At 63.7% G+C, this 43,963-nt stretch carries 40 protein-coding genes, 3 tRNA genes and 3 pseudogenes; 20 read left to right on the top strand and 26 right to left on the bottom strand.

Annotated features, from left to right (window positions below; all coding sequences use genetic code 11):
• Positions 1-414, bottom strand: a 414-nt coding sequence (locus tag AKN84_RS36560; protein WP_430649962.1) for a hypothetical protein, incomplete at its 3' end; no start/stop codon positions are given.
• 349 nt (positions 415-763) lie between these two features.
• Positions 764-1,720, bottom strand: coding sequence for a TRAP transporter substrate-binding protein (locus AKN84_RS36555; RefSeq protein WP_128971475.1), 957 nt, complete (start codon positions 1,718-1,720; stop codon positions 764-766).
• A 256-nt stretch (positions 1,721-1,976) separates the two neighbouring features.
• Between AKN84_RS36555 and AKN84_RS36550 the strand changes: the two genes are divergently transcribed.
• From AKN84_RS36550 to AKN84_RS36530, 5 genes are all read left to right on the top strand, one after another.
• Entirely contained in the window at positions 1,977-2,180 is a 204-nt protein-coding gene (locus tag AKN84_RS36550) for a hypothetical protein (protein WP_050425269.1), read from the top strand.
• Positions 2,181-2,371: 191 nt separating this feature from the next.
• A complete protein-coding gene (locus AKN84_RS36545) occupies positions 2,372-3,025 on the top strand; it encodes a haloacid dehalogenase-like hydrolase (RefSeq protein ID WP_050425268.1) in 654 nt (217 codons plus the stop codon).
• An 87-nt stretch (positions 3,026-3,112) separates the two neighbouring features.
• Positions 3,113-3,313 (top strand): hypothetical protein, encoded by a 201-nt coding sequence (locus tag AKN84_RS36540; RefSeq protein WP_050425267.1) that lies wholly within the window; start codon positions 3,113-3,115, stop codon positions 3,311-3,313.
• Positions 3,314-3,327: 14 nt separating this feature from the next.
• Positions 3,328-3,519: a hypothetical protein gene (locus tag AKN84_RS36535; protein WP_050425266.1), complete on the top strand. Its 192-nt coding sequence runs from the start codon at positions 3,328-3,330 to the stop codon at positions 3,517-3,519.
• A gap of 170 nt (positions 3,520-3,689) precedes the next feature.
• Positions 3,690-4,988 (top strand): hypothetical protein, encoded by a 1,299-nt coding sequence (locus tag AKN84_RS36530; RefSeq protein ID WP_050425265.1) that lies wholly within the window; start codon positions 3,690-3,692, stop codon positions 4,986-4,988.
• A 61-nt stretch (positions 4,989-5,049) separates the two neighbouring features.
• On the opposite strand, the gene AKN84_RS36525 is transcribed toward AKN84_RS36530, so the two are convergent.
• Entirely contained in the window at positions 5,050-6,093 is a 1,044-nt protein-coding gene (locus tag AKN84_RS36525; protein WP_128971472.1) for a class I SAM-dependent methyltransferase, read from the bottom strand.
• 272 nt (positions 6,094-6,365) lie between these two features.
• On the opposite strand from AKN84_RS36525, the gene AKN84_RS36520 reads away from it, so the two are divergent.
• Complete coding sequence (locus tag AKN84_RS36520) at positions 6,366-6,551, top strand: hypothetical protein (protein WP_050425263.1); 186 nt, start codon at positions 6,366-6,368, stop codon at positions 6,549-6,551.
• A 145-nt stretch (positions 6,552-6,696) separates the two neighbouring features.
• On the opposite strand, the gene AKN84_RS36515 is transcribed toward AKN84_RS36520, so the two are convergent.
• Positions 6,697-6,773 (bottom strand) — tRNA-Asp (locus AKN84_RS36515).
• A 307-nt stretch (positions 6,774-7,080) separates the two neighbouring features.
• Between AKN84_RS36515 and AKN84_RS36510 the strand changes: the two genes are divergently transcribed.
• The gene (locus tag AKN84_RS36510) at positions 7,081-7,404 is read left to right on the top strand and encodes an HU family DNA-binding protein (protein WP_224924859.1); all 324 of its coding nucleotides are present in this window, start codon (positions 7,081-7,083) and stop codon (positions 7,402-7,404) included.
• Positions 7,405-7,571: 167 nt separating this feature from the next.
• Positions 7,572-8,827, top strand: a pseudogene (gene pepT, locus AKN84_RS36505) (peptidase T).
• 153 nt (positions 8,828-8,980) lie between these two features.
• On the opposite strand, the gene AKN84_RS36500 reads toward pepT, so the two are convergent.
• The 3 genes from AKN84_RS36500 to AKN84_RS36490 are packed head-to-tail and all read right to left on the bottom strand — an operon-like array spanning position 8,981 to position 10,504.
• On the bottom strand, positions 8,981-9,832 hold the full coding sequence (locus AKN84_RS36500; RefSeq protein ID WP_050425262.1) for a class I SAM-dependent methyltransferase: 852 nt from the start codon (positions 9,830-9,832) through the stop codon (positions 8,981-8,983).
• A 47-nt stretch (positions 9,833-9,879) separates the two neighbouring features.
• Complete coding sequence (locus AKN84_RS36495; RefSeq protein ID WP_050425261.1) at positions 9,880-10,185, bottom strand: YciI family protein; 306 nt, start codon at positions 10,183-10,185, stop codon at positions 9,880-9,882.
• Between the two features lie 34 nt (positions 10,186-10,219).
• Positions 10,220-10,504, bottom strand: coding sequence for a hypothetical protein (locus tag AKN84_RS36490; RefSeq protein WP_050425260.1), 285 nt, complete (start codon positions 10,502-10,504; stop codon positions 10,220-10,222).
• A gap of 247 nt (positions 10,505-10,751) precedes the next feature.
• Here AKN84_RS36490 and AKN84_RS36485 point away from each other — a divergent pair, with 247 nt between their 5' ends.
• Entirely contained in the window at positions 10,752-10,961 is a 210-nt protein-coding gene (locus tag AKN84_RS36485; protein WP_128971471.1) for a PRC-barrel domain containing protein, read from the top strand.
• Positions 10,962-11,169: 208 nt separating this feature from the next.
• On the opposite strand, the gene AKN84_RS36480 is transcribed toward AKN84_RS36485, so the two are convergent.
• Positions 11,170-11,246: transfer RNA gene (locus tag AKN84_RS36480), tRNA-Val, on the bottom strand.
• 55 nt (positions 11,247-11,301) lie between these two features.
• Entirely contained in the window at positions 11,302-11,706 is a 405-nt protein-coding gene (locus tag AKN84_RS36475; protein ID WP_050425258.1) for a GFA family protein, read from the bottom strand.
• A gap of 201 nt (positions 11,707-11,907) precedes the next feature.
• Here AKN84_RS36475 and AKN84_RS36470 point away from each other — a divergent pair, with 201 nt between their 5' ends.
• Together AKN84_RS36470 and AKN84_RS36465 are read left to right on the top strand one after the other, a co-directional pair.
• On the top strand, positions 11,908-12,576 hold the full coding sequence (locus AKN84_RS36470) for a GntR family transcriptional regulator (RefSeq protein ID WP_050425257.1): 669 nt from the start codon (positions 11,908-11,910) through the stop codon (positions 12,574-12,576).
• 1 nt (position 12,577) lies between these two features.
• Entirely contained in the window at positions 12,578-13,819 is a 1,242-nt protein-coding gene (locus tag AKN84_RS36465; protein WP_050425256.1) for an MFS transporter, read from the top strand.
• 97 nt (positions 13,820-13,916) lie between these two features.
• Here the strand turns inward: AKN84_RS36465 and AKN84_RS36460 are convergent, their stop codons facing one another.
• From AKN84_RS36460 to AKN84_RS36435, 6 genes and pseudogenes are all read right to left on the bottom strand, one after another.
• Positions 13,917-14,378 carry a cache domain-containing protein gene (locus AKN84_RS36460; RefSeq protein ID WP_050425255.1) on the bottom strand — a complete coding sequence of 154 codons (462 nt, stop codon included), beginning with the start codon at positions 14,376-14,378 and terminating at the stop codon, positions 13,917-13,919.
• 300 nt (positions 14,379-14,678) lie between these two features.
• Positions 14,679-17,107 (bottom strand): annotated as a pseudogene (lon, locus tag AKN84_RS36455) (endopeptidase La).
• A 322-nt stretch (positions 17,108-17,429) separates the two neighbouring features.
• Positions 17,430-18,704, bottom strand: a complete 1,275-nt coding sequence (gene clpX / locus AKN84_RS36450) for an ATP-dependent Clp protease ATP-binding subunit ClpX (protein WP_018271869.1) — start codon at positions 18,702-18,704, stop codon at positions 17,430-17,432.
• Between the two features lie 469 nt (positions 18,705-19,173).
• Positions 19,174-19,809: an ATP-dependent Clp protease proteolytic subunit gene (locus tag AKN84_RS36445; RefSeq protein WP_021079148.1), complete on the bottom strand. Its 636-nt coding sequence runs from the start codon at positions 19,807-19,809 to the stop codon at positions 19,174-19,176.
• A 245-nt stretch (positions 19,810-20,054) separates the two neighbouring features.
• Positions 20,055-21,416 (bottom strand): trigger factor, encoded by a 1,362-nt coding sequence (gene tig, locus AKN84_RS36440; RefSeq protein ID WP_050425254.1) that lies wholly within the window; start codon positions 21,414-21,416, stop codon positions 20,055-20,057.
• Between the two features lie 163 nt (positions 21,417-21,579).
• Positions 21,580-21,664: transfer RNA gene (locus AKN84_RS36435), tRNA-Leu, on the bottom strand.
• A 204-nt stretch (positions 21,665-21,868) separates the two neighbouring features.
• On the opposite strand from AKN84_RS36435, the gene AKN84_RS36430 reads away from it, so the two are divergent.
• From AKN84_RS36430 to AKN84_RS36420, 3 genes are all read left to right on the top strand, one after another.
• The gene (locus tag AKN84_RS36430; RefSeq protein ID WP_244485690.1) at positions 21,869-23,134 is read left to right on the top strand and encodes a multicopper oxidase family protein; all 1,266 of its coding nucleotides are present in this window, start codon (positions 21,869-21,871) and stop codon (positions 23,132-23,134) included.
• A 42-nt stretch (positions 23,135-23,176) separates the two neighbouring features.
• Positions 23,177-24,262 carry an enolase C-terminal domain-like protein gene (locus AKN84_RS36425; RefSeq protein ID WP_050425253.1) on the top strand — a complete coding sequence of 362 codons (1,086 nt, stop codon included), beginning with the start codon at positions 23,177-23,179 and terminating at the stop codon, positions 24,260-24,262.
• Positions 24,263-24,346: 84 nt separating this feature from the next.
• Positions 24,347-25,228, top strand: coding sequence for a hypothetical protein (locus AKN84_RS36420; RefSeq protein WP_050425252.1), 882 nt, complete (start codon positions 24,347-24,349; stop codon positions 25,226-25,228).
• Between the two features lie 125 nt (positions 25,229-25,353).
• On the opposite strand, the gene AKN84_RS36415 is transcribed toward AKN84_RS36420, so the two are convergent.
• The 4 genes from AKN84_RS36415 to AKN84_RS36400 all read right to left on the bottom strand — a co-directional run bounded on the left by AKN84_RS36415 (position 25,354) and on the right by AKN84_RS36400 (position 28,679).
• Complete coding sequence (locus AKN84_RS36415) at positions 25,354-26,064, bottom strand: SDR family NAD(P)-dependent oxidoreductase (protein ID WP_050425272.1); 711 nt, start codon at positions 26,062-26,064, stop codon at positions 25,354-25,356.
• A gap of 10 nt (positions 26,065-26,074) precedes the next feature.
• On the bottom strand, positions 26,075-26,707 hold the full coding sequence (locus AKN84_RS36410) for a glutathione S-transferase family protein (RefSeq protein ID WP_050425251.1): 633 nt from the start codon (positions 26,705-26,707) through the stop codon (positions 26,075-26,077).
• Between the two features lie 196 nt (positions 26,708-26,903).
• Positions 26,904-28,016, bottom strand: coding sequence for an alkene reductase (locus AKN84_RS36405; RefSeq protein ID WP_050425250.1), 1,113 nt, complete (start codon positions 28,014-28,016; stop codon positions 26,904-26,906).
• An 84-nt stretch (positions 28,017-28,100) separates the two neighbouring features.
• Positions 28,101-28,679: a TetR/AcrR family transcriptional regulator gene (locus tag AKN84_RS36400; RefSeq protein WP_162240929.1), complete on the bottom strand. Its 579-nt coding sequence runs from the start codon at positions 28,677-28,679 to the stop codon at positions 28,101-28,103.
• A gap of 172 nt (positions 28,680-28,851) precedes the next feature.
• On the opposite strand from AKN84_RS36400, the gene AKN84_RS36395 reads away from it, so the two are divergent.
• Positions 28,852-29,193 (top strand): hypothetical protein, encoded by a 342-nt coding sequence (locus tag AKN84_RS36395; protein WP_050425248.1) that lies wholly within the window; start codon positions 28,852-28,854, stop codon positions 29,191-29,193.
• Positions 29,194-29,227: 34 nt separating this feature from the next.
• Here the strand turns inward: AKN84_RS36395 and AKN84_RS36390 are convergent, their stop codons facing one another.
• Positions 29,228-30,193 carry a LysR family transcriptional regulator gene (locus tag AKN84_RS36390; protein WP_128971469.1) on the bottom strand — a complete coding sequence of 322 codons (966 nt, stop codon included), beginning with the start codon at positions 30,191-30,193 and terminating at the stop codon, positions 29,228-29,230.
• Between the two features lie 113 nt (positions 30,194-30,306).
• Here AKN84_RS36390 and AKN84_RS36385 point away from each other — a divergent pair, with 113 nt between their 5' ends.
• A complete protein-coding gene (locus tag AKN84_RS36385) occupies positions 30,307-31,134 on the top strand; it encodes an oxidoreductase (protein WP_050425247.1) in 828 nt (275 codons plus the stop codon).
• A gap of 154 nt (positions 31,135-31,288) precedes the next feature.
• On the opposite strand, the gene AKN84_RS36380 is transcribed toward AKN84_RS36385, so the two are convergent.
• Entirely contained in the window at positions 31,289-32,788 is a 1,500-nt protein-coding gene (locus AKN84_RS36380) for a bifunctional ADP-dependent NAD(P)H-hydrate dehydratase/NAD(P)H-hydrate epimerase (RefSeq protein ID WP_050425246.1), read from the bottom strand.
• Between the two features lie 354 nt (positions 32,789-33,142).
• Between AKN84_RS36380 and AKN84_RS36375 the strand changes: the two genes are divergently transcribed.
• Positions 33,143-33,481, top strand: coding sequence for a P-II family nitrogen regulator (locus tag AKN84_RS36375; RefSeq protein ID WP_011441447.1), 339 nt, complete (start codon positions 33,143-33,145; stop codon positions 33,479-33,481).
• Positions 33,482-33,630: 149 nt separating this feature from the next.
• Positions 33,631-35,039 (top strand): annotated as a pseudogene (gene glnA / locus AKN84_RS36370) (type I glutamate--ammonia ligase).
• A 179-nt stretch (positions 35,040-35,218) separates the two neighbouring features.
• On the opposite strand, the gene AKN84_RS36365 reads toward glnA, so the two are convergent.
• Complete coding sequence (locus AKN84_RS36365; protein ID WP_050425245.1) at positions 35,219-35,482, bottom strand: tautomerase family protein; 264 nt, start codon at positions 35,480-35,482, stop codon at positions 35,219-35,221.
• Between the two features lie 152 nt (positions 35,483-35,634).
• Here AKN84_RS36365 and AKN84_RS36360 point away from each other — a divergent pair, with 152 nt between their 5' ends.
• A complete protein-coding gene (locus AKN84_RS36360; RefSeq protein WP_050425244.1) occupies positions 35,635-36,612 on the top strand; it encodes a GlxA family transcriptional regulator in 978 nt (325 codons plus the stop codon).
• A gap of 187 nt (positions 36,613-36,799) precedes the next feature.
• Positions 36,800-38,029, top strand: a complete 1,230-nt coding sequence (locus AKN84_RS36355; protein ID WP_050425243.1) for an ABC transporter substrate-binding protein — start codon at positions 36,800-36,802, stop codon at positions 38,027-38,029.
• Positions 38,030-38,249: 220 nt separating this feature from the next.
• Here AKN84_RS36355 and AKN84_RS36350 read toward each other — a convergent pair whose 3' ends face one another.
• The 4 genes from AKN84_RS36350 to AKN84_RS36335 form a co-directional block, all read right to left on the bottom strand.
• Positions 38,250-39,317 (bottom strand): ABC transporter substrate-binding protein, encoded by a 1,068-nt coding sequence (locus AKN84_RS36350; protein WP_050425242.1) that lies wholly within the window; start codon positions 39,315-39,317, stop codon positions 38,250-38,252.
• Positions 39,318-39,419: 102 nt separating this feature from the next.
• Positions 39,420-40,478 (bottom strand): dipeptidase, encoded by a 1,059-nt coding sequence (locus AKN84_RS36345; protein WP_050425241.1) that lies wholly within the window; start codon positions 40,476-40,478, stop codon positions 39,420-39,422.
• Positions 40,479-40,609: 131 nt separating this feature from the next.
• Positions 40,610-41,266, bottom strand: coding sequence for a glutathione S-transferase family protein (locus tag AKN84_RS36340; RefSeq protein ID WP_050425240.1), 657 nt, complete (start codon positions 41,264-41,266; stop codon positions 40,610-40,612).
• A gap of 92 nt (positions 41,267-41,358) precedes the next feature.
• Complete coding sequence (locus AKN84_RS36335; RefSeq protein WP_157863378.1) at positions 41,359-43,629, bottom strand: PAS domain S-box protein; 2,271 nt, start codon at positions 43,627-43,629, stop codon at positions 41,359-41,361.
• Positions 43,630-43,963 lie beyond the last annotated feature (334 nt).

The following is a 43,963-nucleotide window of genomic DNA, read 5'->3' as shown; positions in this document are numbered from 1 at the left end:
GTAATTGCCGCCGCTACCGCCATTGGCCTGGTTGCTGGCGAGCGCAACATTGCTCACGGTGACATTGGCGCCGTTGGCAACGAACAGCGCGCCGCCGGCACCCATGCCACCGCCGCCGCCGCCATCGCCCCCGTTGCCGCCATTGCCCCCCTTGGCCACGGCGTTCTGGATGGTCAGATTGTTGACCGCAACGGTGCCCGAGTAGACGAACAGCCCGCGCTGCACGCCGCCGCCGTCGAGCGTGAAGTTGCCGCCGTTGATCGTGACTGTGCTGCTCGAACTGATGACGGGCAGCGTTGTCCCGGCGGTCAGCGTGATGTTGTTCGTGATGTTGAGCGTGTAGCTGGTGCCCGGATTGTTATCGATCGTCGTCAGCGCCGTGACGAGGCTCGCGCCATCGCTGGCGTTCAGCACCGTTTGGGCGTGTGCGGCGGTCCCGCACGCGACGAGCAAAGCAAAGGTTACCGCGACCCGTCGCAAACGGGGAAGACGGAAGCCTTCCACAACGTGCACGCGCATGGCATTCCAACTCGGGCCGCGCGCCGCGCGGCCACTGAAAATCTCAGCGTGAGGTTGTATCCCCTGAGACATCCTGCCGCATGACAAAAAACGAAAATGGAACCGAAAGCGCGACAGTGTGCCTTCTGCGCAACAAAGGATGGTCCCATGTTTTCTCGCAGACTTTACCGGGCGCACAAATACCGATCGCGCACCGCATTGCTCGCGCGATCGGCCGCTGCATTGCTGCTGGCGAATTGTGCCGTTACGTCAGCTTGCCGGTGTATTTCTCCAGCGACGCCCAGGCGTCCGCGCCATAGGTCTTCTGCCACTGGGTGTAGAAGCCGGCTTTGACCAGCGCGGCCCTGAACTGCACGGGATCGGGCCTGTTGAACGTCATGCCCTTCCCGGTCAGCTCGGCCTGCAACGAGCGGTCCATCTCGATCAGGTCGGCGCGCTCCTTCGCCGCGGCCGCGTCGAACGCGGTGTTGATGAGCTCGAGCAGATCGGGCGGCAGGCCCGCCATCGCGCGGCGATTGCCGAGGATCCAGTAGCCACTCCAGCAGTGGTTCGACAGCGCGCAGTATTTCTGTACCTCGTACAGCTTTCCGGTCGAGACCTGCGCCAGCGGATTCTCCTGACCTTCGACGATGTGGGTCTGCAGCGCCGAATAGAGCTCGCTGTAGGAGATGCTCGACGGCAGCGCGCCGAGCCCCGAGAACAGCGAGGTCAGCAATGCCGTCACCGGCACGCGGATCTTGAAGCCCTTGAGATCGTCGACGCTGTTGAGCTGCCGGCTCGACGACGAGGTGATCTGGCGGAAGCCGTTGTCCCAGACCTTCTTCAGCGGCACGACGCCGGTCTTGGCGATCGCCTCCCGGACGAGGTCGCCGACGCCGCCGTCCATCGCCGCCCAGACCTGGTCGTAGGACTGGAAGGCGAAGCCGATGCTGGGCAGACCGGACAGCGGCACCAGCGTCGACAGCGTCATGCTGGGCGCAGCCAATAGCTCGATACCGCCGGCCCGGACCTGCGACAGCATCTCCGGATCGCCGCCGAGCTGGCTGTTGGCGAACACCGTGATGTTGAGCCGGCCGGACGATTGCGTGCCGACCAGCTTGGCCGCCTCGGCCAGACGGATTGTTAGCGGATGGGTTTCCGGAGTGTTGACGCCAAGCTTGAAGTCGAACTCGGCCGCGGCAAGGACCGGCTTACCAAACATCGTGGCAGCCATTGCCGCCGTGCCGGTGCCGAGCACCCGGCGGCGGGTCATATTCGTTGTTTTCATTATTGTTTTTCTCCCGAGCGCATCCCGCGCCTGTGGGCAGTTTCGGCCCTCCGCCTGTGTGACGCAAGGCACGGTGAAACCAATCGGCCCGTGGCACGAAACCATTTCAAGGAACTCACGAAACGATCCGGAAACAGATCGGGCTTACCAGTAGCTGCCATAGACGGCGCATAGACGCCCGGAGGCGACCATGAACCACTCGATCCATTCAGCTGATCGCGCGACCCACCTCAAGATCGTGGTGGTTGCCCTCGTTGCGGCCATCGGGGTTGCGGCGTTCGGCATTTCGGCGCGGAACAATGCGGATTTCACCCAGACCGCCCAGACCAACCAGGTCGTCAAGGCCGGCAAGCCGGTCGCGATCACTTCTTCGGGGACTTCGACGGTCCGCTAGGATTTTTCAGGCTTCGGCAGACAAAACGGCCGCCTTCGGGCGGCTTTTTTGTTGGGTCTGATCGACTTTGCGCTCCGATCAGGACGCTGTGGCCTTTGCCGCCCAGTTCGGCTACGGCGATTGCAGAACCACCGAGACCGGGGCGCGCGCGATCGACGTGCGCAGGGTCGCAAGCCGGCTGAGCGTCGCGAATGACTGAGCCTCGCCTCGCGGGCGACATACTTGCCGAACCGCAGGACGATCCCCGCACCGGCGGAGCGTCCACCCTGCTCGGGCTACCGACGTCGCTGCCATTGGTGCTCGACCTCGACGGCACCCTGATCAGGGGCGACCTGCTCTATCTCAGTTTCGTCTCGATCCTGCGCCGCAATCCGCTGATCGTCATTGCATGCGCCGCCTGGCTGACGCACGGACGCGCGGCGTTGAAGCGCCAGCTTGCACGGCGCCAGCGCATCGACTGGAGCCGGATCGAACTGCACCAGGACGTCGTCGCACTGGCCGAGCGCGAGAAGGCCGCCGGCCGCCGCGTCGTGCTGGCAACCGCGGCCGACGCGCTGCTCGCGAACCGGCTTGCATCGCGATTGCCTTGGCTCGACGACGTGCTCGCCTCCGACGGCGCGCACAATCTCAAGGGCGCCAACAAGGCCGGCCTGTTGCTGAAGCGCTTTCCCGGTGGCTTCATCTATGCCGGCGACAGCGCATCCGACCTCGCGGTCTGGGCCCACGCCGCCGGAATCATCACCGTCAATGCGCGGGAGGCGCTGCGCGCCGCAGTATCCGCGCTCGGCAGGCCGACGCTGCATCCGCCGGATCGCGGCCGCGGCGAAATCTTAACCGCGTCCTAACGCGGTCGTTCGATTGCGATCCGCTCCGCGACCCCCGTCTTAAAAATTGTTCCGTAAGGTGCGCGTCAACAGAAGCGCGGGCCCACAATGAATTTGCAGCAGCAAGTAATTTCCACCGGCTTCAAGATCACGTGCACCGATTGCGGCAGCCTGGCGATCAAGGTCGCCGATCCCGCGCACGCGTCCGGCGACACCATCATCGAATGCCGCCGCTGCAACGCCGTACGCGGTACGGTGGCGGACCTGCACACCCTGGCGCAGCGCGGCCGCGACCTGTTCGAATTCTAACCCCGGCCCCGCCGATGCTGTCAGATCCGAGCGCGACCATGCAGAGCGACATTCCCCTGGATACGGTCTGGTCGATCCTCGAGGCCGCCAACGAATTGGGCGATACCCACACGGTCGACGCCTGCCGCCGCATCATCGACGCGAATTTGCGCGGCGACACGCCTGGACAATCCGACCTGAACGCGGTTGCCGCATTCTTTGCCTGATCAGGGCAGCCTGCCGCCGATTGCGTGTCCAATGCGGCGCCGCGGTGACCGATCGCACAACGGAAATATTACAATACAGACCGCAACGTCGCTCAACGTTGCTTGACTTGATTCGACCGAGGCCGGCTGGCTAGCTGTCGCACAGCTCTCGAATCGGACGGGCCGATGCAATGACGCGCGATGACCTGGTTGTCGGGGGCACGATCCTCGGGTTCTTCGCCGTCAGCACCGCCTCGCTGATCGCCTGCGGACACGCCTTTCCGGCGATGCACGTCTGGCGGTCCGGCATCACCGCCGAGGCCATCCTCGGCACCGCCATCATGGTCATCTTCATCCCGGCATTCACCGCGGGACGATTCAGCTTCGGCTATCTGGTGAGCTTCTCGCTGCTGTCTGCCGTGTTCGGCTTCGTCTGGCTCAGCTTCTTCAGCGCGTTCGACTACCCGCACGCGATCGCCCGCTGGGCCATGATCGCCGCGCTGGCCGCCGCGATGATCCCCCTGATGTTCCAGAACATGCCGGTCTGGCGGCCCAACCTGTCGGAAGCGGCCATCAAACGCGTTGCGCTGCTGCTGCTGGCACCGTCCTTCGCCGTGCTGATCTCCGACATCTCCTACGGGGTCAACCTCGGTAATCCCTATGGCACAGCCCGCAACGCCATCGCGCGGCCGGCGCTGTTGAATTATCTCACCGGGATCATGATCGGAGCGGTGCTGCCCTATCTGTTTGCGCATTTCGCATCACGCAGGCAATGGTTGCAGGCCGCCTGCGTGTTGCTGTTCGCGCTGTGCTTCTATCCGGTCGTCAACAACAAGACCGTTCTGCTGTTGCCGATCTGGCTGCCGTTCCTGTTCTGGCTCTACGGCCAGTTCAACCCGCGACTGGCCACGGTGCTCGGCTTCCTGCTCCCGGCGGCCGTCGGGCTGACGGCATTCGCCGTTATCAGCGCCGACAAGGACTACGTCGTGTTCAGCGCCATCAACCTGCGCTTCCTTGCGATCCCGTCACTGGCGCTCGATCAATATGCCGACTTCTTTGCGCACCGCGAGTTGACCCGGTTCTGCCAGATATCGATCCTGCGACAGGTGACCGCCTGCCCCTATGGCGAACTCGGGCCGGCGCTCGGCGCGATCTATCGCGACGGCAATTTCAACGCGTCCTTCCTCGCCACCGAGGGCATCGCGTCGGTCGGCCTCGCACTCGCCCCGGTCTCGGCGCTCGCGTGCGGCCTGATCCTGTCGGCGGGATCGACGCTCTCGCGGCATCTGTCGCCGCGCTTCATCGCGGTGTCATCCGGCATCGCCGTCCAGGCGATCATGAACGTGCCGTTGACCACGGGCCTGGTCTCAAACGGAATCGCGCTGCTGTTCCTGCTGTGGTGGCTGACGCCGGAACAGCGCGCGGAATTATCCCGCAGTCCCGCGCACGCCGCCCAGCAGACCGGCGTCGTCGGCCTCGCGGCGTCCTGATCTTGCGCGCCCAGCCGCGACGTGGCGGGCGCGCAAAAGACGGTGCCTGAGTGCGACTTGACTAATGTGGCCGCGACTTCTTTCGAAGAACGATGATGCTCTGATAGGGCGAGATCCCATTCATGCCGACGTCGACGATATCGAACCGGTCGGTCCAGTGCTCCTCGATGTACTGCTTGGTGATGATGGTCTCGCCGTATGTCATTTCGCCATCGACCGGATAGCTTTGGGGATAGAAGTAGAAGCCGTCTCGCCGCACGGTTTCGGTGATCTTCTGCTGATCCCAACCGGGCAATTTCGAGATCGGCTCATAGAATGCATATGCCGGCGGCCGCACCGTCAGAAGGAACAGACCACGATCCTCCAGCGCAGCGTGGACCGCGTCGAGGCATACGTCGCTCGCGACCGGGGAAAGATGCGTCCAGATCGACAGCGCGTAGGCGACATCGAATTTCTGGTTGAATGGAAGACGTTTCGGCAGGCTGTCCGACAGCACGATATCGGCGCGAGGGTTGGAGCGTTGCGCCACCTGGATGATGCCCTTGTGAGGATCACACCCATGCAAATTGCGCAGCGGCACATCCTTCATGAAATATCTGAGCACGCTGCCCCAGCCGCAACCATAGTCCAGCACCGAACACTCCTCGAATGGCTTGTCCAGATGCAGCCTGAGTTTGTCGTGTATGAGCCGATAGGTTTCGATCACCGCGGCGCCGAGCTCCATCCCGGAACGACCGCTCCAGTTCTTCTGGGTGCCGGCGTCGGGCGGATCGGGAATCGTCGCCTTGATGGCGTCGAAACCATCATACTCCTTCCAGAGCAGCACGTTCCAAAGATAGGGATCGTCGATCCACTTGAACGCTTCGTACGCAGGCTCTCCCCTTCCGCATGCGGCCTCCGTCCTCGCCAGCTCGTCTTTGTAGTATTCGTTCAGCCACAGGCTCCAATTCATCCGCACATCTCCTACTCTGTTTGTCGGTCCTTGCCGCGCCAGCGTCATCTGAATGTTTCCAAAACTGTCGGTGATTTCTCCGGCAACTTTAAGACGCATCATACGCGTGAGTTCCGGAACGCGGTGGAACCGCGCACGCGGCTGTTGCTGCAAGCCTTGCGACAGCTTTCATCAAGTGTAGTGCCGAAAAATGACAACCTGACGTAGTTGATTGGTTCCGTCAGATACAGCAGCGACGGAATCGGCTGGACTTCAGCCCAGCAAAGTAAGGTTGACGTCAGGCTGGCGCGTTACGTTGCGCACGTGAACCGGGACCCGCGCTGCTTCCATTCTCACCGACCGGGGTGGCGATAGTCACTACCGCGCTCGCCTATCCAATGCTCGCGTGAGGCGCTCCAGCCGTGCGGCCTCCAGGAATCGTATCGATGAAAGTCCGCGAGCTAATCCAAGCACTCCAGGCACTCCCGGATCAGGACGCAACGGTCGTCATCGGAGAAGGCGCACAGCCAGAAACCTGGCTGATCGTGTCAGGCGTGGCGGGATGCCGGATTGCGCGCGTGAATGATGATCATGCGATCGCCGGGTGCGAACCGGCGATTGAGATCGTCTGAAAGAGGCGAGCTTGGCGGTTGTTTTTGGGGGGGTCTCGAAGATGCGTGCCGGCAAGCCCGGACAGGGAGGCGTCCAAGACGTCATGACAGCGAGCCGAGTGGCACGTCTCTAAATCCGGAACTTGGGCTAAGTGATTGATAAGACTGGCGCGAGAGACGGGACTCGAACCCGCGGCCTCCGCCGTGACAGGGCGGCGCTCTAACCAACTGAGCTACTCCCGCGGATGCCGATCTTCGGATTGATCCGCGCAGGACCGAGGGCATAAAGGCCCGCATCCCGATAGTCAAGCGCGTTGCGGATCCCTGCACAGCGCAGGCGCTTTTGCGCTATGGCTGCGAGTTGTAGCCTGTTTTCAGGCGAAACGGCGTAGTCAGCAAAGCCCCGAATCAAATAAGGCCTGATACGTCTGGGTTTCCTGTGGCCGGCCCGGCGCTGCCCGTTCCCTGAGCCGGCGGTTTCAGGACTTTTCCGGGCGCAATTTCCCGACGCGAACGGCACGCCATTCGCGCGCAAGCAAGCAATCCAGCCATTCAGCAACGAGGAGGGCCACACATGGCGAAGAAAGCAGCGACCCCGGCGACGATCACGCTGAAGCACCTGGCGGCGGCCATTGCCGAAGAGCAGGAGCTGTCCAAGAAGCAAGCCGAGGCGATCCTGACCGACATGGTCACCCGGATCACCAAGCACCTCAAGAAGGGCGAGCGGATCAGGATCGTCGGCCTCGGCATCCTCCAGGTCCGCAAGCGCGCCGCCCGCATGGGCCGCAACCCGGCGACCGGCGAGCAGATCCATATCAAGGCGAGCAAGAAGGTCGCCTTCCGCGCCGCCAAGGAGCTGAAGGAAGCCGTTTAAGGCTTTACTCTCCGTTGATATCAAAGCGCCATTCCGGCTCGTGACGCGGCCCCGGAGTGGCGCTTTTCTGTTATAGAATTGTCTCCTGCTCGCCTTGATCCGGTTTGCTTGCGCGAACCAACTTCGCCAAGGCGCATTGTCCCCGTCCCTACCTCTGCGCGGTCTTCATGCTGGCACCGGCTCTCGACTTCAAGCACACCGTCACCGAGCGCTTCCTGCGCTATGTCGTGATCGACACCCAGTCCGACCCGGATTCGCCGACCTGCCCCTCCACCGAGAAGCAGAAGAATCTCGGCCGCCTGCTGGTCACCGAGCTCTTGGCGATGGGCATACCCGACGCGCATCTCGATCCGCACGGCTATGTCTATGCGACGATCCCCGCGAACACCGACAAGACGGTGCCGGTGATCTGCTTCTGCTCGCACATGGACACCTCGCCCGACTGCACCGGCAAGAACGTCAAGCCGCAGGTCGTGAAGAACTATCGCGGCGGCGACATCGTGTTGCCTGCCGACTCCACACAGGTGATCCGCGCCGCCGAGCATGAAGCGCTGGCCGACCAGATCGGCAACGACATCATCACGACCGACGGCACCACCCTGCTCGGCGCCGACAACAAGGCCGGCCTCGCCGAGATCATGGATGCCGCGCATTTCCTGATGAGCAATCCGCAGGTGAAGCACGGCACCATCAAGATCCTGTTCACGCCGGACGAGGAGATCGGCCGCGGCGTCGACAAGGTCGACATCAAGAAGCTCGGGGCCGATTTCGGCTACACCATGGACGGCGAGACCGCGGGCCATATCGAGGACGAGACCTTCTCCGCCGACGGGGCCAGCATCATCATCGAAGGCGTCGCGACCCATCCGGGTTTCGCCAAGGGCAAGATGGAGCACGCGATCAAGATCGCGGCCGCGATCGTCGATCGCCTGCCCAAGGACACCTGCTCGCCCGAGACCACCGAAGGCAAGGAAGGCTTCCTGCATCCGGTCGCGATCTCGGGCGCGCTGGAGCACGCACGGATCGACTTCATCGTACGCGATTTCACCAAGCCGGCCTGAAGCAGAAGGAAGCGCTGCTCGAAGCCATCGCCAAGGATGTCATGAAGGGATATCCGCGCTCGACCTACCGCATGGAGGTCAAGCAGCAGTACCGCAACATGAAAGAGGTGATCGACCGCCACCCGCAGATCGTCGCTTACGCGATCGAGGCGATCGAGCGCGCGGGACTGACGCCGGTGAAGACCTCGATCCGCGGCGGCACCGATGGCTCGCGGCTGTCCTTCATGGGATTGCCCTGCCCGAACATCTTCGCCGGCGAGCATGCGTTCCATTCGCGGCTCGAATGGGTCAGCCGGCAGGACATGGAAAAGGCGGTGCAGACCATCGTGCACCTGGCGATGATCTGGGAAGAGCGGGCGTAGGCTCGTCGCAACCCTCTCCCCGTCATTGCGAGCGAAGCGAAGCAATCCATATCTCAACGCGCGGATAGATGGATTGCTTCGTCGCTTCAGCGCAAAATTGCTTCGCAATTTTGTCGCGAGCTCCTCGCAATGACGGCACAACCACTCGTTTTCCTAGGCCCGTGCGGTCACGATCCAGATCGCACCCGGCAGCAGCACGGAATCGCCTTTGACGAAGGGAGCCAGCGCCTCGCGCATCGATGCGATCGCGGCGGCGCGCACGTCGTCCGGATGGCCTTCCAGCGCGCGGCTGGCGGGCCCGATCTCGAGCGCGCCCTGGATCGCGGCATCGATGCCGCGGCCGGTCGCGACATCGAGCTCGACCTTGCACGGCTCCATGGCGATGCCGGAGAAGCCGGCCTCGCCCAGGATCCGCTTCACCCGGGCTTCGGAGGCAAATGAAAACGGGCCGGGATCCTCGGGGCCGAGCTGCGGCAGTTTCGGCACGTGCTTGTAGACCGCCTGCAACGGCGCCATGAAGAACGGATTTTCGCGCGGCTCCTGCCAGCACGCGAAGGCGAGACGGCCGGTCGGCTTCATCGCCTTACGCAGATTGGCAAAGGATACCGCCGGATCGGCAAAGAACATCACGCCGAAGCGCGAGGCCAACAGATCGAAGCTCTCGCGCGCGAACGGATACACCGTCGCATCGGCGAGCGTAAATTCGACCGGCAATCCCTGCGGCGCACTCTGCCGTGCCCGCGTCAGCATCGGCTCAGAGACGTCGACGCCAAGCACGTGGCCCGCGGGCGCGACCTTTGCCGCCAGCGCAAAACTCGAGGCGCCGCTGCCGCAGCCGACATCGACGACGCGTTCGCCGGCCTTCGGCGCGGCGCGATCGATCAGCAGGTCAAGCACCGGCTGCAGCACGATGTCCTGCGCGGCCTGCCGCGAGGCCCAGCGCTGACCGCCCGGCCCGTTCCAATATGCAATTTGATCGGCGTTCTGCGGATGGCCAGCGTTCATGCGCTCAAAACCTTGTTGGGAAGCCTTGTTAGGAAGCCTGGCCGATGCTAGCAGCTCTCGCGCGTCGCAGCGCGCAGCATCGGCGTGACCTGATAGGTGAATCCGGCATTGGCCTTGGTGACGGGATCGTTGGCGACGATCTCCTGTGGATCGGCGTCATCGGATAGTTGCAGCACGCCCAATCCCCAGACGCCGGCGGGATCGGCGACCGGCCCGAAGATCAGCGCCTTGCCGGCCTGCAGCAATTCGCCGCAATAGGCGACGTGCGCCTGCATGATCGCGGCTTCCTGCGGCGTCATGTCTTGCGGGAAGGTCGGGCGCGGTCCGGTCAATTTGCAGACGTAGTATTTCATCGACCTGGTCCACGTTCGCTGATTACTTTGCTGACTACTTGGCGGCTGCGTTCGTGGGCTTGGCCGGCTTCGTCTTCGCGGCACTTCCCTTCGAAGCGGCCTGCCCCTCATTGGGGCGCGCAATGCCCCACGGATCGGTCGGCTTCTGGTCCGGCACACCGCTCAGCGCGCGCTGGTAGGCACGCTGCTGCCGCGCCTCGTTGGCCGCATCGGCCGGCGACTTCTCGACCTCTTCGCGATAGCGCTGAACATGGTCCGACTGCGCCAATGCAGGTCCGCCAATCATGGTGAGGAGAATAATCGCGGCAATTTTGCGCATGCATCGAGTTCCCGGGTTAGGCGGAGAGAATAGCATCGCATCAAGGTCGGCATCAAATCTGCGCAGGTGACTTTCGGCACCTTTCGCACCATCGGCCAACGATTGACATTTGACCGGCCAGCGCGGAGCAAGCGCGGTCCCGGCCACCCCACATACTACCCCACGGTCGGGATCGCGCCCTCTCCACGCGCTCACAGAGGGCCGCGCAATGGCCTTGCTACGTAGGGCTCTTCAACCAGAGGCCGCTTTGCAGCTCGTGAAACACCGCGCCACCGTCATCCTGCGCGAGCATGTACAAGCGGAAGCAGAACTGGTTGGAAGGGCCGCAGTTCTCACCGACGGGACTGCGGGAACCGTCGAGGGCGTGTTTCTGGACGAGTCTCACGGGTTGCGCATCTCGATTGCGGGGCACATCGGGAAGTGGCCGATCTCGACAATACGGATGCTGCAACCATAGGGCCGGACCCGGTCGTCCGGTGTGGAGCGCAGGCGGAATTCCCTAATCTATCGGAAAAGCCCGGACAGGCTTTGTCTGAGAGTTGCCTATGGAGTCCGCCTTCGCTCTTCGAGCTTCGGCGCGACAGCCTTCGCCCTGCGCCACTGCGTAAGCGGCAACTGCATCCATAAAGGCAGGCTTGCCGAGCCGTAGCCCGCAGGGCGAAGGCTGGTAGGCGGCGAGAGATTCGAACTCCCGACCCTCTCGGTGTAAACGAGATGCTCTAACCAGCTGAGCTAGCCGCCCTTACCTGCGCGCCTCTTTAGCCTCGCCTGCCCCCGAGGCGCAAGGTCGCAAAGCTTCAATCCATTAGCCGTGCCGGCAATCCCCCGAGATCATTGATCCAGGGTGCAGCGGAGCGGCACCAGACCTGGCGTCGCGGGGTCAATTCGCCGCGCTGGCGAATGCTGCCCCAGCGGATGCCCCAATCATCGGGACCTCCATCCTCGCCGCTGGTGAACAAGGGGGAACCGCAATCGCCGCAAAAATGCTGGAAGCGGGTCCGGCCGTTATCGCCGCGTTTGCCGTACACTTTCGGCGCACCATGGGTCAGCCGGACCTGTTCGGCGTCGCATATCACAGTGACGCGATAGGGCGAACCGGTCAGCGCCTGGCAATCCGTGCAATGGCAGATCGACACAAGTTCGGGATCGATCTCGGCCTGATAGGTCACGGCCCCGCAGTGGCATTGCCCGTCGATCCGCATCCGCGTTCTCCCAATTCGGCGTCGTGCAACAAGGCGGTCGCCAAGAGGTCGTTCCCTTCGATTGCAGCCTGCAAGGCGCCCCGCGCCACCGTCCGGTGCCCTACCCGGACAACGCTGGTATCCCAAATCGGCATTGTTTGGGATACCAATTGGGGATACGTCGATCCAATCCAAGCCATTCCCACCACCGGCAGACAGCCCATGTCACAGATGCTCCAGATCCACGACCAGCTCCGGGAGATGATCCTCTCCCTCGACCTCGGCCCCGGCGAGCGGCTGACCGAGCGCTGGCTCGAGAGCCGGTTCGAGGGATCGCGCACGCCGATCCGCGCCGCGCTGGTGCGGCTCGAGGGCGAAGAGCTGGTCCGCCGCGACGGCCGCAACTGGATCGTCGCGCCGATCGACCTCGGGGAGCTGGAAGCGCTGGCGGAGTTCAGGATCCCGCTGGAGACGACCGCCGTCCGCCTCGCTTGCGCGCGCGCGAGCGAAGCCGACATCGCCGGCGTCGAAGAGATGCTGGATGCCTGCCAGTCCGGCGCGCCGCGCGAGGAATGGCACCGCGTCGGCACCGATTTCCATGTCGAGATCGCGCGGCTCTCCGGCAATCCCTTCATCGTCAAGGCGATCGCCGGCGCCATGACCCGATTGTCGCGGGCGCGCTGGCTCGAAGTGTGGACCGAACCGTCGCGCGAGCAGGCCTGGCGCGAGCACCGGCGCGTTCTCGGCTTCATCAAGGCCAACGATCCGGAAGCTGCCGCGCGCGAGGCTGCCGATCACATCAAGGACACCCGCGATCGCCTGCTGCGTTCGCTGAACGAGGATCGCCGCGGCCTGCGGGCGCGCGGCTTCGCCGTCGTCGGACTGCGCTGACATGAACATTGAAATCGATCGCGAGGCCCTGTTCGACGCGGGCCCCTGGAGACGCAATTTGATCGTCTGCGTGTTCGGCTCCTTCACGACCATCGTGGGAATGACGCTGCTGCTGCCGTTCCTGCCGCTCTATGTCGAGCAGCTCGGCGTGACCGATCATGCCGCCATCGTGCAATGGTCGGGCATCGCCTATGGCGCGACCTTCTTCAGCGCGGCGCTGACGGCGCCATTGTGGGGACGGCTTGCCGATCGCTACGGCCGCAAGCTGATGCTGATCCGCGCGAGCCTCGGCATGGCGATCGCCATGTCGCTGATCGGGATGGCGCACAATGTCTATGAGCTGGTGGGCTTGCGGCTGATGACCGGCCTGCTCGGCGGCTACGCGTCGGGCTCGACGGTGCTGGTCGCGGCGCAAACGCCGAAGGCGCGCTCCGGCTGGGCGATCGGGGTCCTGTCGGCCGGCATCATGGCAGGCAGCCTGGTCGGCCCATTGATCGGCGGCGTCCTGCCCGGCCTGATCGGCATCCGCGCGACCTTCTTCCTGATCGGCGGCGTCATCTTCATCACCTTCCTCGGCACGACCTTCCTGATCCGCGAGGAAGCGCGTCCGAAGACAGCGAAAGGCAGCAAGGCGCGTGGCGGCTGGTCGCTCGTTCCGGATAAGCGCCCCGTGATCGCGATGTGGGGCACCGGCCTGTTGCTGATGGTCGCCAACATGTCGATCGAGCCGATCATCACGGTCTATGTCGCGCAACTGGTCGAGGCGCCGCAGGTGACGTTCGTGGCCGGCCTCGTGATGTCGGCGGCGGCCTTCGGCAGCCTGCTGTCGTCGTCGCACCTCGGCAAGCTCGCCGATCGCGCCGGCCATTGGCGGATCATCAACATTTGCCTCGCGGCCTCGGCGCTGCTCTTGATCCCGCAGGCCTTCGTGGCCAGCGGCTGGCAGCTGATTGCACTCCGTTTCCTGATGGGACTGGCACTCGGCGGCCTGCTGCCCTGCATCGCCAGCGTGATCCGGCACAACGTGCCCGACGCGGTCACCGGCAGCATGCTCGGCTACTCGATCTCGGCGCAATATGCCGGCCAGGTGATCGGCCCGCTCGCCGGTGGATTCATCGGCGGCCATATCGGCATGCGCGCGGTGTTCCTCGGCACCAGCGTGCTGATGGCGCTCGGCGCGATCGGCAATTTCGTCGTCGAGAGGAAGAACCAGGATGCGGGCTCAACCGCACATGCGGAGTGAAGGACTTCGCCACTGACCGGTCACGCGAGAAAAATAGTATTGTGTGGGCGCCGGAGATCGGCAGTTCGGCGCCCATATGACGGTTGGTTTGGCCGGACTACTTGTAGTAACCGACGCCGCATCCGAGGCCCGCGACCGCGGTCACGAAGCTCGCCTTCGGCACCCACGTCTTGTCAGCGCCGGCCTTGGGAGACATGTAGCTGACCTCATTGACCTGGCCCTCTTTCGCCGCGTCAAGGAGCCTTGGGCCATACACGTCGCCCGTGGGGTCCTTGAATGTCCTCGCATCCTTGCCGAGCAACGCCTTAACGTTGGGATTGCCGATCGCGACGAGGAGTGCGTCGCTCAGATTGAAGCAGAACGGATAGAGGTCGCCGGCAAGGAAGCCGTTTTCGCCCTTGTTGATCTGTTCGAGCGTCTTGGCCTTGTCGGCCTTGATGGCCGCAACCGTCCTTTCAAGCATGGCCTTGGCGTCGGCCGCAGTACCTTGCGCGAATGCCGTCGTCGAGAACAAGACAGCGATCGCGCCTAGCGCGCCAATCACGAGCTTACGAAACATGGAGATTCCTCCCTGCTCTTCGAACAATCGCAATTGTCCCGCACCGTGCGTAGGCCCGCAAGGATCATATCCAAACATTGCCCCGATTGGCCTGGCCTGCTCGTGCCCGCCGACGAGCCGATAAGTAAAGGCGCGGCGGCCTTTTCCGGTTTGGCCTATCGCGACATATTGCGCTGCCGCACGAACTCGGCCGGGGGACGTCCGGACCTCACTTGGGGACGTCCGGACCTCACTTGCGAACCACCAAAACAAAAAACGGCGCCCGAGGGCGCCGTTTCATGATTTCGGTTGAAGCTGGCTTCAGTGCGCCGTCAGGCCGCCGGACGCCTCATCCGATGCGTCGGGCTTGACGTCGACCTTGCTGGTCTCCTCTTCCCAGACGATCGGCGCAGGCACACGGGTCAGCGCCTTGGCGACGACTTCATCCAGCCGCGAGACCGGAATGATCTCCATGCCGCCCTTGATCGCATCGGAAATCTCCGTGAGATCCTTGGCGTTGTCCTCCGGGATCAGCACCGTCTTGATGCCGCCGCGAGCGGCAGCCAAGAGCTTCTCCTTCAGACCGCCGATCGGCAGCACGCGACCACGCAGCGTGATCTCGCCGGTCATCGCGACATCGTGGCGGACCGGAATGCCGGTCATGACCGAGATGATCGCGGTGGCCATCGCAACACCTGCGGACGGACCGTCCTTCGGGGTTGCGCCCTCGGGCACGTGAACGTGGATGTCGCGCCGATCGAACATCGGCGGCTCGATGCCGTAGGTGATCGCGCGCGAGCGGACGTAGGACGCCGCCGCCGAGATCGACTCCTTCATCACGTCGCGCAGGTTGCCCGTGACGGTCATCTTGCCCTTGCCGGGCATCATGACGCCTTCAATGGTCAACAGCTCGCCGCCGACATCGGTCCAGGCAGACCGGTGACGATACCGACCTGATCCTCGTCGTCGATCTCGCCGAAGCGATACTTCGGAACGCCGAGGAATTCTTCGATATTCGCCTCGGTGACCTTCACCGACTTCTTCTTGGAGATCATCAGCTCCTTCACTGCCTTGCGGGCGAGTGTGGAGAGCTCGCGCTCCAGGTTACGCACGCCCGCTTCGCGGGTGTAGCGGCGGATCATCAGCAACAAGGCCGCGTCGTCGATCGACCATTCCTTGGAGTCCAGACCGTGCTTGGAGAGCGCGCTCGGGATCAGATGCTTGCGCGCGATCTCGACCTTCTCGTTCTCCGTGTAACCGGCGATCCGGATGATCTCCATGCGGTCCATCAGCGGGCCCGGAATATTCAGCGTATTCGCGGTCGTGATGAACATCACGTTGGACAGGTCGTAGTCGACCTCCAGGTAATGGTCGTTGAAGGTCGAGTTCTGCTCGGGGTCCAGGACCTCAAGCAGCGCCGACGACGGATCGCCGCGGAAATCGGCGCCCATCTTGTCGATCTCGTCCAGCAGGAACAGCGGATTCGAGGTCTTCGCCTTCCGCATCGACTGGATGATCTTGCCGGGCATCGAGCCGATGTAAGTGCGGCGATGACCGCGGATCTCTGCCTCGTCACGCACGCCGCCGAGCGACACGCGCACGAACTCGCGGCCGGTCGCCTTCGCGATCGACTTGCCGAGCGAGGTCTTGCCGACGCCGGGAGGTCCGACGAGGCACAGGATCGGTCCGGTCAGCTTGTTGGCGCGCGACTGCACCGCGAGATACTCGACGATACGGTCCTTGACCTTCTCGAGCCCGTAGTGATCGGAGTCCAGGACCGCCTGCGCGGCCTCGAGGTCCTTCTTGACCTTGGACTTCTTGCCCCACGGGATCGAAAGCAGCCAATCCAGATAGTTGCGCACGACGGTCGCTTCCGCGGACATCGGCGACATCTGGCGCAGCTTCTTCAGCTCGTGCTGTGCCTTCTCGCGCGCTTCCTTGGAGAGCTTGGTCTTGGAGATCTTCTCCTCCAGATCGGCCAGCTCGTCGCGACCTTCGTCGTCGCCGAGCTCCTTCTGGATCGCCTTCATCTGCTCGTTCAGGTAATACTCGCGCTGGGTCTTCTCCATCTGGCGCTTGACGCGCGAGCGGATGCGCTTCTCGACCTGCAGCACCGAGATCTCGCTCTCCATCAGACCCAGCACCTTCTCCAGGCGCTGCGTGACGGACAACGTCTCCAGGATCGCCTGCCGATCGGCAATCTTGACCGCAAGATGCGAAGCCACGGTGTCGCCGAGCTTGGCGAAATCGGTGATCGCCTGGACCACGCCGACGACTTCGGCGGAGATCTTCTTGTTCAGCTTCACATAGCTTTCGAAGTCGGACACGACCGAACGCGCCAACGCCTCGGCTTCAACCGAGTTGGCGTCCGTGTCGGCGAGCGCGACCGCGGTCGCCTCGTAATACTCGCTGCGGTCGGAATACTTCTCGACGCGCGCGCGCTCGAGGCCCTCGACCAGCACCTTTACGGTGCCGTCGGGCAGCTTCAGGAGCTGCAGGACGCTGGCGAGCGTGCCGGTCTCGTAAATTGAATCGGGTGCCGGATCATCATCGGACGCGTTCTTCTGCGTCGCGAGCATGATCAGCGCGTCGTTCTTCATCACCTCTTCGAGCGCGCGGATCGATTTCTCGCGGCCGACGAAGAGAGGCACGATCATGTGGGGGAAGACGACGATGTCGCGGAGCGGCAGCACCGGATAGGAGTGGCTTTCGCCGTGGACGATCGTTGGCCGGGGTTTTGAGGTCGTCATGGCCTTATCCTTTTGTTTTGCCCCCTTGCTCGCAGTCCGCCTGCTTGCGCAACCGCCACAAGGTGCCTTGGTGATCCGGAAAAAGATTGCCGTCAGCAGCCGCTTATTCCGCATCGAAAAGCGACGAATCTCAACGCATGAGATCCCTCGTCGATAGCATTAGGTGGCTATCAGGCCGGGGGGTGTCAAGTCTGAGAAGTGCCCGGAAATTCAGGCTAAACAGGCATTTACTGCAATGCCATAACGGCGCTGTTATTGCGCCGCAACGGCCGCCGGATCGCCCGGCAGCCGTGCAATTTTCAGCGGGTCGAGACGCGTGCTGTTAGGCGCTCGCGCTGCTCTCGACGGCGCGGTCGGAACGATCCGCGTAGATGTAGAGCGGACGCGCCGTGCCCTCGACGACTTCGCGCGAGATCACGACTTCCTCGACGCCTTCCAGGCCCGGGAGGTCGAACATGGTCTCGAGCAGGATGCTCTCCAGGATCGACCGCAGGCCGCGCGCACCGGTCTTGCGCTCGATCGCCTTGCGGGCAACCGCGCCAAGCGCCTCGTCGGCGAAGGTCAGCTCGATGTTCTCCATCTCGAACAGCCGCTGGTACTGCTTCACCAGCGCGTTCTTCGGATCGGTCAGGATCTTCTTCAGCGAGGTCTCGTCGAGGTCCTCCAGCGTCGCAACGACGGGCAGACGGCCGACGAATTCCGGGATCAGGCCATACTTCAGCAGATCTTCCGGCTCGACGTGGCGGAAGATCTCGCCGGTACGGCGATCCTCCGGCGCGAGCACCTGCGCCGCGAAGCCGATCGAGGTCGAACGGCCGCGCGCGGAGATGATCTTCTCGAGGCCCGAGAACGCACCGCCGCAGATGAACAGGATGTTGGTGGTATCCACCTGCAGGAACTCCTGCTGCGGATGCTTGCGGCCGCCCTGCGGCGGGACCGAGGCCACCGTGCCTTCCATGATCTTCAGCAGCGCCTGCTGGACGCCCTCACCCGACACGTCGCGGGTGATCGAGGGATTGTCCGACTTGCGGCTGATCTTGTCGATTTCGTCGATGTAGACGATGCCGCGCTGTGCGCGCTCGACGTTGTAGTCGGCGGCCTGCAGCAGCTTCAGGATGATGTTCTCGACGTCCTCGCCGACATAGCCGGCTTCGGTCAGCGTCGTCGCGTCAGCCATGGTGAACGGCACGTCGAGGATGCGGGCCAGCGTCTGCGCGAGCAGCGTCTTGCCCGAACCGGTCGGACCGATCAGCAGGATGTTCGACTTCGCGAGTTCGACGTCGTTGTGCTTGGTCTGATGGTTGAGCCGCTTGTAGTGATTGTGGACGGCGACCGACAGCACCTTCTTGGCATGGCTCTGACCGATCACGTAGTCGTCCAGGACCTTGCAGATTTCCTTCGGCGTCGGAATGCCGTCGCGCGACTTCACCAGCGAGGATTTGTTCTCCTCGCGAATGATGTCCATGCACAGTTCGACACACTCGTCGCAAATGAAGACAGTCGGTCCGGCAATCAGCTTGCGAACTTCATGCTGGCTCTTGCCGCAGAACGAGCAGTATAGCGTGTTCTTGGCGTCGCTCGTGCCGACCTTACTCATTCCTTATCTCCGTCCGCCGTTCGATCTTGTTTGCCAGATCGACCCAATCCGGCACAAAACCGGGGTCTTGGGTAGATAGAGCAAATTCCGTACCAAAAAAGACCCTACGCAATACTGACCGTGCCAATCACGGTTTATTCGAATCTCCGCGATCATAGCCGATGCATTACAGCCAACCATGCTGGCACCCGACTATCAAGAATTCGCTAATCGGATGCCCGGCTCAAGACCGTGACAATACCGTGATTTTCCACGATCGCACGTGGAATACGCGTCGAAATCCACGGAACGTTGCGGGATTACCACGCCGGCCAATGAGCACGAAAGCGGAACCTTCCGCCCGCGCATAGGCCCTTGCGGGGTACTCCGCCCGTCCCGCTTTTGCCGGGTATGTGAGGCGCCAATGTGGAGATCACACCCGCGCCCCGGGAGGCCTGTCCAGATCAGGCAGCCTTGTCATGCAGCCTTGTCATGCAGCCTTGGCGGCCGACGGATCTTCCGGACGCTTGTCGATGACCTTGTCGACGAGGCCGAACGCCTTGGCGTCCTCGGCGGTGAGGAACTTGTCGCGCTCGAGCGCGTCCTCGATCGCCTTGTAGGTCTGGCCGGTGTGCTTCACGTAGATCTCGTTGAGGCGCTTCTTGAGATTCAGTATCTCTTGCGCGTGCAGCATGATGTCGGTGGCCTGGCCCTGGAAGCCGCCGGAGGGCTGGTGCACCATGATGCGGGAGTTCGGCAGCGTGAAGCGCATGTCCTTCTCGCCGGCCGCAAGCAGCAGCGAGCCCATCGAGGCCGCCTGCCCGGTGCACAGCGTCGACACCGGCGGACGGATGAACTGCATCGTGTCGTAGATCGCAAGGCCCGACGTCACCACGCCACCCGGCGAGTTGATGTACATCGAGATTTCCTTCTTCGGATTCTCGGCCTCGAGGAACAGGAGCTGCGCGACGATCAAGGTCGACATGCCGTCTTCCACCGGACCGGTGACGAAGATGATGCGCTCTTTCAAGAGGCGCGAGAAGATGTCGTAGGCGCGTTCGCCGCGATTGGTCTGCTCGACGACCATCGGCACGAGGTTCATGTAGGTTTCAACGGGATCGCGCATGAAAGAACCCAGGGGTTAGGGGTGATGCAGAACTTTGCCCAGAACTAGCTTCGTCCAAGACTACTGGCTCGAGGCTGGTTGGCTCAACGCTTAAACCAGATATGGGCCAATTTCCGGCCGACAAGGCCGACACTAGCCAACTGGGCAGGTCGTCGACGTTCAAGCCGATTCGCGGTGGCGCGCCTAGCGAGGGGATCCTCACAAGGCGCGCTTTCGCGGTTCATTATTAACGCGAGGTGCCGGAATTAGGCGGCAGTTTTCTCGGCGTCTTCATCCTTGAACAGCTCGTCCTTGCTGACCTTCTTCTCGGTCACGTTGGCGAGCTCCAGGACGAAGTCGACGACCTTGTCCTCGTAGATCGGGGCGCGGAGCTGGGCCAGCGCCTGGGCGTTGCTGCGGTAGTAATCCCAGACTTCCTTCTCGCGGCCGGGCATCTGGCGCGCGCGCTCGATCACGGCGCGCGAGACCTCGTCGTCGGTCACGGTGATCTTGTTCTTCTCGCCGATCTCCGACAGCACGAGGCCGAGGCGGACGCGGCGGTCGGCGATCTTCTGGTACTCTTCCTTGGCCGCATCCTCGGTGGTGTTCTCGTCGGCGAAGGTCTTGCCGGTCGAGTCCATCTCGGCCTTGATCGAGTTCCACATCAGGTTGAACTCTTCGGCGACAAGCGACGGCGGCGCCTCGAATTTGTGGCTCTCGTCGAGGCGGTCGAGCAGCGCGCGCTTGACCTTCTGGCGGGTCGCGCCGGCGAATTCAGCGGTCAGGCGCTCGCGGGCGGCTTCCTTCAGCTTGTCGAGCGACTCAAGGCCAAGCGTCTTGGCGAACTCGTCGTCGATCGTGGCCTCACCGGGCGCCTCGATCAGCGTCGCGGTGGTCTCGAACTCGGCCGGCTGGCCGGCAAGCTTGTCGTTGAGGTAGTTCTTCGGGAACGAGACCTTCAGCGTGCGGGTCTCGCCCGAGCCGATGCCGATCAGCTGCTCCTCGAAGCCCGGGATGAACTGGCCGGCGCCGATCACGACCTGGATGCCCTCGCCGGTACCGCCCTCGAAGGCTTCACCATTGATGGTGCCCTTGAAGCTGATGGTGACGCGGTCGCCCTTCTCCGCCTTGGTGCCCTCGGCCTTGGCGTTGTACGGGCGGCTGCCTTCGGCGATCCGCTTGATCGCATCGTCGACGTCGGCGTCGGAGACTTCGACCACCGGCTTCTCGACCGAGAACGACTTGAAATCGGCGAGCTGGATCGGCGGCACGACCTCGATCGCGACCGTGTAGGTCAGGTCGGTCTTGCCCGACAGCAATTCATCGACCTGGTCCTTCTCGGTCGGCATCGTGATCTTCGGTTCGCCGGCAAGGCGGAAGCCGCGATCCTCGAACAGCTGCCGGTTGGTGTCGCTGATGGTCTGGTCGATGGTCTCGGCCATGACCGAGCGGCCGTAGATCTTCTTCAGGTGCGCCACCGGCACCTTGCCGGGACGGAAGCCGTTGAGACGGACCTTGTCCTTGAGGTCGACCAGCTTGGCGTCCGCCTTGGCATCGAGATCGGATGCCGGAACGCTGATCTTGAATTCGTGCTTCAGTCCCTCGTTGAGGGTCTCGGTGACCTGCATGGTATCAATCTTCTTCCGCTTTTGCCGCGGCCCGAGCGGCCGTGGCAGTGTTCAATCTGTTCGACGGTAAGCCTTGCGGCCTGACGTCTGTGGGTTCGGCGAACCCTCGTCCCTGCGGGCCCAAGGTTCTCCAAGAATTCGTCATGCAAACGCTGTAAGCGCTTGGTGCGGGCGGAGGGACTCGAACCCCCACAACTTTCGTCACTGGAACCTAAATCCAGCGCGTCTACCAGTTCCGCCACGCCCGCGCGAAAAGCATCCAGTCCGGCCGCGATGCCGCGGGCGGCCGGGCTTATAACATGCGCCCACCGGTTCGCAGCAAAAAAATGGCCGCTGGAGAGCCCGCCCTGCGACCGATCGCGACTGGACAGGCACACTTGAAAATGGTCCGCATCGGCCGGATGGCAAGCCCCGTAGCAAGTCCCGAATTTTGGCTCAGCCGGCGCGACCTCATGGCCGCCCTCGGCGCCGCGGCGCTTTGCCCCGCTTGGCCGGCCACGGTCTCGGCGCAGGGCCGGACGGCGGTCGCGCTTCAGGCCAGAATCGATCGCATCGCGCTTCGCCCCGACGGGCCGGACACGCCCGTCTGGTCGCTGGGCAGCGGCGAGCTCCGCTTCAGGCGCGGCGAGGTCCTCGACGTGACGTTTGGCAACGAGCTGCCGGTCGCGGCCGCGCTCGATTGCCGCGGGCTTGATGGTAACCCGGCCGCGGAGCCATTGGCGTCCCGGGCGCAGGTTGCCACCGGAGCCAAGGATACGTTCCAGCTCCCGCTCCGGCATGCCGGTACCTTCCTGTGCGAGCCGCTGCTCGGCGACGGCGGTATGGCGCCGGCCCGCCCGCGCCCGTTGATCGTGACTGGCACCTCGCCGGTCGCGGTGGATCGCGACGAGGTGTTGCTGATCGAGGAGTGGCGCCTGCTGCCGGACGGAACCGCGATTCCGCCCGGAACCGAATCGAAAGATTCGACGCCAATTCATACAATTAACGGCAAGACCTCATACGAGCTCTCGGCACCGGCCAATAGCCGGCTCAGACTCCGCTTCATCAATGGCAGCCAACGCAGTGTGCTGGCGGTCAAGCTGGAGAACCTCGACGTCAGGGTGATGGCGATCGACGGCCAGCCGGCCGAACCGTTCCCGGCCCGCAACGGTGCGCTGGTGCTGGCGCCCGGAAGCCGAACCGATGTCTTCGTCGATGCGGTCGGTCCGGCCGGAACCAGCTTCCCGATGCTGCTGCATGACGGCAAGCAGGCGCGCCCGGTCGGCAAGCTCACCGTCGCGAACGAACCGCCGATCCGCCCGGCGCCATTCCCTCCCGCTCCGCCGCTCCCGGGCAACGACATGCCCGCCCAGCTCGACCTCAGGAGCGCCGCCAGATTCGGGCTGGCGCTGGGCACGCCGACCGAGTGGTTCCGCCCGGCGGACTTCAAGCCGTCGGCCGCGCCCGCCTTTCAGGCCAAGGCCGGCCGGCCGGTCGTGCTGACCCTGACCAATCGCGGCGCGATCGCCAGCGTCTTTCATCTGCACGGCCATCACTTCCGTCTGCTCGACCGGCTCGACGACGGCTGGAAGCCGTTCTGGCTCGACACGCTCGCGGTCGAACCGGGCCAGACCCAGCGCATCGCCTTCCTTGCCGAATATCCGGGCCGCTATTTGATCGAGCAGGTCGCGACCGATTGGGCCGCACCGCGGCTGGTCCGATGGTACAGTGTCCAATAACAAGAAGAGGAAGCACTCCGGGAAGCCCGCAGGGAAACATCCATGAGCCAGACAGTTGCAGCGATCCGCGGAGTCAAGGCGCGAGGGGTCGTGGTGCCGCTCAAGCGCCCGGTGAGGACCGCCTTCGGCGTGATCGATTCGGGCCCGCTGGTCCTGATCGATGTCGAGACCGATCAAGGCGTTACCGGGCGTACCTACATCTTCGCCTACAGCAAGCTCACACTTCACCCGCTTTGTTATCTGATCGAGGAGATCGGTCGCGAACTGGCCGGCAGGCCGGTCGCGCCGTTCGATCTGATGAAGGCGATGGATGCCAAGTTTCGGCTGCTCGGCTGGCAGGGCCTGGTCGGCATGGCCGTGTCGGGTCTCGACATGGCCTATTGGGATGTGCTCGGCCAGCTCGCTGGCCAGCCGCTGGTCGAGCTGCTCGGCGGCTCGGCGAAGCCGATCAGGGCCTATGACAGCTACGGCGCGGTCGATCCCGTTACCGACGAACGTGCACTGCGCCGTTCGCTCGACCAGGGCTTCAAGGGCATCAAGATCAAGGGCGGCGATGGCGATGCCGCCAATGACGAGCGCGTCGTGAAAGGCGTGCGCGCACTGCTCGGCCCCGACATCGCGCTGATGCTCGATTTCAACCAGTCGCTCGATCCGGCGGAGGCCACCCGCCGCATCGCCCGGCTTGCGCCCTACGATCTGCACTGGATCGAGGAGCCGGTGCCGCAGGAGAGCCTGTCCGGCCACGCCAGGGTCCGCGAGACGTCGCCGACGCCGATCCAGGCCGGCGAGAACTGGTGGTTTCCGCGCGGCTTCGCCGAGGCGATCGCGGCCGGCGCATCCGACTTCATCATGCCTGACGTGATGAAGGTCGGCGGCGTCACCGGCTGGATGCAGGTCGCAGGGCAAGCTGATGCTGCGTCGATCCCGATGTCGAGCCACCTGTTCGCGGAAGTCAGCGCGCACCTGCTCGCGGTGACGCCGACCGCGCACTGGCTCGAATTCCTCGATTTCGCCGGCGCGATCCTGGCAAGGCCTGCCGAGATCGTCGACGGCGCCGTGACCGCGCGCGGTCCCGGGCTCGGCATCGAATGGAACGAGCCGGCCGTGGCGAAGTATCTCGTGAGCTAGCGCGAGGACGAAATGGACGTAGAGCCCGAAGGTCCTGCCAGTCTCCCCTCGCGTTTCGACCATCTCGTTCTACGAGCCCCGGTATTGCCGAAGCTCGTCCTGGCCTGCCTGATCGGCGCATGCTTCACCGGACCAGCGTTCGGCAAGGACCGAGAGGACGATAGCAGCACCTCCAGCGCGACACCGAATATCTATCTAGATTTGCGGACCAGCTACGCCACCGTGCCGGCCGGCGCCTTGCCGGTCGGTTTCGGCAGCTCGGCGCTGTTTACCGCGCTACAGTCGCTTGCGCTTGCCAGCGGCGGCACCCTGCCGACAAACGTATCCCTGCCATCCAGGCAATCCCTCGCGGTCGATCTTCCGTTGACGGTGGACGTCAGCGATACCGTCTCGCTCTATGCCGGCATTTCCGGCACGACCACCTACGGACCTGCGCAGGGCTGGTCGCAGTTCGATGTCACCAGCTGGAACGTTGGGTTTCAGGCAGATCTCTACACTCAGAATGGCGGCTCGATCCCGACCATCACCTGGCAATCGACAATCACCCAGGCAATCCCGAACGGACCGACCGGAACCACGACCTTCAACAACATCCTCGAGTTCGACTACGCCTTCGACGCGGATGCCACGCGGGGAATGCTGGCGGGTATTCAGGACACCCGCGTCGAGGTGGCGACCGCACTCGCCCGGATCCATCCAAATATCATCGGCTATGTCGGCGGCTATTATCAGTGGCCGAGCAACTGGAAATTCACCGGCCGCGTCGGCGCGCAACATTTTGGCGGCGCACAGCTGCTGAACTTCGCGCAAATTCAGTCCTTCACCCAGCCCATTCTCCGGCTCGATCTCGACCGGATGGATGACAACGACAATCGTCTGTTCGGGGTCACGGCTCAGATCATGTGGGTGCCGAAGCCGTCCTATCAGCTGACACTGAGAACGCCGCTCTATTTCGTGCGCAATTGATCGAGCAGTTCCGGCCGGCAGGCCGCGTGTGATCAGCGCGGCGTTTCTCGCACAACAAGAGTATCAGCTGGGCAGAGCTGCGTTGGGCTGTTTCGGCCGTTTTCTCTCCGCTTTGATTCCTGCGGCTACCAGACCTCACCGAACGGGCGCAATTCGACGAGGAACGACCAGGTGGAGCGGTCTTGGTGGGCAACCCGGAACATTTCTTCGGCGATCGCGGCGGGCTTGGCGAAGAAGTCGTCCGGCTTGTCGGGCGCCAGCAACGGACGCGTGCGCGGCGTGTCGATCGAGGCGTCGATCAGGATATAGGCGACGTGAATACCCCGAGGCCCGAACTCACGCGCCATCGATTCCGCCAGGATCCGTTGCGCAGCCTTGGTCGAGGCGAAGAAGCCCCAATTGGTCTTGCCCCGGATGGCCGACGTGTTGCCGGTCACCAGGATCGCGCCCTCACCCGCTTCCAGCATCGCCGGAATTGTCTCCCGAGCGAGATGAAGCAGCGCCGTGGTGTTGACCCGGAAATTCCGTTCAAGATCGTTCGGGTCCATCTCAAGGATACTGCCCCGGGTCGCGCGCAGGGCGTTGTGGACCACGATCTTAGGTGCGCCCATCTCCGCCTTGATACGCGTAACGGTCTTGATCAAGGCGTCGAGATCGCCGACGTCGCACGGATAGGCGCGAGCATCCCTGTACTTGCGAGCCAGTGCGTCGAGGTTATCGGCATTGCGGGCCAGCATGGCCACTTGATAGCCGCCCTCGCTGAAGCGCTTGGCGATCTCGGCGCCCGTGCCATACTCGGGGCCGACGCCGGTGACGATGCAGACTGGCTTGCTCATGCTCATCTCCTTAGAACTGGAAAGTCGGACGCGCCGACACCTTGGCGAACCAGGCAGCGACGGCGGGATAGCGCGTGGCGATGTCCATCTCCAACACCCCAGTCAAACGTACGGCGAAGAAGCCGGTGATGTCGGCGATGGTAAACTCGGGCCCGGCGACGAATTCGCTTCTGGCGATGTGTGGTTCGACGCGACCCAGCAGGATTTCCATCAGCTCCTTGCCGCGGATCACCATTGCAGGCAGCTGCGGCAGATCGGTGCGTGTGCCCGGCACGACCTTGCCCGCGAACATCGGCACATGGTTGCGCACGGCGTGAACCATCGGGACCAGGCCATCAAGTTCGAAGCGGCGCAGCCACATGTCGATTACGGCGCGCTCGACGGCCGTGCGGCCGAATAGCGCGGGCTCCGGATGCAGTTCCTCCAGGTACCGGCATATCGAAACGGACTCCGCAATCACGGTGCCATCGTCCAGTTCAAGAAACGGTACGCAGTGGAACGGGTTCATCGCGGTGAACGCTGCGGCGAACTGATCGTCGTCGCGCACGTTCAATTGTTCGGTCGGGACATCGAGCCCCTTTTCGGCCAAGAAGACACGAACGCGCTGAGCGCTCGCTGCCGGCCCGAACCCGTAGAGCTTCATTGTCGCGCTCCCTCGTCACCGACGGTGAAGCGCGCGATCATGCGCGGACGTTTCGCGTTCGTCGACCAGCGCGACGACGTAGTCGTCGAACCAGATCCAGCTCTTGCCCTGTTCATCCCTGATGCTCCAACGCCGCTATCATTTGGGCGAAACTGGTCCGTGTCACCGCGGCCATCGCTCTCGTGCCTTTCCCTGCTCAGGCACTGAATGCGCCGACCTCATCGAGGCTCGGATAGTCGGTGTAGCCGCGCTCGGCGCCGCCGTAGAACGTCGATCGGTCTGGCGCGTTGAGCGGCGCGCCAAGCGCGAGACGCCGCGGCAGATCGGGATTGGCGATGAAGGCGCGCCCGAACGCGACGAGGTCTGCCGTGCCGGCGGCGAGCGCCTGCTCCGCGGTCTCGGCGGTGAAGCCGCCCGACACAATGAACGGGCCGGGGAACAACGGGCGCAGCAGCGTGGCGACGGATTGCGGTGCCGCATCGTCGGTCTGATCCACCAGACCGGCGCGCACCCGGGCCTCGATCAAGTGCAGGAAGCCGATCTGACGTGCGGCCAATTCCTCGATCACGTGCGTGTACAGAGCCATCGGGTCACTATCCGCGACATCGCCGACGCTGCTGAACGGCGACAGCCGAACGCCGATACGATCGGCCGGCCACACGTCCGAGACGGCATCCAGGACTTCAAACAGCAAACGGGCGCGGTTCTCGATCGAGCCGCCATAGCGGTCGGTGCGGTGATTGGTCTTGTCCTCCAGAAATTGCTGAAGCAGATAGCCGTTGGCGGCATGAATCTCGATGCCGTCGAACCCGGCTTGCTTGGCGTTCTCCGCGGCCTTGCGGTAGTCGGCGACAATCTGCGCTATTTCGCTCAGCTCGAGCGCGCGCGGCGTTTCATAGGGCGCGCGCTGAAAATCGCTCTTGAACGCGTTGCCTGCCGGCCGGATCGCAGACGGCGCGACAGGAACGGCTCCGTCCTTTTGAAATGAGGAATGCGAAATCCTTCCCACGTGCCACAGCTGCAGGAAGATCACTCCGCCTCGCTCCTTGACTGCGTCGACGACGGTGCGCCATCCGGCGACCTGGTCCGGCGTGTAGATTCCCGGCGTCTGCGGATAGCCCTGCCCTTGCTGGGAAATCTGGGTCGCTTCGGCGATGATCAGCCCGCCCTCGGTCGCGCGCTGACCATAGTAGGTCGCGGCAAGCGGTGACGGCACACCGTTGGCTGATCGCATCCTGGTCAACGGCGGCATCACAACACGGTGCGTGAGCTGAAAGGGTCCAAGCTGGAACGCGGTTGAAAGCTTCATTTTCTCTCTCCAATATGACCGGTCATCTTAGTCATAAGACAAGTTAATGCCAGTGGCTCTTTGGTACCTTTGGCTCTCGATGGTTCAGGTGAAGATGCTTGCGAACACCACGCGCTCGAACTGATCGAACGGCGACTTGTCCTGCTCGACCTTGGACCTGAGCACGGCGCCCTCCCAGGCATTGACCAGGAATGTCGCAATGGTGGCGGCGGGCAGACGCGGCTGGACGCGGCCGGCTTTCTCGGCCTCGCGCACGCAGGATTCGATCGAACGGCTCCAGGCGGCGTAGATCTCGGCGAGACGATCGCGGACCTCCTTGCTCTGCACAGAGAGCTCTGCACTGAAGTTCCCGATCATGCATCCGGTCTGGAAGCTCTGGCGGATGGCAAGGTCCGACAAGCCACGAAAGAAGCGACGAAGCCGCTCCACAGGGTCGACGCTTGTGTCGCTCAGCTGCCCGCGCCGGGCGGCGCCGTTCTGCCAGTACCGCTCCAGCGCCTCCAGCGCCAAAGCTTCCTTGCTCTCGAAGTGATTGTAGAACGATCCCTTCGGCACCCCGGCGGCATCCGTGATGTCCTGAACACCGGTGCCGTTGAAGCCATGCCGATGCAGGGTCTGCAACCCCGCCTCGATCAATTGTTCCCGGACGCTCGGCCTTGCCATGCTTTGATCTCCTGATCGTTCAATATGACCGGTCGTCTTAAATGTCAAGAGCGGCGCCGAACGCACCAAGCTTAGACCGGGACAAGCGCGGGCTGCATGCTGTATTGTTCGACCAGATCGGCGTGCTGCCGAGCGAACCTGACACCGCGTGAACTCAGATCGGAGAACCAGGATGGCACAGTGCATCGTCGTCGTTCAATTCGACCTTCCGAAGCGTACCGAAGAACAGGCCATCAAGGGCGGCATGGGCACCGCCCCCATCTATCGAAAGCTCGCGACAAAGGGGCTGATCCGCAAAGACTACCTCAACGGAGAAGCCGGCACCGGCGGCGTCTATCTGTGGGAGAGCTGGGAGGCGGCCGAGGCATGGTTCACCGAGGCCAAGATCGCCGAGCTCACCGAGCGGTTCGGAGCCCGGCCGCGGCTGACCTGGTACGACACATACGTCACCGTCGACAATCTCAAGGGCGAGACGCGGGTGAACCAAACCACGCTGATTTCAGCCGCGGAATGAGATCGACCTGAGGTCCGCGCCGGGCGCCCGCAGCTCAAGCGCCGTTGCGATGATCGCGCGATCGTTTGGCTTGGGGTGAGAGGGCCCCAGCCCCCTTAGCGGCCAGCTTCGTCTCCGCTCGTATCATGTCGACGAAAGCCCGAAGCCCGGCCGTCATGTGCCGATGCCGCGGATAGTAGAGACACAAGCCGGGAAATGGCGGCGTCCAGTCGTCCAGCACGGCTCGCAATGTTCCGGCGGCGAGATGCCCCGCGACCCAGAAATCACTGACGAACGCCAGTCCCAGGCCTTCGAGAGCGGCTTCGACCATCAGGGTGTCGCTGTCGAGGGTCAGCCTGCCCGGGACGTCCACCGCCATCTGCTCGCCGCCGCGCTTTTCGAATTCCCAGTGATAGATCTTGCCGCTGGGCATCCGTCTGCGAATGCATTCATGGGCGAGCAGATCAAGCGGAGACCGCGGCACCGACGCGCGAGCGAAATAGCCGGGCGCGCCAACGACGATGAAGCGCGTGTCCGGGCCGCAGGGAATCGCGACCATGTCTTGCGGCACGGCTTCGGCCAGCCGGATACCGGCATCAAAGCCCTCCGCGACGATGTCGATGGCACGGCCCTCCAGCGTCAATTCGACGTTCATGTCAGGATAGTGCCGCATAAACTTTGCGACGACCGGGCGCAGGATCTGGTGCGCGGCGCGCTCCTTCAGGTTGATGCGCAGCGTCCCTGTGGGAGTATCGCGGAACTCGTTCACGTCCTCCATCGCTCCGGCAATCTCGCGCAGCGCGGGACTGACCCTGGCGAGGAAGCGCTCTCCCGCTTCTGAAAGCGCGACGCTGCGCGTCGTCCGGTTGATGAGACGCACGCCCAGCTTCTTCTCCAGCCCGGCGATCGCATGACTGAGCGCCGAGGGCGAAATGCCGAGTTCGGTCGCGGCGGCGCGGAAGCTGCGATGGGTCGAGATCGCGACGACCGCGTTCAGCTCGAAAAGACCAGCATGCTGCATTGTACGATTACTTGCATCAGGTCATGCCAGTTTATGCCGATTATTGCATTAATCAAGTCGACTATATCGAGCCCGCAATCTGGATCGGCAACCTGATCTAAAGGACATCCTCTATGGCAAAGACTTTCCTTATCACGGGCGTTTCGTCCGGCTTCGGCCGCGCGTTGGCCGAGGCTGCATTGAGTGACGGCCACATCGTCGTCGGCACCGTGCGCACCGAGAACGACAAGCAGAAGTTCGAAGCGCTCGGCGCAGGCGTGCACGCGGTGATCCTTGACGTCACCAACTTCGAGGCCATCGCGCCCGCCGTCGCCGACGTCGAGCGCAGGATCGGCGCGATCGACGTTCTGGTGAACAATGCCGGCTATGGCCATGAGGGCATTTTGGAGGAATCATCGATCGACGATCTGCGACGCCAGTTCGAGGTCAACGTCTTTGGCGCGGTGGCGATGATCCAGGCGGTCCTGCCCTTCATGCGCAAGCGCCGCGCCGGGCGTATCCTCAACATCACATCGATGGGCGGGATCATCACGATGCCTGGTCTCAGCTACTATCACGGCAGCAAGTTCGCGCTGGAAGGGATCTCCGAAACCCTCGGCAAGGAAGTCAAAGACCTCGGCATCAAGGTCACCGCGGTCGAGCCAGGCGGCTTCCGCACTGACTGGGCCGGACGATCGATGGTGCGGGCGGAACGATCGATCGCAGACTATGACGCTCTGATTGACCCGATCCGCAAGCGCCGCATGGAACTGAGTGGCTGGCAGGTTGGCGATCCCAAGAAGGCCGCGCAGGCCATGCTGAAACTCGCACTGTCGGCCGATCCGCCGGCGCACCTGCTGCTCGGCAGCGATGCCGTGCGATTGGTCGAGGACAAGATGAAATTGTTGCAGGCCGAATTTGATGCATGGAAGAGCGTTTCGCTCTCCACTGACGTTGCCTAGAGCATGATCCGGAAAAGTGCGAAGCTGTCTTCCGGAAGGATCATGCGCTCGCAAAGGGCTCGAGCGCGATGACGATTCAACCTGATCGCATCGCGCCTGCGATCAAACGCCGTGCGCGCGCGCCGCGGCGTCCATGTCGGCAAGCGCGAGCCGCCTAATATTCAATGCCGAACTCGTCATAGAGACGGCGGAACACGGCCGGCAGCACCTCGGTCAGATCCTCGGCGATCAGGCCGGGCCCCGCCTCGCTGGCGCCTTCGCCGTGCAGCCACACGCCGATGCTGGCCGCCTCGAAGGCCGCGACGCCCTGCGCCAGGAAGCCTGCGATGATGCCTGACAGCACGTCGCCGGCGCCGGCGGTGGCAAGCCACGGCGGCGCATTGGCGGCGACGGTGGCGCGGCCATCCGGAGAGGCGATCACCGTGTCGGCGCCCTTCAGCAGCACCACCGCGCCGGAGCGCTCGGCCGCCGCGCGCACGCGCTCGAGCTTCGAGCGACCGGGATGCTTGTTGGAGATGTCGCTGAACAGCCGCGGAAACTCGCCCTCATGTGGGGTCAGCACCACCCCAAACCCGTCGCTTGCCTTGATCGCCTCGAACAGCCGGTCCGGCGTGCCGGCAAAGCTGGTCAGCGCATCGGCGTCGAGCACGAGGTGCCGCCGCGCAGAGAGTGCGGTGTGAACGAAGTCGCGGGTACGCGCGCTGACGCCCGTGCCGGGGCCGATCACGCAGGCGTTGAGCCGCTTGTCGTCAAGCAGTTCGGCGAACTGGATCGGGTTATCGACCGCGCGCACCATCACCGCGGTCAGCGCCGCCGCGTTGACGGCAAGCGCATCGCGCGGCGAGGCCAGCGTCACGAGGCCGGCGCCGGCGCGCAGCGCTGCCCGCGCAGCGAGCCGTGCCGCCCCGGTCGAGGCGAGATCGCCCGAAACCACGACGGCATGCCCCCTCGCATATTTGTGGCCATCGATCCGCGGCACCGGAAACGACCAGCGCCAGGCCTGCGGCACGTTCTCCGCGGTCAGCGGCTTGATCTCGTCGAGCACCTGCGCGTCGATGCCGATATCGGCGACGCGGACCCGGCCGCAATACATCCGGCCCGGCAGCAGCAGATGCGCGGGCTTCTTGCGGAAGAAGGTGACGGTTTCCGTCGCCTGCACGGCCGCGCCCATGACAGCGCCCGTGGTGCCGTTGATGCCGCTCGGCAGGTCGACCGCCAGCACCGGCGCACCATTGGCGTTGATGGCCGCGATCATCTCCAGCGGGTCGCCCTTCACCGGGCGATTGAGCCCGGCGCCGAACAGCGCGTCGATGATCAGCGCCGGCTTGCCGAGCGCCTGCGGGTTGAACGGCAGCACCGGATATTTCCAGCCCTTCGCGGCCAGCGCGGCGTCGCCCTGCAGGCTGTCGCGCTCGCAGAGCAGGATCACCGAGACCTCGCGGCCGCGCGCGGCGAGCTCGGCGGCGGCGACAAAGCCATCGCCGCCATTGTTACCGCGGCCGGCGACCACGACGATCGGCCCCTCCTCGACCAGGTCCATCGCCGCTTCCGCGACGGCCTGGCCCGCGCTCATCATCAGCGCGAAGCCCGGCGTGCCGGCTGCGATGGTCAGCCGGTCGGCGCGCTCCATCTCGGTGGTGGTCAGAACGTCCATGCCGAATCCTCAATCGCTTCGCCTTTTCGAGAGGCAATTCCTGTGACGTTCGCGGGGTTTCTACTGGCCGACTGCATATGGATTGATCTATTTGCCTATTTGTTAGGCTTGGATATCATAGCCCATCTGGTTCGATATCAGCCGACTGCCTGTTAAAAGGCTGATAACATTCCGAAATCGGGGACCTTAACAACTTGGCATAGACCCTGCTTTTGAGGAAGCCGCGTACAAGGCCGCTCGATGCGACCATTGCGCGTGTTTCCGGCCACCGGCCGGAAGGCTTAAGACCAACCAGACTGCGCCCCACGCGCATCGAACTCGACCCTGCAATCTGCAATGCCCGGGAGGCGCTCAGTGAAGAAGATTGAAGCCATCATCAAGCCCTTCAAGCTCGACGAGGTGAAAGAAGCGCTCCAGGAAGTCGGACTGCAAGGCATCACCGTGACCGAGGCCAAGGGATTTGGCCGCCAGAAGGGCCATGCCGAGCTTTATCGCGGTGCGGAATACATCGTCGACTTCCTGCCCAAGGTGAAGATCGAGATCGTGATCGGCGACGACCTGGTCGAGAAGGCGATCGACGCGATCCGCCGCGCCGCCCAGACCGGCCGGATCGGCGACGGCAAGATCTTCGTCTCCAACATCGAGGAAGCCATCCGCATCCGGACCGGCGAATCCGGGCTGGACGCTATTTGAGGGCGGTGCTATCCGGAATTTCTGACGACAAAGAAAAAAAGGCTGCTTCGGCAGCCTGATTTCGTTTGAGTAGTCACACGAACCCGCCAAAAGCGGGAATAACGTCGCCCACCGCCGGAAACACACCCGCACATCCATAAGGGGTATTCATGAAGACCGCCAAAGACGTCCTGAAATCGATCAAGGACAACGACGTCAAATACGTCGACCTGCGCTTCACCGATCCGCGCGGCAAGTGGCAGCACGTTACCTTCGACGTCAGCATGATCGACGACGACATCTTCGCCGAGGGCACGATGTTCGACGGCTCGTCGATCGCCGGCTGGAAGGCGATCAATGAATCCGACATGTGCCTGATGCCCGACCCGGTCACCGCGACGATCGACCCGTTCTTCGCCGAGACCACCATGGTCATCACCTGCGACGTGCTCGAGCCGACCACCGGCGAGCCCTACAACCGCGATCCCCGCGGCATCGCCAAGAAGGCCGAGGCGATGGTGAAGTCGATGGGCGTGGGCGACACCGTGTTCGTCGGCCCTGAGGCCGAGTTCTTCGTGTTCGACGACGTGCGCTATTCGGCCGACCCCTACAACACCGGCTTCCGCCTCGACTCCTCCGAGCTGCCGATCAACTCCTCGACCGAATATGAGGGCGGCAACCTCGGCCACCGCATCCGCACCAAGGCCGGCTACTTCCCGGTGCCGCCGCAGGACTCGGTGCAGGACATGCGCTCCGAGATGCTCGGCGCGATGGCCAAGATGGGCGTCAAGGTCGAGAAGCATCACCACGAGGTCGCTTCCGCCCAGCACGAGCTCGGCATGAAGTTCGACACGCTGACGCTGATGGCCGACCATATGCAGATCTACAAGTACTGCATCCACCAGGTCGCGCACATCTACGGCAAGACCGCCACCTTCATGCCGAAGCCGGTCTATGGCGACAACGGCTCGGGCATGCACGTCCACCAGTCGATCTGGAAGGAAGGCAAGCCGACCTTCGCCGGCAACAAATATGCCGACCTGTCGGAGACCTGCTTGCACTACATCGGTGGTGTCATCAAGCACGCCAAGGCGATCAACGCCTTCACCAACCCGTCGACCAACTCCTACAAGCGTCTGGTCCCGGGCTATGAGGCCCCGGTGCTGCTCGCCTACTCCGCGCGCAACCGTTCGGCGGCCTGCCGCATCCCCTACACCGCGAACCCGAAGGCCAAGCGCGTCGAGGTGCGTTTCCCCGACCCGATGGCCAACCCCTATCTCGGCTTCGCCGCGATGCTGATGGCCGGCCTCGATGGCATCAAGAACAAGATCGATCCGGGCCGGCGATGGACAAGGACCTCTATGACCTGCCGAAGGAAGAGCTGAAGCAGATCCCGACCGTCTGCGGTAGCTTGCGCGAAGCGCTCGAGAGCCTCGACAAGGATCGCGCGTTCCTCAAGAACGGCGGCGTGTTCGACGACGACTTCATCGACGCCTATATCGAGCTGAAGATGACCGAGGTCGCCCGTTTCGAAATGACCCCGCACCCGGTCGAGTTCGAGATGTACTACTCGCTGTAAGCTTTGCAGCATCTCACGAATGCAAAAGGCGCTTCCACCGGAAGCGCCTTTTGTTTTTTGAGGTATCCGTCATTGCGAGGAGCGAAGCGACGAAGCAATCCATGCGTCCGCGCATGCGGAGAGATGGATTGATTCGCTTCGCTCGCAATGACGATGTGGTGAAAGCGCCTGTTCCTCGCTTACACCTTCGCTTTCGCAAGCCGCCGGCCGCCGGCGTCGAGCGCGCCGAATTTGCCCGCGATCATGTCCGGCGTCGGCATCATGCCGCCGAGCGACCAGCTCGCCGGCTCGCCCTCCTCGATCTTGACCCAGACGTTGCGGCGGAAGTCCGGGTCGCCCTGCCCCTCGACCTCGACCATGAGATCGGTGACGCGCTCCAGCAGCGCCTTCTTCTGGGCCACATCGAAGATGCCGCGGACGGTGGAAATGGTGACGTAAGGCATGGTCTCTCTCCATTGCTGAGGTTGTGACAGCAAAACGAAGATGGACCGGCATGGCACAATCAGGCAGTGGCCGATCAGACAGAGATCGGGCAATATCCGCCATGGCCTGATCGCGCTGATCGGGTAGGATGACGGCAACGCCTGGAGGTCCCATGAAGCTCGCAATCCTCGCGCTGGAAGGCTGCATGCACTCGGCGGTCGCCGGCATCGCCGACATCCTCACGCTCGGCAACCATGTGATGCAGCTGCGGGGCGGCAAGGCGCGCTTCAGCTGGCAGACGCTGTCGCTCGACGGCAAGGCGGTGCGCGCCGGCGGCGGCAAGCTGCTTCCCGTCGATGGCGCCGTCGGCAAGCGGACGGCGTTCGACGCGATCATCGTGCCGGGCAGCCTGGTCGATCATCTCACCGCCGAACGCCTGCAGCCGCAATATGACCGTGCCGGCGCCTGGCTGCGCCAGCAACATGCCAGCGGCCGCCTGATCGGCGCCTTCTGCAGCGGCGTGCTGCTGCTCGCCAATGCCGGCCTGCTCGACGGCCGCCGCGCCACCATCACCTGGTGGCTGCAGAGCGAGCTGCGCCGCCGCCATCCGAGGATCGACCTCGCCAGCGACGCCGTCATCACGCAGGCCGACCGCCTGGTCTGCGCCGCCGGACCGATGTCATGGGTCGACCTGCTCCTGCGGCTGATCGAGCTCGTCGAAGGACCCGAGGTCGCAAAGGTCTGCGCCGACTATGCCGTGATCGACACCGCGCAGCGCACGCAGGCGATCTTCATGCCGCTCGGCTACATGCTCGCCCAGGACCCGCTGCTGATCAAGGCGGACATGCTGGTGCGCCGCACCGGCAAGACGCCGATTACGGTGCGCGGCCTCGCGCAGGCGCTGGGCCTGAGCGAACGCACGCTGAACCGCCGTTTCCGCGAACTGACCCACGAACCGCCGCAGGCCTTCATCACGCGACGCCGCGTTGAGCACGCCCGCACGCTGCTGGAGACCACGGCGCAACCGATCAAGGCGATCGCTCGCGCCACGGGCTATGAGGACGAGAGCAGCTTTCGCAAGGCCTTCCGCAAGCTCACGCTGACATCGCCGCAGGCCTATCGCGCGCAACGATCAATGCGTGCGGCGTAATCGCGGCAATCCCGGAAGACTACGGTCAGCAGTACTGACGAACCCAATGAAGTGATGCGAACCGGCGCGTACGCCTGTGCTTCGGAATCGACAATATCCGGAGCAAGGTGTTCACTGCCAACAAGGACCCGCAAGCGGCCTTCGATAAGACAGACACATTCATTTTTTGCATTTTGGGAGAAACGAGATGTCTTTCGTCACACGACGAATGGCGGCGCTTTCGACCGCCATCATCATCCTCGCCGCCGGCGCAGGCGGCGCATCTGCCCAGAAGACATACGACACCGGCGCAACCGATACTGAAATCAAGATCGGCAACATCATGCCCTACAGCGGGCCCGCATCGGCCTACGGCACCAGCGGCCGGGCCCAGGCGGCCTACTTCCGCAAGATCAATGCCGAGGGAGGAATCAACGGCCGCAAGATCAATTTCATCTCCTACGACGACAGCTACAGTCCGCCGAAAACGGTCGAGCAGGCGCGTAAGCTCGTCGAAAGCGACGAGGTCCTGCTGATCTTCGCCGCCCTCGGCACCGCATCCAACGGCGCCATTCAGAAATACATGAACACGAAAAAGGTGCCGCAGCTGTTCATCCAAACCGGCGCGACCAAGTGGAATGATCCGCAGAACTTTCCGTGGACCATGGGCTGGCAGCCCAGCTATCAGGCCGAGGGCCGGATCTACGCCAAGCACATCCTGAAGGAAAAGCCGCATGGCAGGATCGCCGTGCTCTACCAGAACGACGATTATGGAAAGGACTACGTCAAGGGCCTGAAGGACGGTCTCGGCGACAAGGCGGCGTCGATGATCGTTGTCGAGGATGCGTATGAGGTCGCCGAGCCGACCATCGACACGCATATCGTCAAGATGAAGTCGATGAATGCCGATGTATTCGTCGACATTGCCACGCCGAAATTCGCGGCACAGGCCATCAAGAAAACGGCCGAGATCGGCTGGAAGCCGTTGCACATCCTCAATTCGGTCGGCTCCTCGATCGGCGCGGTGATCCAGCCTGCCGGCTTCGAGAACGCGCAAGGCATCATTTCGGTGGCCTACCTGATGGATCCGCTCGATCCGCAATGGAAGGACGACCCCGGCATGAAGGCGTTCGACGAATATCTCGCGAAATATTTCCCCGATGGCAATCGGGCCGACAGCCTGGTGATGACAGGCTACAATTCTGCCCAGACGCTGGTTCAGGTGCTGAAGCAGTGCGGCGACGATCTCACGCGCGCGAACGTGATGAAACAGGCCGCCAACCTGAAGGCCTTCCGGACCAACAACCTGCTGCCTGGGATCACGATGAACACCAGCCCGATCGATTTCGCACCGATCAAGCAGATGCAACTCAGACGGTTCAAGGGCGAGCGCTGGGAGCTGTTCGGACCCATGCTCAGCGCGGAAGTCGGAGGGTAGCCGGCCGTGGCCACTCGCTGCGCTGCGTGGGTGGTCCGAGCACTATCCCCGTCATTGCGAGGAACCAACGGGTCCGGCCTTTGGCCGGCCCGATGATAAACTCAGCGATGAAGCAATCCATGCATCCGCGTACGCGGAGGGATGGATTGCTTCGCTTCGCTCGCAATGACGTGGAGAGGGCTGCGTCAAGGCCAAATTCCCCGCGGCAAGGACAGGCCACTCACACCCGGAACAGCTTCGCGTACCTTGCCTTGATCTCTTCGCTCTGTGCCTGCACCTGGGCCGGATCGGCCTTCAGCATCTTCAGCTTGTCGAGCGGCACGTGTCCGGCCTTCTCCTTCACTCCGGCGTGGAACGAGCGGTGCGCGAATTCGTCGGCCAGCATCTGCTGGGTTTCGGCGCTGAAGAAATAGCTCTGGAACAGCCGCGCCGCGTTCGGGTTCGGCGCGCTCTTGAAGATGCCGCTCGGCACGATGATCAGCGGCGCGCCCTCGGCCGGATAGACCACCTCGACCGGCTTGCCCTGATCCTTGGCCAGCACCAGGTTGTAGTCGTTGCCGTCGGCCATGACGGCGCGCTCGCCGAGCAGGATCTTTTTCGGTGGATCGGCGGCCGACTGCACCTGCATCACCCGCTGCTGCGACAGCTTCTCCAGATACGGCCAGCCAAGATCGCGCGTCAGCACGAAGGTCGCGGTCATGATCGCGCCGGAGTAGCTCGGGTGCGCCTTGACGATCTTGCCGCGCCACCGGGGATCGAGCAGGTCGGCGTAGCTCTTCGGCGCCTCCTCGCGCTTCACTTGCTCGGTGTTGTAGCCGATCACCTCAAACCAGGCGCAGGATGTCGCCGAGGTGCCGTCGGGATCGATCTGGTCGGCCGGAAAATGCTTTGCGACATCTTCCGGCATGTAGGCCGCGAGCCAGTCGTTCTTCTTCCAGTCGAGGTAGTGCGCGGGATCGGTCGAGTTGGCGACGTCGACCGCATGGATGCCGCTGCCCTGCTCCTGGGCGATGCGCTGGAAGATGCGCTCGGCGCCGGAGCGCTCGACGCGGACGCTGATCCCGGGATATTTCTGCTCAAAGTCGCGCGCGAGGCGCTCGGCCGTGTTCAGTTCCAGCGCGCTGTAGAACGAGATCTTGCCTTCCTTCTTGGCCGCCGCGATCAGCTCCGGCGTCACGGCCTCGGCCGGCGGCGCCGCCGCGCGCAACGGTTCGGCGAACACCATGCCGGCGGCGGTGGCCGCCGTCACCTTGAGCCAGTCGCGTCTCGACCATTTGCGGTCCTGCATTCCATGCTCCCTGAGATCGGGCCGTTGACCGGCCGCGCCATTGTCATGGGAGCATAGCGCGTAGGATGGATGGAGCGAAGCGATACCCGTCCTGTCGACCGGTCAACGCCAGCTCTGGCGCAACACCCGCATCCAGTTATCAAAAGCGATCTTGCGCAGCGCGGCATCATCGAAGCCGCGCCCGCGCAACGCCTGGATCAGGCTCTGGAGATGACTTGCATCCCTGAGCGGACGCGGCATCACCGCACCATCGAAGTCCGATCCCAGCGCCACGTGATCCTCGCCCATCCGCTCGACCAGGTAGCCGAGATGGTTGGCGACCGTCTCGATCGGGGCATCGGGATCGCTGTGCCCGTCCGGGCGCACCTCGGACACACTGAAATTGAAGCCCATGACGCCGTCGGATGCTTTGACGGCGTCGAGCTGCCGGTCGGTCAGGTTGCGGGTCGCGGGGCAGATCGCATGCGCGCAGGCGTGGGTGACCACGATCGGCGCCGTGCTGAGTGCCGCCAGATCCCAGAAGCCGCGCTCGTTGAGGTGGGCTGCATCGACCACGATTCCGAGATCATTGCAGGCTCTCACCAGCGCCTTCCCGGCGTCCGTCAAACCGGGCCCGGTGTCCGGCGAGCGCGGATAGGCGAACGGCACGCCATGGCCGAAGATGTTGGGCCGGCTCCAGACCGGGCCGAGCGAACGCAGACCGCGGGCGTAGAGCCTCGCCAGCCCATCCAGATCAGCGTCGATCGCTTCGGCGCCCTCGAGGTGCAGCACGATCGAAAACACCGCGTCCCGGCGCGCCGCCTCGATCTCATCCACGGTCGTTGCCCGTCGGATCTTTCCGTCGGCGCGGGCCACCATGGCCTCCAGCGCGCGCAGCTGGGCATCGATGGTGCGGCGCGCATAGGCCGCATCGAGCGGCTCGGCAAGGCGCACCTCGTAGCCGTCGGCGGTTCGCGTGAAATCGCCCTGTCGCGGATGCTCCGCTTTCGCGTACATCGCGAACAGCCCGCCAACCATGCCGCCTTCACGGGCGCGCGGCAGATCGAGATGGCCCTCCTCGGACCGCGCGAGAAAGTCCCGCCCGCCTTCCCGATACTCGGCGAGGTGTTGAGCCGCGTCATTGTGGCCATCGAAGATCGCAACCTTGCCGCTTTCCTGCACTGTGCATTCCTCTCGTCGAACTTGCGTCAAGGTGGATGGGTGGAGCGAAGCGATACCCATCAAACAGTGGGCCGCAGGAGAGATGATGGGTTTCGCTTCGCGCTACTCATCCTACGGAACATCGCGCTAAATCAGGCGCCACCCGCAACTTGCGGACTATTGACCGCCAACTGAGCCGCGAAAGCCCGCTTGTAGGCAGGCCGCGCTTCGCCGCGGGCGACATAGGCCGCAAGCTTCGGATGCCCGTCGAGCATGCCCGACGGCTTCAGGCGGAGCAGCACCGACACCATCATCAGATCGCCCGCGCTGAACCTACCGTCGAGCCAGTCGGCGTCGCCCAGACGATCCGACAGCTGGTCCAGCCGCTGCCGGACCCGATCCTCGACCAGCGGCAGGCGTTCCGCGTGCCATGGCCGGTCGCGCTCGAACAGCCTCGCGGTCACGAACTCAAGGATCGGCGGTTCCACCGTGTTGAGCGCGGCAAACATCCATGCGATTGCGCGCGCCCGGGCATTGGCGTCATCGGGCAGCAAGCCAACATGGCGCTCGGCGAGGTGGAGCACGATCGCCCCCGTCTCGAACAAGACGAGATCGTCCTCTTCATAAGTCGGTATCTGGCCGAACGGGTGAAGCGCCAGATGCGCGGGCTCCTTCATCGCAGCAAACGAAACCAGACGAACCGCGTAGGGTTGTCCGACCTCTTCAAGCGCCCATCGAACCCGCGTGTCCCGCGCCAGTCCCTTGCCGCCGTCGGGCGACCGCTCAAACGCGGTAATCGTGATGGTCATGCAGGCTTCTCCCCGGCGAACTCGCAGCTGGTTGTGGATCCCGGTGCGCGATGTTCACCGCACCCGCCCGCGCTTGTCAGCGCATCGCCATCCTAGCTCTTTTCCGGCGGGTTCTCGCGCAGGAAGCGTTCGAGATCGGGCTGCACGGAATAAGGCTGCGGAACGGGATCGCCCTGGAAGTCGACCTGAAGATCGAGGCAGCGCCGCAGCATTCGCGCCAGTTCGCTGCGCCGATACGGCTTGGTCAGCAGCGGAATGCCGTGGCTGCCCCGCCCCTGTTGTGCCGGCAACGCACCGTCGCTGTAGCCCGAGGTGAACAGCACCCGCAGCGCCGGCCGCCCGGCCATCAGCGTATCAGCCAATTGCCGGCCGTTCATGCTGCCGGGCATCACGATGTCGGTGAACAGGAGATCGAACGCGGTGCCGCGGTTGACGATCTCGAGCGCGGCGTCTGCGTTTGCCGCGACCAGCACCTTGTAGCCGAGGCTTTCGAGCTGGCCCGTGACATAGTCGCGGATCGTTGGGTCGTCCTCGACGCACAGGACGGTTTCGTCGCCGCCCCTGACCGGCTGATCGTCCTCCTCGGCCGCGCGCTGCGCGGTGCCATCGGCCTTGGGCAGATAGATCCTGAAGACGGTGCCGCGGCCCTGCTCGCTCCTGACCTCGATCCCGCCGCCGCTCTGCTTGACGAAGCCGAACACCATGCTGAGCCCGAGCCCGGTGCCCTGCCCGACCTTCTTGGTGGAGAAGAACGGATCGAAGATCTTCTCCAGATGCGACGGCGAAATTCCGGTGCCGGTGTCGGCGACCTCGATCACGAGATGGTCACCGGCGCGCTCGACGCCGTGCGCCACGGCGTCGGGAATGCCGAGCTGGATGTTGCGGGTCGCAAACGTCAGCGTGCCGCCTTCAGGCATGGCATCGCGCGCATTGATGGCGAGATTGACCAGCGCGGCGCCGAGCTGGCTGCGGTCGACAAAGGCGAGCCAGGCGCTGCGGTTGAGTTCCGTCCTGATCTCGGTCTGCGACCCCAGCGTCTGCGACAACAGGCGGACCACGTCGCCGATCAGGTCGTTGACGTCGGTCTCGGCGGGCTGCAACGGCTGCTTGCGCGCGAAGGCCAGGAGGCTCGAGGTGAGCTGCGCGCCGCGATCGGCGGCATCGCTGATCAGCTTGGCGATCGCCGCAAGCTGCGGGTTGTCCTTGACCCCGTCGGCAAGGATCTCGACCGTGCCGGTGATCACCGTCAGCATGTTGTTGAAGTCGTGCGCGATGCCGCCGGTCAACCGCCCGAGCGATTCCGTCTTCTGCGCCTGGATCAATTGCTCCGCGGCGATGCGGCGCTGGGTGACGTCCCTGACAAAGGAATTGATGATCCAGCCATCGCCGCGGCGCAGCGCATTGAGCGACACCTCGACCTGGAAGCGGTGACCGTCGCGATGCACGGACGCGGTCTCGTAGCGCATGCCCATGCCGCCGCCCGCAGCCTCCTGCAGGAAGCGGCTGATGCGCTGGCGGTGCGCGACGCGAAGTTCCTCCGGAAACACCAGTTCGACGACGCGACAACCCACCGCCTCGGAGCGCGTCCAGCCGGTCAGCGCCTCGGCCTGCGGGTTCCAGTCGAGAATGATGCCGTCCTGGTCGGTCTGCACAAAGGCGTCGAGCGCGGTCCTGACGATGGCCTGCGCCATCTGCTCGCTTTCCACCAGCGCCTGATGCGCTCGACGCTGCGCGGTGACATCGTGCAGCACGATGACAGCGCCGCGCAGATTGCCGGCATCGTCGCGCAGCGGCCGCGCGTTGACGACGAGGCAGACGGCCGGCTCCGGCGGGTGGGGTTTCACGATCAGTTCGCAATCGTCGATGTCTTCGCCGCGCAGCGCACGTGCCATCGGCGTGTCCGCGATCGGCATCTCGGTCGTGCCGTCGGCATAATAGTTCTTGAAGGTGCGAACGCCGGTCAGCGTGTCAAAGCCGGGCTCGACGCGGTACAGCCGCCGCGCCGCCGCGTTGACGATCACGATCATCGCGTGCTCATCGGCGACCACCACCGGATCGCGGATGCTCTCGACGGTCTTCTCCAGCAGGTGCTGCCGGCTGCCCAATTGCGCCGACAGTTCGGCAAGCGTCGCAGCGAGCTGCGCGGTCTCGTCGTTGCCGCCTGTCGTGGGTACCTGCTGGCCGCGCGACAGCGCTTCGGCCGCCTGCACCAACTGGGCGGGCGTCCTGGACAGCGATCTCGCAATCAGCTCAGCAGTCATCAACACCACCGCAACCGCGCCGCCGGCGAGCGCCATGCCCGGCCAGGTGACCCCATGGATGAAGCCCAGTGTGACCAGGAGTGTGACGACGGGAAGCATCATCCCGACCGCCAGACGGCCCGACAAATTCATCCCGACCAACTCATCGTGAGCAGCTGCACCGGAAAATGGAAAAGGAAAACAGGAGCAGGAAAGGTATTGTCGGCGCCGGGGCAATATCGGGTGGCTTGCACCCAGTTGCTTAGCCGAGTCCGGCGCCGCAATCCGCCACTTTCGTATCCGTATTAGTACGGAGGACAGTCGGCTCGAGGGCGCGGGCCCATAGGTGTGATCGGGATCCGCAAAGCGGCGAAACAACAGTTGGGCAGCTCATGTTGAGGATGCGGATGCATGACGACTGACGCCGAAGCAAACTCAGTGTCGTCTCTGCGAAAGC

Origin of the sequence: Bradyrhizobium tropiciagri, from assembly GCF_001189845.1 — a bacterium.
Lineage (GTDB): Bacteria > Pseudomonadota > Alphaproteobacteria > Rhizobiales > Xanthobacteraceae > Bradyrhizobium > Bradyrhizobium tropiciagri.
Note: the sequence above shows the minus strand (reverse complement) of the source record. Positions and strands in the feature narration are given on the sequence as shown.

Coding starts and splice junctions, on each gene's coding strand:
- AKN84_RS36460 (WP_050425255.1), bottom strand. CDS start 14,378: ATGTTTCGTAAGCTCGTGATTGGCGCGCTAGGCGCGATCGCTGTCTTG.
- AKN84_RS36350 (WP_050425242.1), bottom strand. CDS start 39,317: ATGCAGGACCGCAAATGGTCGAGACGCGACTGGCTCAAGGTGACGGCG.
- AKN84_RS36400 (WP_162240929.1), bottom strand. CDS start 28,679: ATGGCAAGGCCGAGCGTCCGGGAACAATTGATCGAGGCGGGGTTGCAG.
- AKN84_RS36430 (WP_244485690.1), top strand. CDS start 21,869: ATGGCCGCCCTCGGCGCCGCGGCGCTTTGCCCCGCTTGGCCGGCCACG.
- AKN84_RS36335 (WP_157863378.1), bottom strand. CDS start 43,629: ATGATGCTTCCCGTCGTCACACTCCTGGTCACACTGGGCTTCATCCAT.
- AKN84_RS36490 (WP_050425260.1), bottom strand. CDS start 10,504: ATGCGCAAAATTGCCGCGATTATTCTCCTCACCATGATTGGCGGACCT.
- AKN84_RS36540 (WP_050425267.1), top strand. CDS start 3,113: ATGAATTTGCAGCAGCAAGTAATTTCCACCGGCTTCAAGATCACGTGC.
- AKN84_RS36550 (WP_050425269.1), top strand. CDS start 1,977: ATGAACCACTCGATCCATTCAGCTGATCGCGCGACCCACCTCAAGATC.
- AKN84_RS36415 (WP_050425272.1), bottom strand. CDS start 26,064: ATGAGCAAGCCAGTCTGCATCGTCACCGGCGTCGGCCCCGAGTATGGC.
- AKN84_RS36405 (WP_050425250.1), bottom strand. CDS start 28,016: ATGAAGCTTTCAACCGCGTTCCAGCTTGGACCCTTTCAGCTCACGCAC.
- AKN84_RS36535 (WP_050425266.1), top strand. CDS start 3,328: ATGCTGTCAGATCCGAGCGCGACCATGCAGAGCGACATTCCCCTGGAT.
- AKN84_RS36380 (WP_050425246.1), bottom strand. CDS start 32,788: ATGGACGTTCTGACCACCACCGAGATGGAGCGCGCCGACCGGCTGACC.
- clpX (WP_018271869.1), bottom strand. CDS start 18,704: ATGAGTAAGGTCGGCACGAGCGACGCCAAGAACACGCTATACTGCTCG.
- AKN84_RS36520 (WP_050425263.1), top strand. CDS start 6,366: ATGAAAGTCCGCGAGCTAATCCAAGCACTCCAGGCACTCCCGGATCAG.
- AKN84_RS36495 (WP_050425261.1), bottom strand. CDS start 10,185: ATGAAATACTACGTCTGCAAATTGACCGGACCGCGCCCGACCTTCCCG.
- AKN84_RS36500 (WP_050425262.1), bottom strand. CDS start 9,832: ATGAACGCTGGCCATCCGCAGAACGCCGATCAAATTGCATATTGGAAC.
- AKN84_RS36365 (WP_050425245.1), bottom strand. CDS start 35,482: ATGCCTTACGTCACCATTTCCACCGTCCGCGGCATCTTCGATGTGGCC.
- AKN84_RS36425 (WP_050425253.1), top strand. CDS start 23,177: ATGAGCCAGACAGTTGCAGCGATCCGCGGAGTCAAGGCGCGAGGGGTC.
- AKN84_RS36410 (WP_050425251.1), bottom strand. CDS start 26,707: ATGAAGCTCTACGGGTTCGGGCCGGCAGCGAGCGCTCAGCGCGTTCGT.
- AKN84_RS36465 (WP_050425256.1), top strand. CDS start 12,578: ATGAACATTGAAATCGATCGCGAGGCCCTGTTCGACGCGGGCCCCTGG.
- AKN84_RS36545 (WP_050425268.1), top strand. CDS start 2,372: ATGACTGAGCCTCGCCTCGCGGGCGACATACTTGCCGAACCGCAGGAC.
- AKN84_RS36360 (WP_050425244.1), top strand. CDS start 35,635: ATGAAGCTCGCAATCCTCGCGCTGGAAGGCTGCATGCACTCGGCGGTC.
- tig (WP_050425254.1), bottom strand. CDS start 21,416: ATGCAGGTCACCGAGACCCTCAACGAGGGACTGAAGCACGAATTCAAG.
- AKN84_RS36475 (WP_050425258.1), bottom strand. CDS start 11,706: ATGCGGATCGACGGGCAATGCCACTGCGGGGCCGTGACCTATCAGGCC.
- AKN84_RS36355 (WP_050425243.1), top strand. CDS start 36,800: ATGTCTTTCGTCACACGACGAATGGCGGCGCTTTCGACCGCCATCATC.
- AKN84_RS36340 (WP_050425240.1), bottom strand. CDS start 41,266: ATGACCATCACGATTACCGCGTTTGAGCGGTCGCCCGACGGCGGCAAG.
- AKN84_RS36555 (WP_128971475.1), bottom strand. CDS start 1,720: ATGTTTGGTAAGCCGGTCCTTGCCGCGGCCGAGTTCGACTTCAAGCTT.
- AKN84_RS36445 (WP_021079148.1), bottom strand. CDS start 19,809: ATGCGCGATCCCGTTGAAACCTACATGAACCTCGTGCCGATGGTCGTC.
- AKN84_RS36390 (WP_128971469.1), bottom strand. CDS start 30,193: ATGCAGCATGCTGGTCTTTTCGAGCTGAACGCGGTCGTCGCGATCTCG.
- AKN84_RS36530 (WP_050425265.1), top strand. CDS start 3,690: ATGACGCGCGATGACCTGGTTGTCGGGGGCACGATCCTCGGGTTCTTC.
- AKN84_RS36395 (WP_050425248.1), top strand. CDS start 28,852: ATGGCACAGTGCATCGTCGTCGTTCAATTCGACCTTCCGAAGCGTACC.
- AKN84_RS36385 (WP_050425247.1), top strand. CDS start 30,307: ATGGCAAAGACTTTCCTTATCACGGGCGTTTCGTCCGGCTTCGGCCGC.
- AKN84_RS36470 (WP_050425257.1), top strand. CDS start 11,908: ATGTCACAGATGCTCCAGATCCACGACCAGCTCCGGGAGATGATCCTC.